This window comes from Nocardioides massiliensis, assembly GCF_030811215.1.
In the GTDB taxonomy this organism is placed as follows: Bacteria; Actinomycetota; Actinomycetes; order Propionibacteriales; family Nocardioidaceae; genus Nocardioides_A; species Nocardioides_A massiliensis.
In genome coordinates this window covers 2658263-2714240 of the sequence record NZ_JAUSQM010000001.1, presented here as the reverse complement: position 1 = coordinate 2714240, position 55978 = coordinate 2658263, and the positions used below count along the sequence as shown (strand labels likewise).

60 protein-coding genes, 1 pseudogene and 1 riboswitch (2 of these 62 cut by a window edge) are annotated in these 55978 nt (G+C 72.3%); of the genes and pseudogenes, 10 read left to right on the top strand and 51 right to left on the bottom strand.

Annotated features, from left to right (window positions below):
• From pheT to J2S59_RS13465, 8 genes are all read right to left on the bottom strand, one after another.
• Positions 1-377 carry the 5' end (the start) of a phenylalanine--tRNA ligase subunit beta gene (gene pheT, locus J2S59_RS13500; RefSeq protein ID WP_068121577.1) on the bottom strand. The gene continues 2122 nt to the left of window position 1, outside the view, so only the first 377 of its 2499 coding nucleotides appear in the window; it begins with the start codon at positions 375-377; the stop codon falls past the left edge of the window.
• Positions 378-1487: a phenylalanine--tRNA ligase subunit alpha gene (gene pheS, locus J2S59_RS13495; RefSeq protein WP_068121581.1), complete on the bottom strand. Its 1110-nt coding sequence runs from the start codon at positions 1485-1487 to the stop codon at positions 378-380.
• 86 nt (positions 1488-1573) lie between these two features.
• Positions 1574-2650, bottom strand: coding sequence for a sensor histidine kinase (locus J2S59_RS13490; RefSeq protein WP_306825210.1), 1077 nt, complete (start codon positions 2648-2650; stop codon positions 1574-1576).
• 23 nt (positions 2651-2673) lie between these two features.
• The gene (locus tag J2S59_RS13485; protein ID WP_246360102.1) at positions 2674-3567 is read right to left on the bottom strand and encodes a TrmH family RNA methyltransferase; all 894 of its coding nucleotides are present in this window, start codon (positions 3565-3567) and stop codon (positions 2674-2676) included.
• 17 nt (positions 3568-3584) lie between these two features.
• Positions 3585-3977, bottom strand: coding sequence for a 50S ribosomal protein L20 (gene rplT / locus J2S59_RS13480; RefSeq protein ID WP_068117188.1), 393 nt, complete (start codon positions 3975-3977; stop codon positions 3585-3587).
• A gap of 58 nt (positions 3978-4035) precedes the next feature.
• Positions 4036-4230 (bottom strand): 50S ribosomal protein L35, encoded by a 195-nt coding sequence (gene rpmI, locus J2S59_RS13475; RefSeq protein ID WP_068117185.1) that lies wholly within the window; start codon positions 4228-4230, stop codon positions 4036-4038.
• Positions 4231-4300: 70 nt separating this feature from the next.
• A complete protein-coding gene (infC, locus tag J2S59_RS13470) occupies positions 4301-5056 on the bottom strand; it encodes a translation initiation factor IF-3 (RefSeq protein ID WP_370871492.1) in 756 nt (251 codons plus the stop codon).
• Between the two features lie 193 nt (positions 5057-5249).
• Positions 5250-5792 carry an SseB family protein gene (locus J2S59_RS13465; protein ID WP_068117181.1) on the bottom strand — a complete coding sequence of 181 codons (543 nt, stop codon included), beginning with the start codon at positions 5790-5792 and terminating at the stop codon, positions 5250-5252.
• A gap of 73 nt (positions 5793-5865) precedes the next feature.
• Here J2S59_RS13465 and J2S59_RS13460 point away from each other — a divergent pair, with 73 nt between their 5' ends.
• Genes J2S59_RS13460 through J2S59_RS13450 form a run of 3 tightly spaced genes read left to right on the top strand, consistent with a single transcriptional unit; the run spans position 5866 to position 8192 of the window.
• A complete protein-coding gene (locus J2S59_RS13460; RefSeq protein WP_068117179.1) occupies positions 5866-6348 on the top strand; it encodes a hypothetical protein in 483 nt (160 codons plus the stop codon).
• Complete coding sequence (locus J2S59_RS13455; protein WP_306825209.1) at positions 6348-7595, top strand: alanine racemase; 1248 nt, start codon at positions 6348-6350, stop codon at positions 7593-7595. The genes J2S59_RS13460 and J2S59_RS13455 overlap by 1 nt, the downstream gene beginning before the upstream one ends.
• An 18-nt stretch (positions 7596-7613) precedes the next feature.
• Positions 7614-8192, top strand: a complete 579-nt coding sequence (locus J2S59_RS13450; RefSeq protein ID WP_181641772.1) for an AAA family ATPase — start codon at positions 7614-7616, stop codon at positions 8190-8192.
• A gap of 15 nt (positions 8193-8207) precedes the next feature.
• On the opposite strand, the gene J2S59_RS13445 is transcribed toward J2S59_RS13450, so the two are convergent.
• From J2S59_RS13445 to rpe, 9 genes and pseudogenes are all read right to left on the bottom strand, one after another.
• Positions 8208-9194 carry a GNAT family N-acetyltransferase gene (locus tag J2S59_RS13445; protein WP_068119749.1) on the bottom strand — a complete coding sequence of 329 codons (987 nt, stop codon included), beginning with the start codon at positions 9192-9194 and terminating at the stop codon, positions 8208-8210.
• A 63-nt stretch (positions 9195-9257) separates the two neighbouring features.
• Positions 9258-9761, bottom strand: coding sequence for a PH domain-containing protein (locus J2S59_RS13440; protein WP_181641773.1), 504 nt, complete (start codon positions 9759-9761; stop codon positions 9258-9260).
• Between the two features lie 37 nt (positions 9762-9798).
• Complete coding sequence (gene hisG / locus J2S59_RS13435) at positions 9799-10710, bottom strand: ATP phosphoribosyltransferase (RefSeq protein ID WP_181641774.1); 912 nt, start codon at positions 10708-10710, stop codon at positions 9799-9801.
• Positions 10711-10753: 43 nt separating this feature from the next.
• Entirely contained in the window at positions 10754-11017 is a 264-nt protein-coding gene (locus tag J2S59_RS13430) for a phosphoribosyl-ATP diphosphatase (RefSeq protein ID WP_068119753.1), read from the bottom strand.
• A gap of 81 nt (positions 11018-11098) precedes the next feature.
• A complete protein-coding gene (ribH, locus tag J2S59_RS13425) occupies positions 11099-11575 on the bottom strand; it encodes a 6,7-dimethyl-8-ribityllumazine synthase (protein WP_068119755.1) in 477 nt (158 codons plus the stop codon).
• Positions 11572-12855: a bifunctional 3,4-dihydroxy-2-butanone-4-phosphate synthase/GTP cyclohydrolase II gene (locus tag J2S59_RS13420; protein WP_306825208.1), complete on the bottom strand. Its 1284-nt coding sequence runs from the start codon at positions 12853-12855 to the stop codon at positions 11572-11574. Before J2S59_RS13420 ends, ribH begins: the two co-directional genes overlap by 4 nt.
• Complete coding sequence (locus tag J2S59_RS13415) at positions 12852-13493, bottom strand: riboflavin synthase (protein WP_068121317.1); 642 nt, start codon at positions 13491-13493, stop codon at positions 12852-12854. Before J2S59_RS13415 ends, J2S59_RS13420 begins: the two co-directional genes overlap by 4 nt.
• A 103-nt stretch (positions 13494-13596) precedes the next feature.
• Positions 13597-14616, bottom strand: a pseudogene (ribD, locus tag J2S59_RS13410) (bifunctional diaminohydroxyphosphoribosylaminopyrimidine deaminase/5-amino-6-(5-phosphoribosylamino)uracil reductase RibD); the annotation flags it as partial.
• A 79-nt stretch (positions 14617-14695) separates the two neighbouring features.
• A riboswitch (FMN riboswitch) is annotated at positions 14696-14825 on the bottom strand.
• 115 nt (positions 14826-14940) lie between these two features.
• Positions 14941-15606 (bottom strand): ribulose-phosphate 3-epimerase, encoded by a 666-nt coding sequence (rpe, locus tag J2S59_RS13405; RefSeq protein WP_068121320.1) that lies wholly within the window; start codon positions 15604-15606, stop codon positions 14941-14943.
• A gap of 47 nt (positions 15607-15653) precedes the next feature.
• Here rpe and J2S59_RS13400 point away from each other — a divergent pair, with 47 nt between their 5' ends.
• A complete protein-coding gene (locus J2S59_RS13400) occupies positions 15654-16376 on the top strand; it encodes an AAA family ATPase (RefSeq protein ID WP_068121323.1) in 723 nt (240 codons plus the stop codon).
• Positions 16377-16435: 59 nt separating this feature from the next.
• On the opposite strand, the gene J2S59_RS13395 is transcribed toward J2S59_RS13400, so the two are convergent.
• The 24 genes from J2S59_RS13395 to efp form a co-directional block, all read right to left on the bottom strand.
• Entirely contained in the window at positions 16436-17212 is a 777-nt protein-coding gene (locus tag J2S59_RS13395; RefSeq protein ID WP_068121326.1) for a SurA N-terminal domain-containing protein, read from the bottom strand.
• 47 nt (positions 17213-17259) lie between these two features.
• Positions 17260-18591: an RsmB/NOP family class I SAM-dependent RNA methyltransferase gene (locus J2S59_RS13390; RefSeq protein WP_306825206.1), complete on the bottom strand. Its 1332-nt coding sequence runs from the start codon at positions 18589-18591 to the stop codon at positions 17260-17262.
• Positions 18584-19540, bottom strand: a complete 957-nt coding sequence (gene fmt, locus J2S59_RS13385) for a methionyl-tRNA formyltransferase (protein WP_068121782.1) — start codon at positions 19538-19540, stop codon at positions 18584-18586. The genes J2S59_RS13390 and fmt overlap by 8 nt, the downstream gene beginning before the upstream one ends.
• Positions 19541-19543: 3 nt before the next feature.
• Entirely contained in the window at positions 19544-20089 is a 546-nt protein-coding gene (gene def, locus J2S59_RS13380) for a peptide deformylase (protein WP_068121787.1), read from the bottom strand.
• 28 nt (positions 20090-20117) lie between these two features.
• Complete coding sequence (locus J2S59_RS13375; protein WP_306825205.1) at positions 20118-22172, bottom strand: primosomal protein N'; 2055 nt, start codon at positions 22170-22172, stop codon at positions 20118-20120.
• Between the two features lie 217 nt (positions 22173-22389).
• Positions 22390-23586 (bottom strand): methionine adenosyltransferase, encoded by a 1197-nt coding sequence (gene metK / locus J2S59_RS13370; RefSeq protein WP_068120178.1) that lies wholly within the window; start codon positions 23584-23586, stop codon positions 22390-22392.
• Positions 23587-23752: 166 nt separating this feature from the next.
• Positions 23753-24964, bottom strand: coding sequence for a bifunctional phosphopantothenoylcysteine decarboxylase/phosphopantothenate--cysteine ligase CoaBC (gene coaBC, locus J2S59_RS13365; protein WP_068120176.1), 1212 nt, complete (start codon positions 24962-24964; stop codon positions 23753-23755).
• 25 nt (positions 24965-24989) lie between these two features.
• Positions 24990-25289: a DNA-directed RNA polymerase subunit omega gene (rpoZ, locus tag J2S59_RS13360; protein ID WP_068120174.1), complete on the bottom strand. Its 300-nt coding sequence runs from the start codon at positions 25287-25289 to the stop codon at positions 24990-24992.
• A 12-nt stretch (positions 25290-25301) separates the two neighbouring features.
• On the bottom strand, positions 25302-25928 hold the full coding sequence (gene gmk / locus J2S59_RS13355; protein ID WP_068120172.1) for a guanylate kinase: 627 nt from the start codon (positions 25926-25928) through the stop codon (positions 25302-25304).
• Positions 25921-26241: an integration host factor, actinobacterial type gene (gene mihF, locus J2S59_RS13350; RefSeq protein WP_068120180.1), complete on the bottom strand. Its 321-nt coding sequence runs from the start codon at positions 26239-26241 to the stop codon at positions 25921-25923. The genes gmk and mihF overlap by 8 nt, the downstream gene beginning before the upstream one ends.
• Before the next feature lie 125 nt (positions 26242-26366).
• Positions 26367-26963: a flagellar basal body-associated FliL family protein gene (locus tag J2S59_RS13345; RefSeq protein WP_306825204.1), complete on the bottom strand. Its 597-nt coding sequence runs from the start codon at positions 26961-26963 to the stop codon at positions 26367-26369.
• Positions 26960-27796, bottom strand: coding sequence for an orotidine-5'-phosphate decarboxylase (gene pyrF, locus J2S59_RS13340; protein ID WP_068119853.1), 837 nt, complete (start codon positions 27794-27796; stop codon positions 26960-26962). Before pyrF ends, J2S59_RS13345 begins: the two co-directional genes overlap by 4 nt.
• Positions 27793-28740, bottom strand: a complete 948-nt coding sequence (locus tag J2S59_RS13335; protein ID WP_068119851.1) for an alpha-hydroxy-acid oxidizing protein — start codon at positions 28738-28740, stop codon at positions 27793-27795. The genes pyrF and J2S59_RS13335 overlap by 4 nt, the downstream gene beginning before the upstream one ends.
• Positions 28737-29561 carry an iron-sulfur cluster-binding protein gene (locus J2S59_RS13330; protein WP_068119849.1) on the bottom strand — a complete coding sequence of 275 codons (825 nt, stop codon included), beginning with the start codon at positions 29559-29561 and terminating at the stop codon, positions 28737-28739. The genes J2S59_RS13335 and J2S59_RS13330 overlap by 4 nt, the downstream gene beginning before the upstream one ends.
• Entirely contained in the window at positions 29558-30643 is a 1086-nt protein-coding gene (locus J2S59_RS13325) for a quinone-dependent dihydroorotate dehydrogenase (RefSeq protein WP_306825203.1), read from the bottom strand. Before J2S59_RS13325 ends, J2S59_RS13330 begins: the two co-directional genes overlap by 4 nt.
• On the bottom strand, positions 30640-34023 hold the full coding sequence (gene carB / locus J2S59_RS13320) for a carbamoyl-phosphate synthase large subunit (protein WP_068124093.1): 3384 nt from the start codon (positions 34021-34023) through the stop codon (positions 30640-30642). Before carB ends, J2S59_RS13325 begins: the two co-directional genes overlap by 4 nt.
• Positions 34024-34026: 3 nt before the next feature.
• The gene (gene carA / locus J2S59_RS13315) at positions 34027-35184 is read right to left on the bottom strand and encodes a glutamine-hydrolyzing carbamoyl-phosphate synthase small subunit (protein ID WP_068124091.1); all 1158 of its coding nucleotides are present in this window, start codon (positions 35182-35184) and stop codon (positions 34027-34029) included.
• Complete coding sequence (locus J2S59_RS13310) at positions 35181-36503, bottom strand: dihydroorotase (RefSeq protein WP_068124089.1); 1323 nt, start codon at positions 36501-36503, stop codon at positions 35181-35183. Before J2S59_RS13310 ends, carA begins: the two co-directional genes overlap by 4 nt.
• Positions 36500-37435, bottom strand: coding sequence for an aspartate carbamoyltransferase catalytic subunit (locus J2S59_RS13305; protein ID WP_068124088.1), 936 nt, complete (start codon positions 37433-37435; stop codon positions 36500-36502). The genes J2S59_RS13310 and J2S59_RS13305 overlap by 4 nt, the downstream gene beginning before the upstream one ends.
• Entirely contained in the window at positions 37432-38001 is a 570-nt protein-coding gene (pyrR, locus tag J2S59_RS13300) for a bifunctional pyr operon transcriptional regulator/uracil phosphoribosyltransferase PyrR (protein ID WP_068124086.1), read from the bottom strand. Before pyrR ends, J2S59_RS13305 begins: the two co-directional genes overlap by 4 nt.
• A 66-nt stretch (positions 38002-38067) precedes the next feature.
• On the bottom strand, positions 38068-38697 hold the full coding sequence (locus J2S59_RS13295; RefSeq protein ID WP_068124084.1) for a 2'-5' RNA ligase family protein: 630 nt from the start codon (positions 38695-38697) through the stop codon (positions 38068-38070).
• A 4-nt stretch (positions 38698-38701) separates the two neighbouring features.
• The gene (locus tag J2S59_RS13290; protein WP_220138588.1) at positions 38702-39499 is read right to left on the bottom strand and encodes a DUF1206 domain-containing protein; all 798 of its coding nucleotides are present in this window, start codon (positions 39497-39499) and stop codon (positions 38702-38704) included.
• Between the two features lie 49 nt (positions 39500-39548).
• Positions 39549-39959, bottom strand: coding sequence for a transcription antitermination factor NusB (nusB, locus tag J2S59_RS13285; protein ID WP_068124080.1), 411 nt, complete (start codon positions 39957-39959; stop codon positions 39549-39551).
• Positions 39959-40522 (bottom strand): elongation factor P, encoded by a 564-nt coding sequence (efp, locus tag J2S59_RS13280; protein ID WP_068124077.1) that lies wholly within the window; start codon positions 40520-40522, stop codon positions 39959-39961. Before efp ends, nusB begins: the two co-directional genes overlap by 1 nt.
• Positions 40523-40621: 99 nt before the next feature.
• Between efp and J2S59_RS13275 the strand changes: the two genes are divergently transcribed.
• Positions 40622-41779 (top strand): alpha/beta fold hydrolase, encoded by a 1158-nt coding sequence (locus J2S59_RS13275; protein WP_306825202.1) that lies wholly within the window; start codon positions 40622-40624, stop codon positions 41777-41779.
• On the top strand, positions 41776-43062 hold the full coding sequence (ilvA, locus tag J2S59_RS13270) for a threonine ammonia-lyase IlvA (protein ID WP_068119775.1): 1287 nt from the start codon (positions 41776-41778) through the stop codon (positions 43060-43062). Before J2S59_RS13275 ends, ilvA begins: the two co-directional genes overlap by 4 nt.
• On the opposite strand, the gene aroB is transcribed toward ilvA, so the two are convergent.
• Genes aroB through aroC form a run of 3 tightly spaced genes read right to left on the bottom strand, consistent with a single transcriptional unit; the run spans position 43050 to position 45891 of the window.
• Positions 43050-44189, bottom strand: a complete 1140-nt coding sequence (gene aroB, locus J2S59_RS13265; RefSeq protein WP_068119774.1) for a 3-dehydroquinate synthase — start codon at positions 44187-44189, stop codon at positions 43050-43052. The two genes, ilvA and aroB, sit on opposite strands and share 13 nt — an antisense overlap.
• Positions 44186-44716 (bottom strand): shikimate kinase, encoded by a 531-nt coding sequence (locus J2S59_RS13260; protein ID WP_306441285.1) that lies wholly within the window; start codon positions 44714-44716, stop codon positions 44186-44188. Before J2S59_RS13260 ends, aroB begins: the two co-directional genes overlap by 4 nt.
• Complete coding sequence (gene aroC / locus J2S59_RS13255; RefSeq protein ID WP_068119772.1) at positions 44713-45891, bottom strand: chorismate synthase; 1179 nt, start codon at positions 45889-45891, stop codon at positions 44713-44715. The genes J2S59_RS13260 and aroC overlap by 4 nt, the downstream gene beginning before the upstream one ends.
• Before the next feature lie 200 nt (positions 45892-46091).
• Between aroC and J2S59_RS13250 the strand changes: the two genes are divergently transcribed.
• Entirely contained in the window at positions 46092-47600 is a 1509-nt protein-coding gene (locus J2S59_RS13250; RefSeq protein WP_068119780.1) for an FAD-dependent monooxygenase, read from the top strand.
• A 138-nt stretch (positions 47601-47738) separates the two neighbouring features.
• Here the strand turns inward: J2S59_RS13250 and J2S59_RS13245 are convergent, their stop codons facing one another.
• Positions 47739-48137: a hypothetical protein gene (locus J2S59_RS13245; RefSeq protein ID WP_068119770.1), complete on the bottom strand. Its 399-nt coding sequence runs from the start codon at positions 48135-48137 to the stop codon at positions 47739-47741.
• 245 nt (positions 48138-48382) lie between these two features.
• On the opposite strand from J2S59_RS13245, the gene J2S59_RS13240 reads away from it, so the two are divergent.
• Both J2S59_RS13240 and J2S59_RS20360 read left to right on the top strand, forming a co-directional pair.
• Positions 48383-48772, top strand: a complete 390-nt coding sequence (locus J2S59_RS13240) for a hypothetical protein (RefSeq protein WP_068119768.1) — start codon at positions 48383-48385, stop codon at positions 48770-48772.
• A gap of 103 nt (positions 48773-48875) precedes the next feature.
• Positions 48876-49109 (top strand): ribbon-helix-helix protein, CopG family, encoded by a 234-nt coding sequence (locus J2S59_RS20360; protein ID WP_068119767.1) that lies wholly within the window; start codon positions 48876-48878, stop codon positions 49107-49109.
• Between the two features lie 352 nt (positions 49110-49461).
• Here J2S59_RS20360 and J2S59_RS13235 read toward each other — a convergent pair whose 3' ends face one another.
• A complete protein-coding gene (locus tag J2S59_RS13235; RefSeq protein WP_068117601.1) occupies positions 49462-50529 on the bottom strand; it encodes an META domain-containing protein in 1068 nt (355 codons plus the stop codon).
• Positions 50526-51026 (bottom strand): SigE family RNA polymerase sigma factor, encoded by a 501-nt coding sequence (locus J2S59_RS13230; RefSeq protein ID WP_068117599.1) that lies wholly within the window; start codon positions 51024-51026, stop codon positions 50526-50528. The genes J2S59_RS13235 and J2S59_RS13230 overlap by 4 nt, the downstream gene beginning before the upstream one ends.
• A 346-nt stretch (positions 51027-51372) precedes the next feature.
• On the opposite strand from J2S59_RS13230, the gene J2S59_RS13225 reads away from it, so the two are divergent.
• A complete protein-coding gene (locus tag J2S59_RS13225; protein ID WP_306825201.1) occupies positions 51373-52710 on the top strand; it encodes an HNH endonuclease signature motif containing protein in 1338 nt (445 codons plus the stop codon).
• 189 nt (positions 52711-52899) lie between these two features.
• Here J2S59_RS13225 and J2S59_RS13220 read toward each other — a convergent pair whose 3' ends face one another.
• The 4 genes in view from J2S59_RS13220 to ruvX are tightly spaced (each overlapping or abutting the next) and all read right to left on the bottom strand, a layout consistent with a single transcriptional unit that may run on beyond the window.
• On the bottom strand, positions 52900-53622 hold the full coding sequence (locus J2S59_RS13220; RefSeq protein WP_068121355.1) for a prepilin peptidase: 723 nt from the start codon (positions 53620-53622) through the stop codon (positions 52900-52902).
• A complete protein-coding gene (locus J2S59_RS13215; RefSeq protein ID WP_068121350.1) occupies positions 53619-54461 on the bottom strand; it encodes a shikimate dehydrogenase in 843 nt (280 codons plus the stop codon). Before J2S59_RS13215 ends, J2S59_RS13220 begins: the two co-directional genes overlap by 4 nt.
• Positions 54461-55651: an endolytic transglycosylase MltG gene (gene mltG, locus J2S59_RS13210; RefSeq protein WP_306825200.1), complete on the bottom strand. Its 1191-nt coding sequence runs from the start codon at positions 55649-55651 to the stop codon at positions 54461-54463. The genes J2S59_RS13215 and mltG overlap by 1 nt, the downstream gene beginning before the upstream one ends.
• Positions 55648-55978: the 3' portion of a Holliday junction resolvase RuvX gene (ruvX, locus tag J2S59_RS13205; RefSeq protein ID WP_068121131.1), read on the bottom strand. 137 nt of this gene lie beyond the right edge of the window; the window shows 331 of its 468 coding nt (coding positions 138-468); the start codon falls outside the window, past its right edge; it ends in the stop codon at positions 55648-55650. The genes mltG and ruvX overlap by 4 nt, the downstream gene beginning before the upstream one ends.

Sequence of the window (55978 nt, the reverse complement as noted above, 5' to 3'; positions counted from 1 at the left end):
CCGGCCGAGACGTGGCCGTAGGTCTTGCGCGCGGAGATCGCGAAACCACCGGGCAGGACGCCGCCGGGCAGCACGACGACGACGAGGTCGCCGGGCGCGAAGTTGTGCGCGCCGCAGACGATGCCCTGGGGCTCTCCGGTGCCGTTGGCGTCACCGACGTCGACGGTGCACCAGTTGATGGTCTTGCCGTTCTTCTGCGGCTCCGGCTCCATCGTCAGCACGCGGCCGACGACGAGCGGGCCGGTGATGTCGGCACCGCCGACCTCGAGCGCCTCGAGCTTGAGACCGAGCGCCGTGAGGCGCTTCGCGATCTCCTCGCTCGACGCCTCGGCGGGCAGGGCGGCGTACTCACGGATCCAGCTGACCGGCGCGCGCATCTAGAGGTCACTCCCGAAGGTCGTGGCGAACCGCTGGTCGCCTTCGAACATGTAGCGCAGGTCCTCGATCCCGTGGCGGAACATGAGCGTGCGGTCGATGCCCATGCCGAAGGCGAAGCCGGTGAACCGGTCCGCGTCCACGCCGCAGGCGCGCAGCACCCGCGGGTTGACCACGCCGCACCCGCCCCACTCGATCCAGCCCTCACCGCGACAGGTGCGGCACGTCGTGCCGTCCTCGGCGCTCCCGGCGCCCCGACACACGAAGCAGATCAGGTCGACTTCGGCGCTGGGCTCGGTGAAGGGGAAGTACGACGGGCGGAACCGGGTGCTGATCCCCTCGCCGAACATCCGCGCGGCGAAGTGGTCGAGCGTGCCCTTGAGGTGGGCCATCGTGATGCCCTCGTCGATCGCCAGACCCTCGACCTGGTGGAACATCGGCGAGTGGGTGGCGTCGTACTCGTCGGTGCGGAAGACCCGCCCGGGGCAGACGACGTAGAAGGGTGGCTCGCGCGTGAGCATCGTGCGCGCCTGCACCGGCGAGGTGTGGGTGCGCAGCACGACGTGGTTGTCGGCCGGCTCGGTCCAGAAGGTGTCCTGCATCGTGCGCGCGGGGTGGTCCGGGCCGAGGTTGAGGGCGTCGAAGTTGAGCCATTCGGCCTCGACGACCGGGCCCTCGGCGACCTCCCAGCCCATGGCGACGAAGACGTCGGCGATCTTCTCCGCGCCCGTGGTCAGGGGGTGACGGGCACCGCGCCGCGCCCGCGCGGTCGGCAGGGTGACGTCGACCGTCTCCTCGACCAGCATCCGCGCCTCGTGCTCGGCCTCCAGCACCTCGGTCCGCTCGGCGAGTGCCTTGCTGACCGCGCCGCGCGCCTGGCCCACGCGTTGGCCGGCCTCCTTGCGCGCCTGCGGCGGCAGTGCACCGATCTCCCGGTTGGCCAGGGCCAGCGGGGAGCGGTCCCCGGTGTGGTCCAGCCGCACCTGCTTGAGCTGCTCGAGGTCGGCCGCGGCCGCGATCGCCGCCAGCGCCTCGTCCCGCATCAGCGCGACCTGCTCCGCCTTCAGCGGGGTCACCTCGACGGGGTCGTACTCGGAGTTGGGGCCGGACATCGTTGCCTTTCGGTGCGCCTCGTGGTGCAGCTTCGGGTGCGGCTCGCGGTGGTCGGGCGCGAGACCCTGCATGCGGATTCTAGGAACTAGCCCGCGCGCCGGTCGTCGGTGGGCCAGGCGATGACGACCCGGGCGCCTCCGCCGGGTGCGTCACCGATCTCCACGGTCCCGCCGTGGGCGCGGGTGAGTCCGTTGACGATGTAGAGCCCGAGCCCGGACCCACCCCGCCCGCCGTGCTGCCAGAACTTCGTGAACGCTCGCCGGCGGATCTCCGGGGCGATGCCCTCCCCCTCGTCGTCGACGGTGATCGCCACGGGTCCATCGACCTCGCCCGGCGCGGCCAGGGTCACCAGCACCCGCCCGTCGCCGTGGCGGACGGCGTTCTCCAGGACGTTGGTGAGGACCTGCAGGAACTTGTCGGGGTCGGCGAAGATCCGCGGCAGCTCCTCGGCCGGTCCGGCGACCTCGATCGTGCGGGAGGTCGCCGCGCGGACGCTCTCGACCGCTCGGGTCACGAGGTCGAGCGTGGCCACCGGGCGCGGGAAGAGCGAGAGCCGACCGGTGTCGATGCGGGCGACGTCGAGCAGCTCCGCGATCAACCGGGTGAGCCGGTCGGCGTCGGAGTGGACGGTCGTCAGCATGAGCTTCTTCTGGTCGTCGTTGAGCCGGTCCCACTTCGTCAGCAGGGTGCGCACGAAGCCCTTGACGCCGGTCAGCGGCGAGCGCAGCTCGTGGGCGACGGTCGCGACGAGGTCCGAGCGCTCGCGGTCGAGGCGTTCGCGCCAGCGTCCCGAGCGCAGGCTCACGACCACGCGCTCGACCGGCCCGCCGGCCTGGCTGCGGATCAGCCGGGCCGTGACGAGCACCTCGACGCCGCTGCGCAGCAGCCACGCCTGCTCGGTGAGGGTGCTGCGGGTGGAGAGTCCGGCGTACGGCGCGTTGTCGCCGAACCAGTCGCGACCCTCCTGGTCCTGCAGCGCCACGACCTCACCCAGGTCGCGCCCCAGCACGTCGTCGCGGTCGACCTCGAGCATGGTCGCCGCCACGGCCGAGACGTAGCGGACGCGACCGTCGGCATCCGCGACGACGACACCGTCGGTCAGCTGGTCGAGGACCTCGCCGAGGTCGAGGTCGGCAGCAGGAGTCCGGTGCGGTGGTGTCACAGCTGCACGCTATCGGCGCTCCCTCATCGGCGCTCACTCGATCGACGCAGGGCGCGCGCGGAGGCGTAGAGGCACAGCGCAGCGGCGGTCGCCAGGTTGAGGCTCTCGGCGCGGCCGTGGATCGGGATCGCGACCCGACGGTCGCAGGCCTGCGCGATGGCGGGGTCGAGGCCGTGGGCCTCGTTGCCGAAGACCCAGGCGGTGGCGACCCCGAGGACGCCGGCGTCGGCGAGCTCCTCCAGGTCGTCGGGACCGGAGCCGTCGGCGGCCAGCACCTGCAGGCCTGCGGCCCGCAGCGTCTCGATCGTCTCCAGGACGTCGTCGGTGCGGGCGACCGGCAGGTGGAAGAGGCTGCCCACGCTGGCCCGGACGGCCTTGGGGTTGTAGGGGTCGACCGAGGTGCCGGCGAACACCGCCGCCGCAGCACCGGCGGCGTCGGCGCACCGGATCACGGTGCCGGCGTTGCCGGGGTCCCGGACGTCGGCGCAGACGGCGACGACGGGCGGGAGCGACTCCCCCGGCGTACCGGCAGCGTGCTCGGCGAGACCGTCGAGCACGTGCGCGAGCGGACGGTCGAGGAACCGGCACACCGCCACCACGCCCTGCGGGGTGACCGTGTCGGCGAGCGAGGCCAGCGCGGCGTCGTCGACCCGGCGTACGACGGCCCCGGCCTCCTCCACCGCGGTGAGCAGGGTCGCGTGCACCGTGGCGGCCTCGGGAGCCACGAACACCTCGACCAGGCAGCCCGGGACGTCGAGGGCCTCGGCCAGCGCCTTGGGGCCCTCGACGAGGAACATCCGCTCCTGCATGCGGACGGCACGGCGGTGGAACCGCCGTGCCGTCTTCACACGTGAGTTGCGGACACCCAGCACGGAGACGAGCCCGGTGTCGGGCTCGTCGTCCGGGCCGGGGCCCACGCGAGGCGCTCCTGCGCTCAGGCGGACGCCTCGGCCCGCGGGGCGTTGACGTCCTCGGGGAGGGCGTCCTTGGCGACCTGCACGAGGGCCGAGAAGGCCGCAGCGTCGTTGACCGCGAGGTCAGCGAGGATCTTGCGGTCGACCTCGACCTCGGCGGCCTTGAGGCCCTGGATGAACCGGTTGTAGGTCAGACCCTCGGCGCGCGCCGCGGCGTTGATGCGCTGGATCCACAGCTTGCGGAAGTCGCCCTTGCGCTTGCGACGGTCGTTGTAGCTGTAGACGAGCGAGTGGGTGACCTGCTCCTTGGCCTTGCGGTACAGGCGCGAGCGCTGACCCCGGTAGCCGGAGGCGCGCTCGAGGACGACCCGGCGCTTCTTCTGGGCGTTGACCGCCCGCTTGACGCGTGCCACTAGTGACTCCTTGGTGCAACAGATGAGCTGGGTGGGTGAGGGGGAAGGTGCGGGTGCCTCAGCGACCCAGCAGCTTGCGGGCCTTCTTGACGTCGGCCTTGGCGACCTCGGTCGTGCCCGACAGTCGACGGGTGGTCTTCGAGGCCTTGTGCTCGAGGTTGTGGCGCATTCCCGCCTTCTCGCGACGGAGCTTGCCCGAGCCCGTGACCCGGAACCGCTTGCTCGCACCGGAGTGCGTCTTGTTCTTCGGCATTGCCTGACTTCCTACTCGTCGTCTCGTACGTCCACGTGGCGGCCCGGTCGCGGGTCGCCCACGTGCGGGCTCACATGTCGGGGTCGATGTTCTCCGACCGGCGACCGACCTTCTTCTGCGTCGTGCTGACGGCCGGCTTCGCCGTGCGCTCCGCGTGCTCGGCAGCCTTGTCGGCTGCCCGCTCGGCGGCCTTCTCGGCCTTCTCGGCCTGGACCTCGGCCTTGGCCTCGGACTTCTTCTTGTGCGGGCCCAGGACCATGATCATGTTGCGGCCGTCCTGCTTCGGCGAGGACTCCACGAAGCCGAGCTCCTCCACGTCCTCGGCCAACCGCTGCAGCAGCCGGAACCCGAGCTCGGGACGGTGCTGCTCACGACCCCGGAACATGATGGTGATCTTGACCTTGTCGCCAGCCTTGAGGAAGCGGACCACGTGGCCCTTCTTCGTCTCGTAGTCGTGCTGGTCGATCTTCGGCCGGAGCTTCATCTCCTTGATGACCGTGTTGGTCTGGTTCCGGCGCGCGTCACGGGCCTTCTGGGCGTTCTCGTACTTGAACTTCCCGTAGTCCATGAGCTTGCACACCGGAGGACGAGCGGTCGGAGCGACCTCGACCAGGTCGAGGTCGGCCTCCTGCGCGAGCCGGAGCGCGTCGTTGGTGGCGACGATGCCCACGGTCTCTCCGTTGGGGCCGACGAGCCGAACCTCGGGTACGCGGATCCGGTCGTTGATGCGCAGGTCAGTGCTGATGGGTCCTCCTGGGGTGGGTCGAGCGGGCCGGACCGCCGCGGCGAGGAGTCTGGCGCCTCCAGCGGTGTCCGTAGCGGACAACGCCGGAAACCAAGAAAGGCTTCCGCGACGACGAGCGGAAGCCTCACGGCCGCACGGTGGGTGCGACCCCCACGAGCACCCCACCAGGGGATGATCATGACCGGAACCCGACGACCTCGCGGTCGGTGCGGGTGGAAGGGCGAGCCCTCCGCTTATCTCCTTCCCGGCACGCGGGAAGAACGTCTCGGCAAGTCTAGCGCGGGGACGCGGTGCCTGGCGAATCGGTCGCCGCGACCCAGGCCCAGCGGCCCTCGAGTCGGGTGAGGCGCCAGCCGTCGGCGAGGGCCTGCAGGTCCTCGCCCTCGACGACGAACAGCACCGGACCGGCGACGTCGACCAGCAACGCGGCCGCGCCGTCCTGGCGAGCCGAGCGCGCGGCGTCCATCGCCGACACCGGCACCGGACGCGCCTCGGGGTTCCAGGTCTGCAGGGGCTCCAGGCCGGTGAACGACAGCAGCGCCTGGCGCCCGTCGCGGCCCTGCATGAGCACCGCCGCCATGTCGGCGGTCTTCTCCTGGGCCAACCCGTGGGCCCCGACCTCGACCTCGCCGAGCAGCGCGACGACCGGGACGAGGAGCCGGGTGTCCTGCAGGACGGCGATGACGTCGTACGCCGCCCCGGGTGCGTCGGGCGCCTGGGCATAGACGTCCAGCGCCGCCCGCAGGTGCGGGTCCACCTCCCCCGCGTCGTCGGGGAACCCCGGGTCCGGGATCGATCGCGCCTGTGGTCCGCTCACGACCCCAGTCTCTCAGCCCGGGTGGAGGGCCCGGCGCGCAGCACGAGGCGGCCCCGTCTGGGAGGCTGTGCCCATGGAGTTCGACAGTGCCTTCGACCGGACGACCTGGCAGGTCCTGACCGCCGTGCTGACCGCCGTCGGGCTGGCGGTGACCGCCCTGGTGTGGCGGCGCCGTGGCGCCGTCGCCGGGCTGCGCGCCTTCGCCGTCACCCTGCTGCCCGCTGCGGCGTACCTCACCGGCGCCATCCGGATGCTGTGGGAGATCGGGGACGCGGTGGTGTCGTTCGTGACGCGGCTGACCTTCAGCCCGATGGTGTGGACCGGGGTCGCTCTCCTGGGTGTCGCGGTCGTGCTCTGGGTCGTCGCCGGCTTCCTGCGTGCCCGCGGCGTCGGGACGCGGCGTGCGCCCCGGGTGGTCGAGGAGCCCCGTCGGTCGAGGGACACCGCGGTCGAGGGGCGTCGCAGCGCCAAGCCGGCTGCGTCCCAGACCGGTGCGGCGGCCGACGACGGCATGGACGACATCGACGCCATCCTGCGCCGGCACGGGATCGAGTGATGGCCGGCAACCACCCGGTCGTCGGCGGCGGCGACGCCGAGCGCGACGCCCTCGCCCGGCGGCTCACCGCGGCCGTCGCGCGGCTCGACCCGGCACCTGGCCCGCGCTACGTCGTCGACCTGGACGCGTTCGACGCCAACGCCGCGGACCTGCGACGGCGCGCGGGCGGTGCGCCGATCCGCGTCGCGAGCAAGTCCGTGCGCGTGCCCGCGCTGCTGCGCCGCGTGCTGGCGCTCGACGGGTTCCACGGCGTCCTCGCCTACACGCTGGCCGAGGCCCTGCACCTGCACGCGACCGGCGTCAGCGATGACATCGTCCTGGGCTACCCGAGCGTCGACGGCGCCTCGCTGGCCGCGCTGCTGCGCGACGAGGCGGCTGCTGCGGCGATCACACTGATGACCGACGACCCGGCCCACCTCGACGTCGTCGACCGGGTGCGTGCGTCCCTGCCCGACCAGCCGACCACGACGGTCCGGATCGCGATCGACATCGACGCCGGTCTGCGCCTGGGCCCGGCGGGCCACGTCGGGCCGAAGCGCTCGCCGCTGTTCGACATCGATGACGTGGTGCGCTTCGCCGACCACGTGGTCGGCCGCGCCGGGTTCGCCCTCGTCGGCGTGATGACCTACGAGGGCCAGGTCGCCGGCGTCCCCGACGCTGTGCCGGGCCAGCGCGCCAAGTCCGCCGTCATCCGGCGGTTGAAGAGCACATCGGTCACCCGCCTCGACGACCGTCGCCGCGCGCTCGCCGCGGCACTCGCCGAGCGGGTGACGCTGGAGTTCTGGAACTCCGGCGGCACCGGCAGCATCGAGACCTCGACGGTCGCGCCCGTCACCGAGGTGGCAGCCGGGTCCGGCCTCCTCGTCCCCCACCTGTTCGACCACTTCCGGTCCTTCCGGCCGCGACCGGCGGCCTACCTCGGCTTCCCCGTCGTACGCCGTCCCAACGCAGGCACCGCGACGGTCGCCGGCGGCGGGCTGATCGCCTCCGGCGCCACCGGCAAGGACCGCTCCCCCGTGCCGTGGGCACCAGCCGGCCTCCAGCTGACGGGCCTCGAGGGTGCCGGCGAGGTCCAGACCCCGCTGACCGGGCCGGGTGCGGCTGCGCTGCGGATCGGCGACCTGGTGTGGTTCCGGCACGGCAAGGCCGGCGAGCCGGCCGAGCACGTCCAGCAGGTGCACCTGGTCTCCGGTACGGGCGTCGTCGACTCGGTGCCGACGTACCGGGGCCTCGGGCACTGCTGGTGAGCTCCTGGTGAGCTGCTGATGAGCACCGACCGACCGGCCGCGCAGGCCGCTGAGGAGGTCGCTGAGGAGGTCGCCGCGCTGGTGGCGCGGGCCGAGCCGCGGCTCGGCGCGGGCCACCTGGTGTGCGTCGACGGTCCTGCCGGCTCGGGCAAGACGACGTTGGCGGCGGCACTGGAGTCGGCGTACGGATGGCCGGTGGTCCACATGGACGACCTGTTCGCCGGCTGGAGTGGACTGCCGGAGGTCGATCAGCAGGCGTGGCAGGACCTGCTGCGGCCCCTCAGCCGGGGACGTGCCGGGCGCTACCGGCGCTTCGACTGGCACCGCGACGCCTACGCCGAGGAGCACGAGGTCCCCGCGCTCGCACCGGGCGAGGTGCTGGTGCTGGAGGGCGTGGGTGCGGGCTCCGCGCCCTGGGCCGAGGTGACCTCGGTGCTGGTGTGGGTCGAGGCCGACCGCGACGTCCGGCTCCGGCGCGGCCTGGAGCGCGACGGGGACGCGTTCGCCCCTCACTGGGAGGCCTGGGCGCGCGCCGAGGCGAAGCACTTCGCCGCGCACGGCACGCGCGCGCGGGCCGACCTCGTGTGGCGGACCTGAACGCCCCTCCAGGCTTCAGCCCAGCGGCGGTGCGGTCAGCTTGTAGTCGGTGAAGTGCTGCTCGAGCGCGAACCCGGCCCGCTCGTAGAGGCCGACGGCTCCGGACGGGTTGTCGGAGTCGACGTCGAGGCACGCCCGGTCCAGGCCCGCACGGTGGCAGGCGTCGAGCGTGTGGCGCAGGACCGCGCTCGCCAGGCCGCGACCGCGGTGCTCGGGCGAGGTCCCGACCTTGGCGATGTAGGCCTCCTTGCGACCGGTGGCCTCCTCGACCGCGGCGTACACGTTGGTCTGCACGTAGGCGGCGATGCCGCCGTCGGCGTCGTCATCGACGACGAGGAACGACAGGTCCGGGCGGAAGTTGCGGTTGCCGGTGACCCACTGGCGCCACATGCCCTCGTCCCACGTCGCGAAGTTCGGGTGGTGACCTAAGAAGGCGTGATTGTGGGCGATGCGGAGTGCCTCGCCGTCGGCCGCCGGGTCGTAGCCGCGGATCCGCATCCCCCTCGGCAGCTCCGGCACCGTCGTCGGCACCAGCGGGTCGACCCCGAGGACGAGCCGGTAGCGGTCGGCGACGAATCCCCGGGTGGTGAACAGCCGCTGCTGCGCCTTGTCGGAGGTCAACCCGCCCGCGAGCAGGACCGCCTCGAGACCAGGCTGCTCGCGGTGTCGGTCGCGCATGCGGTCGACGAGCGCGGTGACCAGCTGCGCACCGATCCCGCGTCCGCGGCGCTCGGGGTGCACCCCGCCGCCGGAGTACATCGTCAACCGACCCTCGGACGGCGACCGCGGGGTGAGCTGGACGTAGCCGACGAGGACGTCGTCCGCGAAGGCCCCGATCCAGTCCCGCTCGGGCTCGAGCAGGGGGTCGGCGTACTCCTCCTCGAGGTCCGCCAGGCTGTAGTGCTCATCGGTGCGGTCCTCGACCTCGATCGCCTGGACCAAGGCGAGCAGGACGGGCAGGTCGGCACGGGCGAGTCCACGCAGGCGGACGGGAGCGGTCATGGGCCGAGCGTACGAATCAGGACGCGCGGGCCGCGAGTCGATTTCGCCGGCGGGCGAGCTGGATCAGGCAGCGGGTCGGTCGGCGCGGTTCGCGGCGCGAGCGACCTCGCGCAGCTGCCGGACCGCGCGCTCGGCCCGCACGCCCTCGGTCTGCAGGACCCCCAGCAGACCGATGGCGGTGCCGTCGTGGAGGACCACGCTCGCCCACGGTGCACCCCGGCGCATCCGGATCGACGCCACGTCGCGCCAGGCGACCTCGTAGGTGCGGTAGCCGTTGACGACGGTCGCGCCGTCGGCGCGCACGTCGACGCGCGAGCGCGCCACCGCGTGCCCCGTGGCGAAGAACAGCGCACCGAGGACGAGCAGCGTGCTGATCTGGAAGAGGGTGAACTTCGCGCGGGTCTCGTCGTCGAAGCCGATCCAGACCGCCGCGCACACCGCGAACAGACCGACCAGCACGGCGACCACGGCGAGGCGGACCCCGAGCGGGCGGATCCGGAACGGCAGCGCGGGGACGTCCACCTCCCCCGAGGCGGACGACCGGGCGGGGACGGGCTGGGAACTCATGGGGTCACTCCGGGTGGGCGCGGGTGGGACGCCGCGCTCAGAGCCGACAGGCGTGGATGTCGGTGAGCAGGATGCCCCGAGCACCGATCTGCCACAGCGCGTCCATCAGACGCTGGGCGCCGTCGCGCGGCACCATCGAGCGTACGGCCACCCATCCCTCGCGGTGCAGCGGGGACACCGTCGGGCTCTCGATGCCGGGGGTCAGCGCCACCGCTGCCTCGACCTGCTCGTCGGGGATGTCGTAGTCCATCATCACGTAGGACCGCGCGACCAGGACGCCCTCGATGCGGCGCCGGAAGATGTCGAATCCGGCCGGCATGCCCTCGCCCGCCCGGGTGATGAGCACGGCCTCGGACTCGAGGATCGGCTCGCCGAAGACCTCGAGGCCCGCCTGGCGCAGTGTCCGGCCGGTCTCCACGACGTCGGCGATGGCGTCGGCCACGCCGAGCTGGACAGAGGTCTCGACCGCACCGTCGAGGCGGACGACGTCGGCGCCGATGCCGCGATCGGCGAGGTGGCGGCGCACGACGCCCGGGTACGACGTCGCGATGCGCTTGCCCGCCAGCCCCTCCACCGAGGTGATCGTGCCGGGGCGGGCGGCGTAGTGGAACCGCGACCGGCCGAAGCCGAGGGCGCGCACCTCGTCGGCGGCCGCACCGGAGTCGAGCAGCAGGTCGCGACCGGTGATGCCGATGTCGAGCGTGCCGGCGCCGACGTAGACCGCGATGTCACGAGGGCGCAGGTAGAAGAACTCCACGCCGTTCTCGGGGTCGAAGACCGTGAGGTCCTTGGTGTCCTGGCGCTGGCGGTAGCCGGACTCGCGCAGGATGTCGGTCGCGGCGATCGACAGCGAGCCCTTGTTGGGCACGGCGATGCGCAGCGGGCGGCCGTTGGGGGTGTCGGCCGGGGTGTTGGTGGTGCTGGCTTGGGTACTGGGCGTACTGGTCATGGGTGGTCTCGATTCGAGGCGGGAGGACGGGCGGGGACCGGCCTCACAGATGTCGGTAGACGTCCTCGAGCGTGAGTCCGCGCGCCAGCATCAGCACCTGGGCGTGGTAGAGCAGCTGGCTGATCTCCTCGGCCGTCCGGTCGTCGGACTCGTGCTCGGCGGCCATCCAGGACTCGGCGGCCTCCTCGAGGAGCTTCTTGCCGATGGCGTGCACGCCGGCGTCGAGCTGGGCGACGGTGCCCGACCCCTCGGGGCGGGTCCGCGCCTTCTCGCTCAGCTCGCGCCACAGGTCCTCGAAGGTCTTCACAGACGTCAAGGGTACGGCGTGGGCACCCTCCGGCTGCACCGGTCCCAGCGCGTCCTGCCTCACCCTCCGCCCGCCCGCGGCTCAGTCGCGCAGCGAGCGCAGCAGGAGTGCGGTCGCCAGGGCGGCGTACGTCGCCTCGGCGCCCTTGTCCTCACGCGAGCCCTCGATGCCGGCACGGTCGAGAGCCTGGGCCTCGGTGTCGCAGGTGAGCAGGCCGAAGCCGATCGGCACGCGGTGGTCGAGCGCGACCCGGTTGAGCCCGTCGGTGGCGGCGGTGCAGACGAAGTCGAAGTGCGGGGTGCCACCGCGGATCACGACGCCGAGCGCGACGACGGCGTCGTACCCCTGGGCCGCGAGCTCGCCGGCGACCACCGGGAGCTCGAAGGAACCGGGCACGCGGACCAGGAGGTGGTCCTCGACGCCGGAGGCACGCAGGGTGCGCTCGGCACCCGCGATGAGGCCGTCCATCACCTCGTCGTGCCACGACGAGGCGACGACGGCGACGCGCAGTCCGGCCGCCTCCAGCGGGGTGGTGGCGGGCGCGCCGTGTCCGCTCATCGGGCGATCTCCTCGGCCATCGGGTCGGTGACCGGCTCGAGCACGGACGGGTCGGGGAGCCCGTCGAGGGTGTGGCCCATCCGGTCGCGCTTGGTCATGAGGTAGGCGAGGTTGTGGTCGTTGGGTCGCGGCGTGAGCGGCACCTGCTCGACCACCTCGATGCCGAAGGCCTCGAGGTCGGTCACCTTGCCGGGGTTGTTGGTCATCAGCCGCACCGAGGTGACGCCGAGGTCCCGCAGGATCTGCGTGGCGGTCCCGTAGTGCCGCGCGTCGGCGGGCAGGCCCAGGTCGAGGTTGGCGTCGACGGTGTCGCGCCCGCCGTCTTGGAGCTGGTAGGCCTGCAGCTTGGCGACCAGCCCGATCCCCCGACCCTCGTGGCCGCGCAGGTAGACCACGACGCCGCGGCCCTCCTCGACGATCCGGTCGAAGGACTCGTCCAGCTGGGGACCGCAGTCGCAGCGCCGCGAGCCGAAGGCGTCGCCGGTGAGGCACTCGGAGTGCACCCGGGTGAGGACCGGTCCGCCCGCCGTCAGCGCCTCCGGGTCGCCGTACACCAGCGCGACGTGCTCGGAGCCGTCGACGGTGATGCGGTAGCCGTAGGCCGTGAAGTCACCGGCACGCATGGGCAGGCGGGTCTCCGCGACCCGCTCGACGTGGGTCTCGTAGCGACGGCGGTAGCGCACGAGCTCCTCGATCGAGATCATCGCCAGCCCGTGCTCGTCGGCGAACTCGCGCAGCTCGGGCCCGCGTTTCATGGTGCCGTCGTCGTTGACGATCTCGACCAGCACGCCGGCGGGGGTCAGGCCCGCCATCCGGGCGAGGTCGACCGCGGCCTCGGTGTGGCCGCGGCGCACGAGGACACCGCCCTCGCGGTAGCGCAGCGGGAAGACGTGCCCGGGGCGGGTGAGCTCCCACGGCTCGGTCGCCGAGTCGGCCAGGGTCCGCACGGTGTGGGCCCGGTCGGCGGCGGAGATGCCGGTGCTGACGCCGTCGCGTGCATCGACCGAGATCGTGTACGCCGTGCGCAGCGGGTCCTTGTTGTGCGGCGTCATCAGCGGGATCTCGAGGCGGTCGAGCATGTCGCCCGGCATCGGCACGCAGATCACGCCGCTGGAGTGCCGGATGGTGAAGGCCATCAGCTCCGGTGTGGCCTTCGCCGCGGCGAAGATGATGTCGCCCTCGTTCTCGCGGTCCTCGTCGTCGACGACCACGACCGCCTTCCCGGCGGCGATGTCGGCGATCGCCTGCTCGACGCTGTCGAGGCGGATCGGCGTACTCATGCTGTCTCTCCTTGGTTGGCGCCGCGACCGGCGGTCAGGCGCTCGATGTACTTCGCGAGGACGTCGACCTCGAGGTTGACCCGCTCCCCCGGCTCACGGGAGCCGAGCGTGGTGCGGGCGAGGGTCTCCGGGATCAGGCTGATGGTGAAGCGCGGCGGGGCCTGCGGGTCGTCGGCGTCGCCGTCGTGGACGTCGACCACGGTGAGCGAGACACCGTCGACCGTGATCGACCCCTTCGGGACCAGGTAGCGCACCAGCGTCGGCGGCAGCGCGATCTCGACGAGCTCCCAGTGCTCCGACGGCGTGCGGCTCAGCACGGTGCCGGTGCCGTCGACGTGGCCCTGCACGATGTGGCCGCCGAGCCGCGTCGACGGGGTGACCGCGCGCTCGAGGTTGACCCGGGAGCCGGGCTCGAGCGTGCCGAGGGTGGTCTTCGTGAGCGTCTCGCGCATCACGTCGGCGGTGAAGGTCTCGGTCGACCGCTCGGCGACCGTCAGGCAGCAGCCGTTGACCGCGATCGAGTCGCCGAGGGTGGCGTCGGTGACGACGTGCGGACCGCGAACGGTCAGGCGGATCGCGTCCGCCTGCTCCTCGATCGCGTCGATGGTGCCGAGCTCCTCGACGATGCCGGTGAACAACTCACACGCTCCCTAGCTCGGGGTCCAGGTCGGACAGGCTGTTGGCCGGGAACCACTCGCGGCCGTCGGGCAGGTAGGGCAGGCGCCGGTAGGGCCGCAGCACCAGCCGGACGTCGTGCTCCAGGCGGGTGACCGACTGCAGTGAGAGCCGCCGGGCGTCGCCGAGCGTGCCGATCCCGAGGTCACCCAGGAGGTGGGGGCCAGCCCCGAGCAGGACCGGGGCGACGTAGGCGATGACCTCGTCGATGAGACCCGCGGCCAGGAACGCGGCCGCGAGCGTGGGTCCGCCCTCGAGCAGCACCTCGCGCTGGCCGCGCTCGAAGAGCGTCGCGAGCGCCTCGTGCGGGTCGCGGGTGGTCAGCGTCAGCGTCTCGGCCGCCCCGTCGGTGAGCAGCCGCGCGGTCGCGGGCAGCGGGCGCCGTCCCATCACCACGCGCAGCGGCTGGCCGGGCAGGAGCTCGTCATCGGTGTCGCGAGCGGTGAGGGCGGGGTCGTCCGTCAGGGCGGTGCCGGTCCCGACGAGCATCGTGTCGATGCGCGCGCGCAGCGCGTGGACCTCTGCGCGGGCGGCGTCGCCGGTGATCCAGCGGCTGGTGAGGTCGGCGGCCGCGACCCGGCCGTCGAGTGTGGTCGCGGTCTTCCACACGACGTACGGGCGGCCGTGCACGAGGCCGTGGGTCCACCCGCGGTTGAGCAGCGCGAGCTGCGGACCGAACGTCACGTCGTCCTCACCGAGGACGACCACGTCGACGCCGGCCTCCTCGAGGAGCCGCGCACCGCCGGCCGCGACCGGGTTGGGGTCGGGCATGCCGATCACCACGCGGCGTACGCCGGCCGCCAGCAGCGCCTCGGTGCACGGACCGGTGCGGCCGGTGTGGGTGCAGGGCTCGAGCGTGACGACGGCCGTGCCGCCGTGCGCCCGGTCGCCGGCCTCGGTGAGGGCGTCGACCTCCGCGTGCGGCGTACCCGCGCCCCGGTGGCGCCCCACGGCGACGATCTTGCCGGCGGCATCGATGATCGTGCAGCCCACGCGCGGGTTCGGGCCGAACGGGATCCCGCGCGCCGACGCGGCACGCAGAGCCATGGCCATGGCCGTCGGCTCCCCCATGCGGAAGTCCGCCATCGCGGTGCCCCTCTCGCCTCGCGCAACGCGGGCCCCGGGGCGACTGTGACTGCTGCGCGCCCGGAGGGCGGGCATCAGCCTGCGTGCACTTCCCATCCGGACTTTGACCGTCGGTCCAGGAGTTCCACCTGGTCAACCGGTCACTGGTGGTGACCGGGTCGCGGACTTTCACCGCCGGCTCGGATTTTCACCGACCCCAGAGCACGCGAGCTATCAACTCGTCGGGATCAAGCCTGCCACATCGCGGGGTCCCGGAGAGGGTGGGGTGTGCCACCAGGCGAGACGCGGGGGTCTCGAGCCTGGTGGTCGAGCTGTCGTGTGCTCTCAGGAAGCCGTCGCGCCCTGGGCGGCGGCACGCAGGGACTCCACCATCGCGTCGGGGTCCTGCGCGGAGTAGACGGCCGACCCGGCGACGAACACGTCGGCCCCGGCCTCGGCACACCGCTCGATGGTCTCCAGCGAGACGCCGCCGTCGACCTGCAACCAGGTCTCGACGCCGTGCTTGGCCATGAGGGCGCGGGCCCGGCGGATCTTCGGCAGCACCAGGTCGAGGAACTTCTGTCCACCGAAGCCCGGCTCGACGGTCATCAGCAGCAGCATGTCGAGCTCGGGGAGCAGGTCCTCGTAGGGCTCGACCGGCGTGGCCGGCTTGAGCGCCATGCTCGCGCGGCCCCCGGCGGCGCGGATCTCCCGGGCCAGCCGCACCGGCGCCTTGGCCGCCTCGACGTGGAAGGTGACCGAGCCACAGCCGGCCTCGACGTACGCCGGGGCGTGCCGGTCGGGGTCCTCGATCATCAGGTGCGCGTCGAGAGGCGTGTCGGTGCTGCGGGCGAGCGCCTCGACCATCGTGGGGCCGAAGGTCAGATTGGGCACGAAGTGGTTGTCCATCACGTCGACGTGGATCCAGTCGGCCGAGGGGATGCGCGCCACCTCCTCACCCAGACGGGAGAAGTCGGCGTTCAGGATGCTCGGTGTGATCTGGATGCCCACGGGCGTCGATCCTAGGTTGTGGCAGTTGTGCTCCTAGGGTGCGGGGCATGCGCTTCGACCAGCCACCCGTCGTCCGCGCCTGGGTGGACGACCCCGCCGCGCTCCCCGCGGACGCGTGGCCGCGCACCGTGCCGGCCGTCGCGCAGGTGGTGCGGGAGGGATTCGCGCCCGCGCCGGGCGTCACGCTCCTGGTCGGCGAGAACGGCTCGGGCAAGTCGACGCTGGTCGAAGCACTGGCCACGGCGTACGGGCTCTCGCCGGAGGGCGGGACGGCGTACGGCCACCACAGCACGCGTCCGACGGAGTCACCCCTGGGCGGCGCACTGCGGTTGCAGCGCGGCGTCGGGACCGGCCGCTATGGGTTCTTCCTGCGCGCGGAGACCATGCACGGGTGGTTCACCTTCGTCGAGGCCATCGGGGGCAGCGACCCGACGTTCCACGAGATGAGCCACGGCGAGTCGTTCCTGGCTGTGCTCCGTGCCCGCTTCGACAGCCCCGGGTTCTACTGCCTGGACGAGCCCGAGGCGGCGCTGTCGTTCTCGGCGCAGCTGGCTCTCGTGGGTGTGCTGCACGACGTGGCCGCGCGAGGTGGGCAGGTCGTCTGCGCCACCCACTCCCCCGTGGTCGCGGCCATCCCGGGCGCTCGGCTGCTCGAGGTCGGACCGTGGGGGTTGCGCCCGACGACGTGGGAGGAGCTCGAGACGGTCGGGCACTGGCGGGCGTTCCTCGAGGCGCCGCAGCGCTACCTGCGCCACGTGCTCGACGACTGACCGACCCTGCGGCCGCGGGCCCGGGCGTCGACCCGGCGCGGGTCGCCGCGGGACGCCGATCAGAGGTGGACGGTGATGTCGGCGTCCTCGCGCAGCTGCTCGATCAGGTCCTGGGCCACGCGGCCCTGCTCCTGCTGGCGGGCCTGCTCCTCGAGCTGCGGGCGCACCTCGGCGAATGCGGGGAACTCCGGCTGCCCCTCGCCACCGGCCGCGCCACCCTGCTGCTGCTTGAGCTGGCGGTAGAGCTGGCGCAGCTCCCGCTCGGAGATGTCGAACTCCCCCGCCTCGTCGGCGACCAGCTGCTCGATCGTCATCTGGTCGCGCACCTGCTCACGCACGAGCTCCTCGCTGCTGCCCTGCTCCTCGAGGGCGGCGAGCAGCTCCTCCACCGAGCCGAGCTGGTTCTGCTCGGCCAGCTGCGCGAGCTCGCCCTGCACGTCCTGCGCCGAGGCGCTGATGCCGCGCTCGTCGGCCTGCTGGCGCAGCAGGACGGTGTTGACCAGGACGGTGGCGGTCTGCTCCTTCAGGGCATCGGCGTCGGGCTCCTGCCCGGTCATCTGCGCCTGCATGGCGGCCTGCCGGAACTGGGCCTCGTAGGCCGGGACGAACTCGTCGCGCGTCACCTCTTGCCCGTTGACCTCGGCGACCACGTCGGGGATGTCGTCGAGGTCGGGCTCGGGTGCCGGGGTGTCCGGCGACGGCTCGGTCTGCTCGGTCTCCTGCTGAGCGGACTCCGTCTCCGCCGAGGTGTCACCGTCGCCACCGCACGCGGAGAGCACGAGCAGCGCGGCGGCCAGCAGGACGCCGAGGACGGTCGTGGTTCGCTTCTGACTCATTCCCTCGACCGTACGGGGCGCCGTGAACTCGCGCGTGAGCCCAGCCGTCACGACCGGCGCAGCAGCGCCAGATACATCGCGTCGGTGCCGTCGCTGTGCGGCCACAGCTGCTGGGACTGCTCGAGGCGGACGTCGTCGTGGCGAGCGAGCGCCGCGTCGACGACCTCGACCGTCTCGGCCAGCACGGGCGAGCAGGTGACGTAGCCGACGACACCGCCGGGACGCACGCTGGCGATCGCGACGTCGAGCAGCCGCGCCTGGAGCTGCTGGAGCGTGGCGAGGTCCTCCGGCGTACGCCGCCAGCGAGCCTCGGCACGGCGGCGCAGTGCACCCAGGCCGGTGCACGGCGCGTCGAGCAGCACGCGGTCGAAGGACGCCGGCTCCCAAGCGGGCGTCGTCGCGTCGCCGACGGTCACGGTGACGGCGTCGCCGAGGCGCGCGACCGTCTTGCGGACCAGTGCTGCGCGGTGCTCCTGGAGCTCGTTGGCGACCAGGTGCGCATCGCGCTGCCGGGCGAGCGCACCGAGCAGGGCCGCCTTGCCGCCCGGCCCGGCACACATATCCAGCCATCGGGCGTCGGCGCCGGTGACGGGTGCGTCGGCGACCGCCAGGGCGACCAGCTGTGAGCCCTCGTCCTGCACCCCGGCCCGCCCGCGCCGCACGGCCGGCAGGCTGCCCGGGTCGCCGCCCGGCAGCGTCGCGGCGTACGGCGAACGGCCGGTCGGGACCGCGCCGGCCTCCTCCAGCTCGCTCATCTCCACTAGGCCCGGACGTGCCACCAGGGTCACCTTGGCGGGGTCGTTGTCGGCCGCGAGGAGCTGCTCGAGCTCACCCTCGCGTCCGTGGTGGGCCAGGGACGCCGCGAGCTGCTCGACCACCCAGCGGGGGTGGGCGTGCGCCACCTCGGCGTGCCCGATCGGGTCGCTCGCTGCGTCCGGAGCGACGCGGGCTACCCAGGCGTCGAGGTCACGTGCACCGACCTTGCGCAGCACCGCGTTGGCGAACCCGGCAGCGCCGCGGTGGACGTGGTTGCGGACCAGGTCGACGGTCGTGCCGACCGCCGCGTGGGCGGGCACCCGCATCGACAGCAGCTGGTGGGCACCCAGCCGCAGGGCGTCGAGCACCGGCGGGTCGACCTTCGCGAGCGGTCGGTCGAGGCAGGCGGCGAGGATCGCGTCGTAGGTGCCGCGGCGGCGGATCGTGCCGGCGGCCAGCTCCGTGGCGAAGGCCGCGTCCCGGCCGCTGATGCCGTGGCGCGTGAGCGCGGCCGGCAGCGCGAGGTTGGTGTAGGCGTCCTCGGCGTGCACGGCGCGGATCACGGCGTACGCCGCCTCCCGCGCCGGGTCCACCGGCCGCGTGCCCCCGCGCCGGTCAGCCAACGTCGCCGGCCGTCTGTCCCAGCACCGTGCCGGACTCGACACGGACACCGCGCGCCCAGTCGGCGGCGTCCATCTCCTTCTTGCCGAACGCCTTCACCCGACCCAGCTGCACGGGCGTGGTCGCGGTGCCGACGAAGACCGCCTTCTTCGTCACGCGGAGGACACCGGGCGCGAGCCGCTCCTCCCCCTCGGCCGCGTCGGTGACGGTGACCGGTCCGAGCTTCATGCGCTCGCCGTCGTAGAGGGTCCAGGCGCCCGGACCGGGGGTGCAGGCGCGGATGCGGCGGTCGATGGCGACCGCGGGCTCGCTCCAGTCGACGCGGGCGTCCTCGACGAGGATCTTGGGAGCGAAGCTGATCCCCTCGGCCGGCTGCTCGCGGGCCTCGAGACTGCCGTCCTCGATGCCGTCGAGCGTCTGGACCAACAGGCCGGCACCGCCCTCGGCGAGCCGCTCGAGCAGGTCGCCGGCGGTGTCGGTGGGCCGGACCCGCTCGGTCATGACGCCGAACGTCGGGCCGGCGTCGAGCTCCTTGACGATCCGGAAGGTCGTGGCGCCGGTGACCTCGTCACCGGCCCAGACCGCGTGCTGCACCGGGGCGGCGCCGCGCCAGGCGGGCAGCACCGAGAAGTGCAGGTTGACCCAGCCGTGCGGGGGGATGTCGAGCGCCGACTGCGGCAGGAGGGCGCCGTAGGCGACCACGGGGCAGCAGTCCGGGGCCAGCGCCCGCAGCTCGGCCTGGAAGTCCTCGTCGCGCGGGTGCGTGGGCTTGAGGACGGGGACGCCGAGCTCCTCCGCACGCTGCGCGACGGGCGAGGCGACGAGCTTGCGGCCGCGACCCGCCGGTGCGTCAGGGCGGGTGACGACGCCGACCAGCTCGTGGTTGCTGGCGGCGATGGCGTTCAGGGCGGGGACGGCGACCTCGGGGGTGCCGGCAAAGACGACGCGCATGGTCTAGAAACCGAGTCCGTTCGTGGGATGGGGAGAGAGCTTGACGACAGGGGGCTGGGCACCGAACCACTCGGCCTCGCGGATGGCGCGCATGGCCTCCTTGCGGGTCGCGACATCGAGGCGGTCGACGAAGAGGATCCCGTCGAGGTGGTCGGTCTCGTGCTGGATGGCGCGCGCGAGCAGCTGCGATCCCTCGACCACGACCGGCTCGCCGTGCATGTCGAACCCGCGCGCGACCACCGACAGGGCACGGGTGCAGTCGAAGCCCAGACCGGGGATCGACAGACACCCCTCCTGGCCGTGCTGGGTCTCCTCCGACAGCGTCAGGTCGGGGTTGACGAGGTGGCCGACCTCGCCGTCGACGTACCAGGTGAACACGCGCAGCCCGACGCCGATCTGCGGCGCGGCGAGCCCGGCTCCTCCAGCCTCGTGCATGGTGTCGACGAGGTCGGAGACGAGGGTGCGCAGCTCCTTGTCGAAGTCGACGACCGGGGTCGCCGGCGTCCGCAGGACGGGATCGCCGAAGAGTCGGATCGGTTGGATGGCCACGGGGGCGGAGTCTACGAGGCCGGTCCGCTCAGCCCAGCGCCACCGGGTCGACCTGCACGCGGACCGCCGGCAGCTTGCGCGCGGAGCGCAGGCTCTGGGCCTCGCGCAACGCGTCGGCGAGGGCGACGCCGGCGGCACGGGGGGTGCGGACCACGACGCGAACCTCCGGGTCGGCGCCGGGGGGCGCCGGCACAGGCGCGGGACCGAGGACCTCGGTGCCGGGTGGGAGCTGGAGCAGCTCCAAGACGCCGGTGACCGCGCCCTCCTCGCCGGTGATCGTGACTAGCCGGGACGCGGGCGGGAAGTGCGTGTCGGTGCGGCTGGCGAGCTCCCGCTCGGCGGCGCCGGCCGGGTCCCACCGCACGAGCGCCTGAAGGGCGGGGTGGGCGCTGTCGCCCACCGCCACCACGTCGCCGCCGGGACGAACGAGCGCGGCCGCGTTGAGCCAGCGGCGCAGCGACTCCTCCTCGGTGCGCAGGTCGGGGCGCGAGAGCATCAGCCAGGTGTCGAGCAGGATCACGGCGGCGTAGCCGGCTGCGGCGACGGGCTCCGCGCCCGGGGTGGCGACCACGATGGCCGGCTTGTCGGGGACGTCGGCGAGGACGTGGTCGCCCGCCGAGGTGCGGACCGTGATGCCGGGGAACGCGCGACCGAGCTCCTCGGCGGTGCGCTGCTCCCCCACCACGGGGGCCCGCAGCCCGTGGCCGCTGCAGGTCGGGCAGGTCCAGGCCTCGGCGGGCTCGGCGCACCAGCGGCAGTGCAGCGGCGCGGCCCGGCCGGGCTGGTGGAGCGGGCCGGCGCACAGCGTGCACCGGGCGGGGGTGAGGCAGCGGTCGCACGCCAGGCTGGCGGCGTACCCGTGGCGGGGCGTCTGCACCAGGACCGGACCGGTGCTCAGTGCGCGGCGCACCGTCTCCGCGGCGACGCGCGGGACCCGGCTGGCCCGGGCGAACGGGTCGCGGGCGAGGTCGCGGTCGCTGGCACCCGGCACCTGGACGCGCACCCGCGAGCGCACGAGCTCACGCGGCGGGGCGACCGGACGGGCCCAGCTCGTGCGCAGCAGGTAGGTCGCCTCGACGGTCTGGGCGTGTCCGGCCACCACCGCGGCGGCATCGGCCAGCCGGGCGCGCTCGAGCAGCACCTCGCGGGCGTGGGGGTAGGGAGCGCGGGGCTCGGCGTGGAGGTCGTCGCCGTCGTCCCAGATCACGACGAGCCCCAGGTCGCGCACCGGTGCGAACGCCGCGGCGCGAGTGCCGACGACGACCCGGACCTGACCGCGCAGCGCCGCGAGGTAGGCGGCGTAGCGGCGCGCGGGACCGAGGTCGGCGGTGAGGACGACGTGCTGGTCGGGGCCGAGGACGGTCCGCAGGGCGGCGTCGAGGCGGTCGACGTCGCGAGCGTCGGGGACGCAGAGCACGACGTCTCGACCCGCGGCCGCCGTCGCCCGGGCCGCGAGCGCCAGCGCGGTCGGCCAGTCCTCGGCGGGCGCGGCGGTCCAGACGGCGCGGGGCGCCGCGGACCGCGCGAGGGCCTCGAGCAGCGCCGCGCCGCCGTCGTAGGCCGCCCACGGCCCGGGGTCGTCGAGCGGGGCCGGGGCGGGCGCCGGCGGGACCGGCTCCTTCTTCTCGGTCGTGGCGTGCCGCGGCGGGACGGCCAGGCGTAGGACGTCGGAGACGGTGCCGGCGTAGCGCTGCGCGACGGCTTCACAGAGCCGGGCGACCTCGGGGGTCAGCACCGGCTCGGCGCTCACCACGCGGCGCAGCGGCGCGAGTCGACCCTCGTGCTCCGAGCGCGGCAGCCGCTCGATCACGAACCCGTCGAGGTCCTGGCCGGCGAAGCGCACCTTCACCCGCGCCCCCGGCACCGCGCTGTCGGCCATCGCCTCGGGCACGAGGTAGTCGAAGGGCCGGTCGAGGTGCGCCAGCGGCACCTCCACCAGGACCCGGGCGACCGGGTCCACCTCCGCGGCCTTCGTCGCGGGCACGGCCTTCGCCGGCTGCTCCGCCCGCGATCGGCGTACCGCGGCCCGGGCGAGGTCGGGCAGCAGCGCGGGCTGCTCCTCGGGGCCGGGCGTCGTGGTCACGGGGGCATTCCTACCAACCCGGGCCGACACCGCCGTACGCGCTCATCCCCGGCAGCGCTCCGAACGTCCCACGCGTCCCACTGCGTACACGTTTCTGCGTGACACGCCGACGAGAACGCATACACAGTGACAACTTCGCTACACGTGTAGCGAAACCACCGCTGTGTAGATGTTCCAGCCGGCGTGTTGCGCAGGAACGTCTACACGGTGGGTGGTCTCAGACCCCGACGGCGGCCTTGAGCGCGTCGACGCGGTCGGTGCGCTCCCAGGTGAAGTCGGGCAGCTCACGGCCGAAGTGGCCGTAGGCGGCGGTCTGGGCGTAGATCGGGCGCAGCAGGTCGAGGTCGCGGATGATCGCGGCGGGGCGCAGGTCGAAGACCTCGAGGACGGCCTTCTGGATGGAGGCGACCGGGACGGTCTCGGTGCCGAAGCAGTCGACGTAGAACCCGACCGGCTGGGCCTTGCCGATGGCGTAGGCGACCTGGACCTCGCAGCGGCTCGCGAGGCCGGCGGCGACGACGTTCTTGGCGACCCAGCGCATGGCGTACGCCGCGGAGCGGTCGACCTTGGACGGGTCCTTGCCGGAGAAGGCGCCGCCACCGTGGCGGGCCATGCCGCCGTAGGTGTCGATGATGATCTTGCGGCCGGTCAGGCCGGCGTCGCCCATCGGGCCACCGAGCTCGAAGCGCCCGGTGGGGTTGACCAGCAGGCGGTAGCCGTCGGAGGGGATGTCGAACTCCGCGAGCACCGGCTCGACGACCTTCGTGCGGATGTCGGGGGTCAGCATCGTCTCCAGGTCGATGTCCTGGGCGTGCTGGGTGGAGACGACGACGGTGTCGACGCGCACCGGGCGGTTGTCGTCGTCGTACTCGATGGTGACCTGGGTCTTGCCGTCGGGACGCAGGTAGGCCAGCGTGCCGTCCTTGCGGACCTGCGAGAGTCGCATGGAGAGCCGGTGGGCGATCGTGATCGGCAGCGGCATGAGCTCCGGGGTGTCGTCGCACGCGTAGCCGAACATCAGCCCCTGGTCACCGGCGCCCTGCTGGTCGAGCGGGTCGGCGGACTCCCCCTGCCGCGCCTCGTAGCCGGCGTCGACGCCCTGGGCGATGTCGGGCGACTGCGCACCGATGGCCAGCTGCACACCACAGGAGTTGCCGTCGAAGCCCTTGACCGAGGAGTCGTAGCCGATCTCCAGGATCCGGTCGCGCACGAGCTGTGCGATGGGCGCGTAGGTCTTGGTGGTCACCTCACCGGCGACGACGACGAGTCCGGTCGTCAGCAGCGTCTCCACAGCCACCCGGCTGGTGGGGTCGTCGGCGAGCAGCGCATCGAGGACGGTGTCGCTGATCTGGTCGGCGATCTTGTCGGGGTGACCCTCAGTCACCGACTCCGAGGTGAAAAGTCGTCCTGCCACGTTGCTCTGCTCCTGTGGTGTCGAAGGGCTGCACCCAGTCCATGTCTGGGCGACCCTAACGCGGATGGTGATCCCCGCCGGGCCGTCTCACTGAAACGTGTTCCGGTCCCGGCGAGATGGTGCAGGTGTACGGCGTGGGGTGCGGGTACGGCGCAGCGGTGCGGCCCTACCAGCGGTCGCGCACGCAGTCCCAGATGACGTGCGCGAGGGCGGACTTCGACCCGCGCGGCACCTCGACCGCGCTGCCGTCGGAGCCGAGGACGACCGCCTCGTTGTCGGGCTCACCGAAGACCCGGCCGTCGCTCACGTCGTTGACCACGAGCAGCTCGCAGCCCTTGCGGGCGAGCTTGGCCCGGCCGAGCTCGAGGACCGAGCGCTGCCCGTCACCGGTCTCGGCGGCGAACCCGACGAGCACCTGGCCGTCGCGGACCCGGTCGCGGGTCAGGCCGGCGAGGATGTCGGGGTTCTGCGTCAGCGCGATCGACGGCGCGGAGCCGTCGTCGGGCTTCTTGATCTTCGAGTCCGAGCGCTCCAACGGACGGAAGTCGGCCGGCGCGGCCGCCATCACCACGGCGTCGGCGCTCGCCGCAGCTGCCCGTACGGCCTCACCCAGCTCGATCGTCGAGCCGACGTGGACGACGTCGACGCCCGACGGGTCCGGCAGCGTGGTGTTGGCCGCGACCAGCGTGACCTCGGCCCCGCGCAGGGCCGCGGCCCGAGCCAGCGCCCAGCCCTGCAGACCCGAGGACCGGTTGCCGAGATAGCGGACCGGGTCGAGGTACTCCCGCCCGCCCCCGGCGGACACCACGACGTGACGACCGGCCAGGTCACGCTCGAGCGGGGCGACGGCGGAGCGCTCGAGCACGTCGAGCGCCGCGGCGAAGATCTCCGCGGGCTCGGGCAACCGGCCCTTGCCGCTGTCGGCGCCGGTGAGACGTCCGACTGCGGGCTCCAAGACGATCACCCCGCGCTCGCGCAGCAGGGCGACGTTGGCCTGGGTCGCCGGATGCTCCCACATCTCGGTGTGCATCGCCGGGGCCATGACGACCGGGCAGCGTGCCGTGAGCAGCGTGTTGGTGAGCAGGTCGTCGGCAAGGCCGTGCGCGGCTTTCGCCAACAGGTCGGCGGTCGCCGGCGCGACGAGCACCAGGTCGGCCCCCTGGCCGATGCGGACGTGCGGGACCGCGGCGACGTCGGACCACACGTCCGACGCCACCGGCTTGCCCGACAGCGCCGCCCAGGTCGGTGCGCCGACGAACTCCAGCGCAGCGGCCGTAGGGACGACGGTCACGTCGTGCCCCGACTCCGTCAGCCGACGGAGCACCTCGCACGCCTTGTAGGCAGCGATGCCTCCGCTGACGCCGAGGACGACGGACATCCGGGGGGTGTCCTCAGGACCCGGCTCAGGCCGTCGCGGGGTCCGCGGCGGCCTCGGCCTCTCCGGGCTCGATGTCCTCGCAGGTCAGCAGGTCGGCGTTGATCTCGCGCAGCGCGATCGAGAGCGGCTTCTCCTGCACGTGGGTGTCCACGAGCGGGCCGACGTACTCCAGCAGGCCCTCACCGAGCTGGGAGTAGTAGGCGTTGATCTGCCGGGCCCGGCGCGCGCTGTAGAGGACGAGCTTGTACTTCGAGTCGGTCTTGGTCAGCAGCTCGTCGATCGGCGGGTTGGTGATGCCTTCGGCAACAGGGGTAATGCCAGACACGCGCTCACGCCTTCACAGGTTGGGGTTCGAAAGATCGGTGGTCGGCCGTCGATCGGGGCCGGACCCACCCATCAAGGCTACCAATTCCTCGGCTGCAGCGGGAATCTCGGTGTTCACGATGGTCACGTCGAACTCCGACTCCGCCGCCAGCTCCTCGCGCGCAGTGCCGAGCCGGCGCTCGCGCTCGGCCTCGTCCTCGGTGCCGCGACCGACCAGCCGCCGTACCAGCTCGTCCCAGGTGGGCGGGGCCAGGAAGACGAAGAACGCCTCCGGCATCGCCGCTCGCACCTGCCGCGCACCCTGCAGGTCGATCTCGAGCAGGGCCGGGCGGCCCGCCTCGAGGACCTCGGCGACCGGTCCCCGCGGGGTGCCGTAGCGGGCGGCGCCGTGGACGACGGCCCACTCGAGCAGCTGCTGCTCGGCGATCATCGCGTCGAACTGCGCATCGTCGACGAAGTGGTAGTGCACGCCGTCGACCTCGCCCGGTCGCGGGCGCCGGGTGGTGGCCGACACCGAGATCCACACGTCGGGGTGGTGCTGACGGACGTACGCCGCCACGCTCCCCTTGCCCACCGCGGTGGGGCCGGCCAGCACCGTCAGTCGCCCGGCGCCGGAGGTCCGTGCGTCACGGTCAGCCACGGTCGGCGAACTCGCGCTCCAGGGCGGCGATCTGCTTGGTGCCCAGCCCGCGCACCCGGCGGCTCTCGGAGATGTTGAGGCGCTCCATCAGCTGGCGGGCGCGGACCTTGCCCAGGCCGGGCATCGCGGTGAGCAGGTCGATGACGCGCATCTTGCCGATGACCTCGTTGACCTGCCCCTCGTGCAGCACCTCGGCGAACGAGGCACCGGAGTGCTTGAGCCGGTTCTTCACCTCCGCCCGCTCGCGCCGCGACGCCGCGGCCTTCTCGAGGGCAGCCTGACGCTGCTCCGGGGTGAGGGGCGGCAAGGCCACGGTCACAGTCCTCGTTCGTCTTCTCGGCTGGTGCGGCTCGCGGCGCGTGGACGGCGGCGGCCCCGGACAGGAGGGAATCTAGACACCCTGCGCGTCACCCGCAACGGCGGCCCTCGCTCCTGCGATCAGTCGCGCGTCGCACCGTCACCTGCGCCGTCACCCTCGTCATCGCCCTCGTCATCGGTGGCACCGAGTGCCACGTCACAGGACTGGCGGGCGTGATCCTCGATGGCGCGCGAGGCACGGTTCGCGTCAGTCGACCCGAGCTCGGTGGCGGCGGTGGTGACGGCCGCCACCTCCTCCTCGGAGGCGTCCTCCAGGGCGGTGAGATCGACCTCGTCGCCGCTGAGGTCGACCCCGGCCGCGACGAGCGCGTCGCGCAGCCCGCGGAGGCGCAGGATGAGCGTGTTCCAGTCGGCAGAGATCTCACTGGGAGCCTCGGCGGCGAGTCGCTCGAGGACGTCGAGGCTGTCGTTGAAGGTCTCCACCGCGGAGTCCCCGGAGTCGCCCACCAGCACGGCGAGCTCGTCGTTGCTGGCGCGCACGGTCTCGCAGTACGGATCGGCGTCCTCGCGCAGCAGGACGAAGGCGCCCGCCCCGGCCAGCGCGAGGACCAGCACCGCCACGATCGCCACCATCCAGCGGCGTATCCGGTTGCGAGGTGGGGCGGCGGACGAGTGGTCGGGCAAGGGCCCCGCGGGCGTCCCCTCCGCGCCGCTCATCGCGTCAGCTCCCCGGCCGCGTCCGCGGCGCGGCGGACGGCGTCGCGCAGCGCGGTGGCATCCGGACCGGCCTGCAGGATCTCCCGCGACGAGGCGGGCAGGACGTGCCGGGCGCTGGCGCCGAACACGCGGCGTACGTCGTCGAACGTCGCGCCCTGCGCACCGACGCCCGGGGCGAGGATCGGTCCGTTGATCGCGAAGTCCTCGCCGAGGCGTTGGGTCGACGGCTGCACCGTGGCGCCCACGACCACACCGACCGAGCCGAGCGGGGTCGCGTCCGCGTTGCGCGCGGCCACCTCGCGCAGCACGGTCGCCCCGACGCCGGCACCCTCCTCGGTCACGGCCCGCTGGAACTGCGGTCCCTCGGGGTTGGAGGTCAGGGCGAGCACGAACAGCCCCGCGTCGTGGGCCGCAGCGGTCGTCAGGAACGGCTCGAGGCTGCCGAAGCCGAGGTAGGGCGAGACGGTGATCGCGTCGACGGCGAGCGGCGAGCGCGGATCGAGGTAGGCGTCGGCGTACGCCTGCGACGTCGACCCGATGTCGCCGCGCTTCACGTCGAGCAGCACGAGCGCCCCTGCCTCGCGGCAGGTGGCGATGACCTCCTCGAGCACGGCGATCCCGGCGGACCCGTGGCGCTCGAAGAACGCCGACTGCGGCTTCACGATCCCGGCCTCGGCACCGAGGACCTCCGCGGCGAGGCCGGCGAAGCGCCGCAGCCCGTCAATGGTGTCGTCGAGCCCCCACTGCGTCAGCAGGGACGGGTGCGGGTCGATGCCGGCGCACAACGGACCGCGGGCGCCGATCACGTCGTGCAGTCGCTGGCCGAAGGTCATGGGGTCTCCTCGTCGGACGGCTCAATCGGGTGCGGGGTCATGGCGGCCAGGGCGGCGCTCAGCTCGGTGCGCAGGCGTTGCGGAGCGACCGGGTCGCGCAGCAGGGTCGTGCCGACCTGCACGGCGCTGGCGCCGGCAGCCAGGTGGGCGGCCACGTCGGCACCGGTGCGCACTCCCCCGCTGGCGACGATGCGCGCCTGCGGGAGCGCGGCCCGGACCTGGTGCACGGACCGCAGCGCGACCGGCAGCAGCGCTGGACCGCTGAGGCTCAGCCGGTCGGGGTCGAAGGCGGGGAACGGGGGCCGGCCGGTCGCGGGGTCCACGGCGTACGCCGGTGCGGCATCCACCAGCGTGACGGCGTCGGCTCCGGCGTCGACCGCGGCGCGGGCCAGGTCGACGACCTTGTCGGGCAGCGCGGGCAGCTTGGCCAGCAGTGCACAACCGGGCGGCAGCTCACCGCGCACCGCCGCCACGACGCGACCGACGTGGAACCCCTCGGTGACCGGGTGGAAGCCCAGTCCGCGCGCCCCCGGAGGGGCGAGCCTCAGCTCGACGCCGATGACGCCGGGGGCCGCAGCCGCGTGCCGGACGATCTCGGCGTAGTCCCCCAGCGTCGCTGCCGCGACGGACACGATCACCGGCACCTTCCGGGCGACGAACCACGGCACGTCCCCGGCCAGCAGCCCGGAGATGCCGGGACCCTCGATGCTCGTGGGGTGCACGAGGCCAGCCGGGGTCCCCCACCACCGCGGGCCGGGCGGGCTCGACGCCGACGCCAGCGCGACGGTGGGACTGACCCAGGCACCGAGCGCGGACAGGTCGGCGAGGTCCTCGAGCGTGCGTGTCACACGCAGGCAGCCCGATGCCGCGACCACTGGACCCCGCAGGCGCACCGCTCCGAGGTCACCGACCGCGGGGGCGCGCGTCGCCTCGGCCGCGCTCACGAGGTCACCTCGTCCCAGCGCACCCGGTCCCCGCGGAAGACCGGACCCTCCGTGCAGGCGCGCACGTTGCGGGCGACGGCGTCCTCCCCGACCACCGGCACCAGGCAGCCCAGGCAGTGGCCGACGCCGCACGGCATCGCGCCGGCGTACGCGACCTGGCTCCACGCCCCTCTGGCCTCGGCCTCGGCCGCGGTCGCGCGCAGCAACGGCACCGGTCCGGCGGCGTAGACGACCTCCGGGCGCTGCTCGTCGAGCACCGCCGGCAGCACCTCGGCGAGCTCACCGCGCCGGCCGACCGAGCCGTCGGCGGTGACGACCTGGACCGTGCGCGCCGTACGCCGCAGGTCGAGCGCCCCATAGAGGCGCGCATCGCTCGCGGCACCCAGCACGACGTGGACCACGCAGCCGCGCTCCTTGAGCCGGCCGGCCAGCCCGAGCACCGCGGCCACACCGTCCTCGTGGGCCACGAGCGTGCAGGTCACCGCCTCCCTCGGCAGGGCGAAGGGGCGGCCCAGCGGCGCGGTCAGGGGTACGGCGGTGCCGGGTGCTGTCTGCACGAGCCAGCGGGTGCCGGGGTCGCGCTCGGCGACGAGCAGCTCGATGGTGCTCCCGTAGGTGCCCGACGGTCGGGTGCGCAGGATCCAGAAGGCGTGCCGGGCCAGCCGGTCGCTGTCGGGTCCGCCGAGGGTGAGCTCGGCGAAGGTCCCGGGCCGGTGCAGCTCGGCGACGCCGGGGGCGACCAGGGTCACCACGTGGAGGCTGCCGGCGCGCTTGTGGGCGAGCACCTCCGCGTCGGTGTGGAGCACCCGGGGAGCCGTCACGGGTGCGGGTGCTCCTCGAGCCCCCGCGCGATCCGCCGGGGCCAGGCCGGTCCGCCGTACACGAATCCGGTGTAGGCCTGCAGCAGGGTCGCCCCTGCCGCGAGCCGGGCACGCGCCTCGTCCACGTCGTCGATCCCTCCCACGCCGATGATCGTCAGGTCGTCGCCCACTGTGGCACGCAGCAGCCGCAGGACCTCGGTGGCACGCGCGGCGACCACCGGTCCGGAGATGCCGCCGGCGCCGAGGGCTGCCACGACCTGCTGGTCGGAGGTCAGGTCGTCGCGCGAGATCGTCGTGTTGGTGGCGACGATGCCGTCGAGGCCGAGCGCGAGCGCCAGGTCGGCGACGCCGGTGACGTCCTCGTCAGCCAGGTCGGGCGCGATCTTCACCAGCAACGGCACCCGGTCGCGCCCGGCGGCGTCCGTGGCCTGGTCGGCGGTGCGACGCACGTGCGCCAGCAGCGGCTCGAGCCGCTCCACCGCCTGCAGCGACCGCAGTCCCGGGGTGTTGGGCGAGCTGACGTTGACGACCAGGTAGTCGGCGTACGGCGAGAGCAGGCGTGCGCTGAGGCCGTAGTCGCCGAGGACGGCCGCCTCGTCGTTCTCGTCGACGACCTTCGTCTTGCCGATGTTGACGCCCAGGACCGGTCCCCGTGCCGGCCGCTCCCGCCGGTTCCGCTTAGCCGCGCGCGCCGCGAGCCGCTGGGCGACCGCCTCGGCACCGTCGTTGTTGAAACCCATCCGGTTGACGATCACGCGGTCGTCGGGCAGGCGGAACAGCCGCGGGCGGGGGTTGCCGGGCTGCGCCCGGCCGGTGACCGTGCCGACCTCGACGAACGCGAACCCCAGCGCGGCGAGCGCGTCGATGCCGACGGCGTTCTTGTCGAAGCCGGCGGCCAACCCGAGCGGGTGCGCGAACTCCAGACCCATCGCGGTCACCGGGCGCGCCGGACCCGGCCGCACCCGGTCGAGCGCGGCGAGCGCCGGACGCGCGGCGCGGATCGCCCGGAACGCCTGGTGATGGGCGGTCTCGGCGTCGATACGGACGGCGACCGAGGCGAAGGCCCGCTCATAGAGGGTCACCGCGCAGCCCACTCCTGCAGGCTGCGTACGCCGATGTCGCCGCGCCGCAGCGCCTCGATGCCCTGGACCGCGGCAGCGAGGCCCGGCACGGTGGTGATGCACGGGACGTTGGCCATGACCGCGGCGGTGCGGATCTCGTAGCCGTCGAGGCGGACGTTGCCACCGCCCGCGCCGTACGGCGTGTTGACGATGAGCTGCACGTGCCCGTCGAGGATCGCCTGCACCGTGGTCGGCTCGCCGTCGGGACCAGGACCCTCGTGGTGCTTGCGGATGACCTCGGCCCGGACGCCGTTGCGGCGCAGCACCTCGGCGGTGCCCTCGGTCGCGAGGATCTCGAAGCCGAGGTCGGCCAGGACCTTGATCGGGAAGATCATCGAGCGCTTGTCGCGGTTGGCCATGCTCACGAAGACCTTGCCGGAGGTCGGCAGCGGACCGAACGCCGCCACCTGGGCCTTGGCGAAGGCGGTGCCGAAGTCGGCGTGCAGACCCATCACCTCGCCGGTGGACTTCATCTCCGGACCCAGCACGGTGTCGACCTGGGCACCGTCGGCGGTGCGGAACCGGTTGAACGGCATCACGGCCTCCTTGACCGCGATCGGCGCGTTCTCGGGCAGCAGCCCGCCGTCGACCTCGGGCAGCATCCCCTCGGCGCGCAGCGTCGCGATCGAGTCGCCGAGCATGACGCGGGCAGCTGCCTTCGCCAGGGCCGTGCCCGTCGCTTTCGCGACGAACGGCACGGTGCGGCTGGCGCGCGGATTGGCCTCCAGGACGTAGAGCACGTCGGAGCCGAGCGCGAACTGGATGTTGATCAAGCCGCGCACGCCGACACCGCGCGCGATCGCGGCCGTAGCCTCGCGGATCCGGTCGATCTCGCGGGCGCCCAGCGTGATCGGCGGGAGCGCACACGAGGAGTCACCGGAGTGGATGCCGGCCTCCTCGATGTGCTCCATCACGCCGCCGAGGAAGAGGTCCTCGCCGTCGTAGAGCGCGTCGACGTCGATCTCCACGGCGTCGTCGAGGAAGCGGTCGATGAGCACGGGCGCCTCGGGGCTGATCAGCCCGGCCGCGACGTACTTCTCGAGGTAGCCCTCGAGCGTCGCGCGGTCGTAGACGATCTCCATGCCCCGGCCACCGAGCACGTACGACGGCCGCACCAGCACGGGGTAGCCGATGTCCTCGGCGATGGCCTCCGCCTGCGCGAACGAGCTCGCCGTGCCGTGCTTCGGCGCGGTCAGCCCGGCCTCGGCGAGCACGCGGCCGAACGCACCGCGCTCCTCGGCGAGATCGATGGCCGCCGGCTGGGTGCCGACGATCGGGATGCCCGCGTCGGCCAGGCCCTGGGCGAGCCCGAGCGGGGTCTGCCCACCGAGCTGGCAGATGACACCCACGACGGGGCCGGCCTGCTGCTCGGCGTACACGACCTCCAGGACGTCCTCGAGGGTGAGCGGCTCGAAGTAGAGCCGGTCGGAGGTGTCGTAGTCGGTGGAGACGGTCTCGGGGTTGCAGTTGACCATCACGGTCTCGTAGCCCGCGCCGCCGTTGGCGCCGCTGCCCTTGCTGTGGCTCAGGGCGAGCGAGGCGTGGACGCAGGAGTAGTCGAACTCGATCCCCTGCCCGATCCGGTTGGGTCCCGAGCCCAGGATGATCACGGCCTCCCGCTCACGCGGCGCGACCTCGGTCTCCTCGTCGTAGCTGGAGTAGTGGTACGGCGTGCGGGCGGCGAACTCGGCGGCGCAGGTGTCGACGGTCTTGAACACCGGGCGTACGCCGAGGGCGTGCCGCACCCCGCGGACCACGGCCGCGGGCAGGTTGCGGATGCGGCCGATCTGCTCATCGGAGAAGCCGTGCCGCTTGGCCCGGCGCAGCAGCGGACCCGTGAGCTCGGGTGCGGCCGCGAGCTCCCCGGCGACCTCGTTGATCAGCAGCAGCTGGTCGACGAACCACGGGTCGATCGCGGTGGCGTCGTGGATCTCCTGCGGAGTCGCCCCGGCGCGCAGTGCGTCCATGACCTTCTTGAGCCGGCCGTCGTGCGGGGTGCGGATCTCCTCGAGCAGCGCGGCCTTGTCGAGCTCGACCCACTCGTGGGCCCAGTCGAACGGCGCGTTCTTGCTCTCCAGCGACCGCAGCGCCTTCTGCAGCGCCTCGGTGAAGTTGCGCCCGATCGCCATCGCCTCGCCCACCGACTTCATGTGGGTGGTGAGCGTCGGGTCGGCGGCGGGGAACTTCTCGAACGCGAACCGCGGGACCTTGACCACGACGTAGTCGAGGGCCGGTTCAAATGCAGCCGGGGTCCATGACCGGGGGGTCTGGGGGGCGCAGCCCTCCAGCGGGGGGTCCGCGGGGGCGGAGCCCCCGCGTGTGGTGATGTCGTTGGGGATCTCGTCGAGGGTGTAGCCGATCGCGACCTTGGCCGCGATCTTGGCGATCGGGAAGCCGGTCGCCTTCGACGCCAGGGCGCTCGAGCGGGACACGCGGGGGTTCATCTCGATGACGATCAACCGGCCGTCGGCGGGGTTGACCGCGAACTGGATGTTGCAGCCGCCGGTGTCGACGCCGACCGAGCGGATGATGCCGATCGAGAGGTCGCGCATGTCCTGGTACTCGCGGTCGGTCAGCGTCATCGCCGGCGCGACGGTGATCGAGTCGCCGGTGTGGACGCCCATCGGGTCGAGGTTCTCGATCGAGCAGATGATGACCACGTTGTCGGCGCGGTCGCGCATGACCTCGAGCTCGTACTCCTTCCACCCGATGATCGACTCCTCGAGGAGCACCTCGGTGGTGGGGCTGGCGGCGAGGCCCGCGCCGGCGATGCGGCGCAGGTCGGTCTCGTCGTAGGCCATGCCCGAGCCGGTCCCGCCCATCGTGAAGGACGGCCGGACCACCATCGGGTAGCCGAGGTCGTCGGCGGCGGCGAGGCAGTCGTCCATGGAGTGGCAGATCGCCGAGCGGGCGACCTCGCCGCCGAGCTCCTCGACGATGCGCTTGAACGACTCCCGGTTCTCCCCGCGGTCGATCGCCTCGATGCTCGCGCCGATCAGCTCGACGCCGTACTTCTCGAGCACGCCGTTGGCGGCCAGGGCCATCGCGGCGTTGAGCGCGGTCTGTCCGCCCAGGGTCGCCAGCAGCGCGTCGGGGCGCTCCTTGGCGATGACCTTCTCGACGAACTCCGGCGTGATCGGCTCGACGTAGGTCGCGTCGGCGAACTCCGGGTCGGTCATGATCGTGGCCGGGTTGGAGTTGACGAGGATGACCCGCAGGCCCTCCTCCCGCAGGACGCGGCAGGCCTGGGTGCCGGAGTAGTCGAACTCCGCCGCCTGGCCGATGACGATCGGGCCGGAGCCGATCACCATGACCGAGGAGATGTCGGTGCGCTTCGGCATGGCTCAGCCTTCCTTCTTGCTCGCGAGCAGTTCGACGAACCGATCGAAGAGGTATCCCGCGTCGCGCGGACCGGCCGCGGCCTCGGGGTGGTACTGGACGGAGAAGGACCGCAGCGCGCCCGTGCTCGGGTCGCGCAGCTCGAGGCCCTCGATCACGTCGTCATTGAGGCAGACGTGGCTCACCCGGACCTCGCCGTACGGCGTGCTGACCGGGTCGTCGATCGCGACCCCGTCGGGCCAGGCGACCGCGAAGCCGTGGTTGTGGGAGGTGATCTCGACCTTGCCGGTGGTCTTGTCCATCACCGGCTGGTTGATGCCGCGGTGGCCGTACTTCAGCTTGTAGGTCTCCAGTCCCAGGGCGCGGCCGAAGAGCTGGTTGCCGAAGCAGATGCCGAAGTAGGGGATGCCGCGCTCGAGCGCGGCCTGCAGGAGTGCGATCTGGTCGGTGGTCGCGGCCGGGTCGCCGGGACCGTTGGAGAAGAACAACCCGTCCGGCTCGACGGCCAACACGTCGTCGAGCGTGGCCGTCGCGGGCAGGACGTGCACCTCGATGCCGCGCTCGGCCATCCGGGAGCTGGTCATCGCCTTGAGGCCCAGGTCGAGGACGGCGACCCGGAACCGCGGACCGTCGGTCGCGGGCACGACGTACGCCTCCTCGGTGGTGACCTCGGTGGAGAGCTCCGCACCGGTCATCTCGGCGCTGGAGCGCACCCGGGCGAGCAGGGCGGCCGGGTCGGTCTCGGTGGTGGAGATCCCGACGCGCATCGCGCCGCGCTCGCGCAGGTGCCGGGTGAGGGCCCGGGTGTCGACGCCGCTGATGCCGACCACGCCCTGCTCGCGCAGGGCTTCGTCGAGCCCGCGGGTCGCGCGCCAGCTCGAGGTGATGCGGGCGGGGTCGCGCAGCACGTAGCCGGCGACCCAGATCCGCCGCGACTCCGCGTCCTCCTCGTTGACACCGGTGTTGCCGATGTGGGGGCTGGTCATCACGACCACCTGGCGGTGGTACGACGGGTCGGTGAGCGTCTCCTGGTAGCCGGTCATGCCGGTGGCGAAGACGGCTTCACCGAAGGTCTCCCCCTCGGCACCGTAGGCCTCTCCGTGGAAGGTGCGACCGTCCTCGAGGACGAGCAACGCTCGGCGGTCGAGCTTGTCGAGGCTCATGCCAGGTTTCCTTCCCGCACGGTGGTCGCACCGCGCAGCAGCGTCGTGTGCACCGACGCCGCGAGCGTCCGTCCGTGCCAGGGGTTGTTGCGAGACAGCGACACCGACGCGTCGCGGTCGACGGTGACCGGCGCGGCAGGGTCGACGAGGACGAGGTTGGCCGGCTCGCCAGGCGCGACGGGGCGACCGTGGTCGGTGAGCCCGGCGATCTCCGCCGGCCGGGTGGCCATCACCCGGGCGACGTCGGCCCAGCCCATGGCGCCGCTCTCCACCATCACGGTGGCGACCACGCCCAGGGCGGTCTCGAGGCCGAGCATCCCGAAGGCCGCGTCGCCGAAGGCGTGCTCCTTGTCGTGGCGGGCGTGGGGCGCATGGTCGGTGGCGACGGCGTCGATCGTGCCGTCGGCCAGCGCAGCCCGCAGGGCCTCGACGTCCTCGGTGGGCCGCAGCGGCGGGTTGACCTTGTAGGTCGGGTCGTAGCCGGCCAGCAGGTCGGTCGTCAGCAGCAGGTGGTGCGGGGTGACCTCGGCGGTGACCTGGATGCCCTGGCTCTTGGCCCACCGCAGCACCTCGACCGTGCCGGCCGTGGAGGCGTGGGCGACGTGGACGCGCGAGCCGGTGTGGCGGGCGAGCATCACGTCGCGGGCGACGATGACCTCCTCGGCGATGCCGGGCCATCCGGGCAGGCCGAGCTTCCCGGACCACTCGCCCTCGTGGCAGCAGGCGCTCGGGCCGGCGAGCGTCGGCTCCTGCGCATGCTGGGAGATGACGCCGCCGAACGCCTTGACGTACTCCAGCGCCCGGCGCATGACGCGGGCGTCGGCGACGCACTTGCCGTCGTCGGAGAAGACCCGGACGCCGGCGCGCGAGCGGGCCATCAGGCCGAGCTCGGCGAGCTCCTCGCCGGCCAGGCCCTTGGTCACCGCGCCGACGGGGTGGACGTCGACGAGGCCGGCCTGGCGGCCGAGGTCGAAGACCCGCTCGGCGGCCTCGGCGGTGTCGGTGACGGGGTTGGTGTTGGCCATCGCCAGCACGGCCGTGTAGCCACCGACCGCGGCGGCCGCCGAGCCGGTGCGCACCGTCTCGGCGTCCTCACGGCCGGGCTCGCGCAGGTGGGTGTGGAGGTCGACCAGGCCCGGCAGCAGGACCAGACCGTCGGCGTCGATCACCTCGGCGCCGCCGGCGGCTGCCTTGCTCACCTTGCCGACCTCGGCGACAGCGCCGTCGACGACGAGCACGTCGGCCGACTGCTCTCCGAGGACGGAGGCGCCCTTGATCAGCACGGATCCGGAGCGCTCCCCCGGCTGGTCGGCACTCATGCCTGGCTCCCTTCGCCGGCGAGGAGGTGGTAGAGGATCGCCATCCGGATCGCGACGCCGGAGGAGACCTGCTCGAGGATCAACGACTGCGCCGCGTCCGCTGCGTCCGCGGCGATCTCGAGCCCGCGGTTCATCGGGCCGGGATGGCAGATCGGGACGTCGGGGCCGAGCACGGCGAGCCGGTCGCGGGTGAGGCCGTAGCCGACGGTGTATTCGCGTCCGGTCGGGAAGAACCCCCCGCTCATCCGCTCGCGCTGGACGCGCAGCATCATCACCGCGTCGGCCTTCGGCAGCACCTCGTCGAGGTCGTACGCTGCGGCGAAGCCGGCCTCCGCGCTCCAGGTGTCGACACCGCTGGGCATGAGCGTCGGGGGCGCGACCACGGTGACCCGCGCGCCGAGCTTGGCCAGGCACGCGACGTTGGAGCGGAAGACCCGGCTGTGGGTCAGGTCGCCCACGATCACGACGTGCTTGTCCTCGAGCGTGCCGAGGCGGCGCGTGAGCGTGTAGGCGTCGAGCAGCGCCTGGCTGGGGTGCTCGTGGGTGCCGTCGCCGGCGTTGATGACCGCGGCGTCCACCCATTGCGCGACCTGGTGGGCTGCGCCGCTGGCGGAGTGCCGCATCACCAGGGCGTCCACGCCCATCGAGGCGATGGTGAGGACCGTGTCGCGCAGCGACTCGCCCTTGGAGGCCGAGGAGCCCTTGCCGGTGATGTTGATCGTGTCGGCGGACAGCCACTTGCCGGCGAGCTCGAAGCTCGACCGGGTGCGGGTGGAGTCCTCGAAGAACAGGTTGATGACCGTGCGCCCGCGCAGCGCGGGGAGCTTCTTCACCTCGCGTCGCTGCACGTCGTGCATCTCGGCGGCGGTGGCGAAAAGAGTGGCGATGTCGTCGCTGGTCACGTCGTCGACGGAGAGCAGGTGCTTCCTCACGCGCCCTCCCCCTTCGCGCCGGCGATCAGGACCTCGTCGCGACCGTCGGTCTCGACGAGCCGGACCATGACCCGCTCGCTGCGGGCACTGGGGAGGTTCTTGCCGACGTGGTCGGCGCGGATCGGCAGCTCCCGGTGGCCGCGGTCGACCAACACGGCCAGACGTACGGCGTCGGGCCGGCCGAGGTCGGCCAGCGCGTCGAGTGCGGCGCGGACCGTGCGACCGGAGTAGAGGACGTCGTCCACCAGCACGACGATCTTGCCGTCGACGCCGCCGGGCGGGACCTCAGTCGGCTGCGGGCCGCGTGCGGGCTGGCGGCGCAGGTCGTCGCGGTAGAGCGTGATGTCGAGCGAGCCGACGGGCACGGCGACGCCCTCGGTCTGGGCGAGTCGCTCACCGATCCGGCGGGCCAGGTCGACGCCGCGGGACGGGATCCCGAGGAGCACGAGCTGGTCGGCGCCCTTGTTGCGCTCGAGGATCTCGTGCGCGATGCGAGTGAGTGCCCGATTGATGTCCGAAGCATCGAGGACGGTGCGGGCGGGCGGGTCGTGCGCAGGCGCGGTCATAGGCCGCAGACCTCCTTCTCCGCCTCACGGGACGGCTCGTTAAAGGATGTCGAAGCACTCGGAACACTAGCAGTGGTCGACCGGTCGACACGCCGCCGCTCGGCCCTCGGTCACCTGTGTCGCTGACCACTCCCCGACCCGATCCCCGACGTCGTGGGACCGACCCTCGGCCGGGTCCCACGTGCGCAGCCGCGTCAGGGTCACCACGGGCGCGGCCTCGACCAGCGGCGCGACCACCGCCAGCGCCTCCTCGACCTGGTCGACGCGCAACGCCCGCGACAGCGACAGGTGCGGCCGCCACCGGTCGCGGCGCCACCCGACGCCCTCCCCCGCGATCGCCGCCACCTCGGCGTGGACCGCCTGCAGCGCCGGGGCCGCGAGCTCGACGACCACGACGCCGCGGTCGGGTCGCCCCAGGACCGCCACCCCCACGACGGGTACGGCGACGGGCAGCAGCCCCAGCACGGGCACCAGATGCTCGGCGGCCACGACGGCCGGCGAGGCCGCGTCGGCACGCGGCACGCCGGGTCGGTCGGCGACGTGCTCGGCGCTCTCCCACACGGTGACGTGCGGCCAGTTGCTCAGTCCCTGGTGGTCGCCACGGCCGGGCAGGCCCGCGCTGCTGAGCGCGTCCCAGTAGCGGCGTACCAGGGCCTCGCCCTCGCCGTCGGGCAGGAGCTCGATCGCAGCACGCACCGGCTCACCGTGACAGGTGGCGGGCACGGGCGAAGCAGAACGCGGCGAAGCAGCCGATGCCGACGGCCACCGCGAGCAGCAGCACCGGTCCGAACGGCTGCTGCAGCACCTCGAGCAGCGCCTGATCCAGGCCGCCGGAGCTGTCCGCATCATGCGTCAGCCCGGCGTGCACCACGAGCCCGCCGACGACGCCGAAGGCGACACCCTTCGCGACGTGTCCGACCGCGCCGAGCGCGACGTAGGCGCGCCCCGCGGAGCCCGTGCGGCCCTCGGTGGCGAGCTCCTTGGCGTGCTTGCGGCTGATACCACGCCAGACGAGCACCACCGCGAAGACCAGGATCCCCACGCCCACCGCAGCGACGATCCACCGGCCCACCGGCAGCGCGAGGAGACGCGCCGTCATCGTCTCCTCGGTGTTGCCACCACCCCCGCCTCCGCCGCCGGACAGCGCGACCCGGATCGCTGAGTAGGACAGGACGGCGTACACGACTGCGCGTCCGGCGCTCTTGACCCGGTCGAGCGCACCGTCGCCGCCGACCAGCTCGACGACGCGCCACAACACGAGCATGAGGAGCCCGACCGCGACCGCCCACACGAGCACGGAGCCGAAAGGCTGGGCCGCCAGCTCCTTCAGCGCGCCGGTGCTGTCGGCCGACCCCGAACGGTCACCGAGTGCGAGCCGTCCCGCGATGAAGGCGATCAGCAGGTGGACGACGCCGTAGGCGACGAGCCCTGCACGGGCGACGTGGTCGAGCGCGTCGCTGCGCTCGACCTTCTGGGCAGCGTGCGCAGCGTCGGTCATGGTGCGCAGCATGCCCTCAACCACGCGGGTTCCATGCCTGGAGGGGCACTCAGCCGGCGAGGTGCTCCTTGTCGCGCACGACGGTGCCGAGGATGCCGTTGACGAAGGACGGCGAGTCGTCGGTGGAGAGGTCGCGCACGAGGTTGATCGCCTCGGTCACGGCGACCGCATCGGGGACGTCGGCGACGTACAACACCTCGAAGACCCCGAGACGCAGCACATTGCGGTCGATCGCGGGCATGCGCTCCAGCGACCACGAGCGCGCGTAGGACGCGAGCACCTCGTCGATCCGGGTGCGGTTCTCGACCACGCCGCGGACCAGCTCGGCGGTGTAGGGGTTGGTCGGGCCCTCACCGTCAGCGATCGCCCGGTCGAGGGCCGTGACCGCGCTCTCGCCGCGCATCTCCGCGGCATACAGCAGGTCGAGAGCCCGCTTGCGGGCCTTGGAGCGTGCGCTCATCAGGAGGAGACGCGACCGAGATAGCTGGAGTCGCGGGTGTCGACCTTGATCTTCTCGCCGGTGGTGATGAACAACGGCACCTGGATGGTGTGCCCGGTCTCGAGCTCGGCGGGCTTGGTGCCACCGGTGGACCGGTCACCCTGCAGGCCGGGCTCGGTGTAGCGCACGACCAGCTCGACGGAGGCCGGGAGCTCGATGTAGAGCACGCGTCCCTCGTTCGTGGCCACGATGGCCTCCTGGTTCTCGAGCATGAAGTTCGAGGCGTCGCCGACGATCTCGGGGGTCACCTCGACCTGCTCGTAGGTGCCGGTGTCCATGAAGACGTAGGACGTGCCGTCGTTGTAGAGGTACTGCATGGTGCGCTTGTCGACGTTGGCGACCTCGACCTTCACGTCGGCGTTGAACGTCTTGTCGACGGTCTTGCCGGACTCGACGTTGCGGATCTTGGTGCGGACGACGGCCCCGCCCTTGCCGGGCTTGTGGTGCTGGAACCACAGGACCTGCCAGAGCTGGCCGTCCAGCTTGAGCACCATGCCGTTCTTGAGGTCGTTCGTCGTTGCCATGCGCGCGGGACACCTTCGCTGTCGGTCCGGGGGGAGGTGGAGCAGCCTGGAAGTCTAACGCCCCGCAGGGCGCCCGCTGCCCGGTCCTAGGCTGAGCCCGTGAACCCGTCCCACCGGAGTCCCTCCGGCCCGATCGTGACCCTGGTGTCGTTCAACCACCGCGTCGAGCGACCCCTGCTGGTGCTGGGACCGGCGCTGGGCACCTCGGTGCGTCCCCTGTGGGAGGAGGTGGCTGCCCATCTGGACGCCGACTACCACGTCGTGGGGTGGGACCTGCCAGGTCACGGCACCAACAACTACCCCGTCCCGGAGCAGTTCACGATCAACGAGCTCACCGCGGCTCTGCTCGCAGCGCTGAGCCCGGTGTTCGCTGATCGCAACGCCGGCGGGGGGCACCTGCACTACGCCGGGTGCGGCATCGGCGGCGTCGTCGGTCTCCAGCTCGGCCTCGACATCCGCGAGCGGGTCGACGCGCTGGTCGTCGCCGGGATGGGTGCCGTCGGGACAGCAGCGTCCCACTGGGTCGAGCGCGCCGGGCTCACGAGCACCTCCGACCTCGCGGCCCTCACCGACCAGCTGCTCACGGGCGTGGTGGCCCCCCAGCTGCTCACCGACCGCCAGGCCACAGCGGCCGCGCTCGTGCGGGCCTTCACGGAGATCGACCCGCCCGGGTTGTCTGCGGCCGGCTACGCCCTGCGCAGCTTCGACCTGCGCGCCGAGCTGCCCCGGATGATCCCGCCGGTCCTCGTCGTCACCGGCAGCGAGGACCGGATCGCGCCCGTGCGTACGGCGCACGAGCTCGCCAACGACGTCCCGCGCGGCGCGGTGATGACGCTCGAGGGCGTCGGACACCTGGCGCCGGCCGAGGACCCCAGTGCCCTCGCCCACCTGATCCGCGAGCACACCACCCCCGAGGGCGCGCCCGCGCCGACCACCGATCACGACCGCGAGTGGGAGCGCCTGCTCAGCGCGGGCGCCGTGACCTTCGAGTCGCTGGCCAGCCGGCAGTCGCCGTACGAGCTGGTGCAGCGCCCGGGACTGGACGAGGCCACCCGGCACGCCCTGATCATCTGCGCGCTCGCGACCGCCGGCCGGCTCCAGGAGCTGGCCGACCACGTGCGCTCCGCCCAGCGGGCGGGCGTGGGCGTCGGGGCGATCGGTGAGGTGCTGCTGCTCGTCGCGGCGTACGGCGGCATGCCGGTCGCGCGCAGCGCCGCCGACGTCGTCGCCCGCACGCTCTACGGGACGCGCCGATGAGCGCCGCCCGAACGCCGCTGCCGACCCGGGCCGACGTGGACGCTGCGACGGTCGCGCTGACCGGTGTCTTCACCCCCACCCCGCTGCAGCGCAACGACCGGCTGTCGGCCGCCAGTGGCTGGGACGTCTGGCTCAAGCGCGAGGACCTGCAGCCCGTGCGGTCCTACAAGGGCCGCGGCGCCTACACGATGGTGGCCCAGCTCGACGATGCTGCGCGGGCCGCCGGGGTCACCTGCGCCAGCGCCGGCAACCACGCGCAGGGACTCGCCCTGGCCTGCGCCCGGGCGGGGGTGCGGGCCCGGATCTTCCTGCCCCGCACCACGCCGCGGCAGAAGCGCGAGCGGGTCGCGGTGCTCGGCAGCGAGTGGGTCGAGGTCGTCATCGGCGGCGACACCTACGACGACGCGGCCGCTGCCGCGGCGGCCCACGCTGCCGAGTCCGGCGCAACGATCGTGCCGGCCTTCGACGAGCCGCGGATCGTTGCCGGTCAGGGGACGGTGACCGACGAGATCCTCACGCAGATGACCGCCGAGATCGGTCGTGCACCCGACGTGCTCGTCGTGCCGGTCGGGGGCGGCGGTCTCCTGGCCGGCGCGGTCTGCGCCCTGGAGGACGAGCCCGTCCGACTCGTCGGCGCCGAGCCGGCAGGCGCGGCGAGCATGGCCGCGGCGATTGCTGCCGGTGCGCCGGTCGACTTGGAGGAGCTGGACGGCTTCGTGGACGGCGCGGCCGTCCGCCGGGTCGGGACCGTGACCCACGCCGTCGTCGCAGCCCGCCCCGTCGCCCCGACGATGATCGCGGTCGATGAGGGCCGCATCTGCGTCGAGATGCTCGACCTCTACCAGTCCGACGGCATCGTCGCCGAGCCCGCGGGCGCCCTCGCCGCGGCCGCCCTCGACCAGCTCGCCGCGCTTCCCGATGCACCTGCCGCCGGCAGCACGGTCGTCTGCGTCGTCTCGGGCGGCAACAACGACGTCAGCAGGTACGCCGAGGTGGTCGAGCGCGCGCTGGTCCACGAGGGACGCAAGCACTACTTCCTGGTGGAGTTCCCCCAGGAGCCCGGCGCGCTGCGCCGCTTCCTCGACGAGGTGCTCGGCCCGGAGGACGACATCACGTTGTTCGAGTACGTCAAGCGCAGCAACCGCGAGACCGGCCCTGCGCTGGTCGGCATCGAGCTCGGCGACCCGGCCGACCTCTACGGGCTCAACGAGCGCCTCGCCGCGAGCCCGCTGCGGGTCGAGGCGGTCGCACCCGACAGCCCGCTGTTCCGCTACCTGCTCTGAGCCGGCGTGCCGATCCGCTCGTACGCCGTGCGCAGCAGCTCCTCGTCGGGCCCGGCCAGCACCGTCGGGCGCGCGAGGCCGTCGAGCACGACGAAGCGCAGCGTGTTGCCGCGCGACTTCTTGTCGACCTTCATCGCGGCGTGCAGCTCGTCCCAACGGTCCGCGCGGTAGCCGGTCGGCAGCCCGACCAGGTCCAGCACCCGCTCGTGCCGGTCGGCGGTCTCGTCGTCGAGCCGGCCCGCAAGGCGCGCGACCTCGGCGACGTACCTCATGCCGATCGCGACCGCCGCGCCGTGACGGAACCGGTAGTCCTCGGCGCGCTCGATCGCGTGGCCGAGGGTGTGGCCGTAGTTGAGCGCCTCCCGGCCCGGGTGGCCTCCGCTGCCGCCGGTCTCCCTGAGGTCATCGACGACGACGTCGATCTTGACCTGGATGCCGCGCACGACCAGCTCCCGCAGCTCCGGGCTCGTCGGGTCGGTCGCGGCGCCCGGGTCGGCCTCGACGAGCTCGAGGATGCGCGGGTCGGCGATGAAGCCGCACTTCACGACCTCGGCCAGCCCGCTCACGAGCTCGTTGTGGGGCAGTGTCGTGAGCGACTCCAGGTCGCACAGCACGCCGGCCGGCTCGTGGAACGACCCGACGAGGTTCTTGCCGGCGGCGGTGTTGATCCCGGTCTTGCCACCGACGGCGGCGTCGACCATCGCGAGCAGCGTGGTGGGGACGTGCACGACCCGCACCCCCCGCAGCCAGGTCGCGGCCACGAACCCACCGAGGTCGGTCGTTGCGCCACCACCGAGGGTGATCACGGCGTCGGAGCGCGTGAACCCCGCCTCCCCCAGCACCGACCAGCAGAACGCCGCGACCTCCGCCTGCTTGGCGGCCTCGCCGTCCGGGACCTCGATCGTGCGGGCGTCGTACCCCTCGCGCAGCAGTGCCTCGCGCAGCGCGGTTGCGCGGGCGACGAGGGTGCGCGGGTGGATCACCGCGACCCGCTGGGCGTCCTCGCCCAGCATCGCGGGCAGGCCCGCCAGCAGCGTGCCGGTCAGACCGTGGCCGACCAGGACGTCGTACGGCGCGGCGCCCCCGACGTGGAGGCGGGTCGTGCCGGTGACGGGATCGGTGGTCATCGCTTCTCCTCCAGGAGCTCTCGCACCAGCGCGGCGACGTCCGCGGCGTCCCGGCCGTCGGTGTCGACGACGTGGGTGGCCACGGACTCATAGACCGGGGTGCGCTCGTCGAGCAGCTGCTTGACGCGGGCGCGGACGTTGCCGAGCAGGAGCGGACGGCCGGTGCCCATCCCGACGCGCTTGACCGCGTCGGCCAGACCGACCTGCAAGAAGACCACCCGGTGGTCGGCGAGTGCGTCGCGGATGGCCGGCGTCATCACGGCTCCCCCACCCAGCGCGAGCACGCCGTCGTGCTCGCCGAGCGCCGTGACGACGGCGTCGCGCTCCAGCTCGCGGAAGGCGGCCTCACCGTCGTCGACGAAGATCTCCGAGACCGGCTTGCCGGCGCGGGTCTCGACGTCGGCGTCGGTGTCGCGGAAGCCGACCCCGGCCGCCTGCGCGAGCATCCGTCCGACGGTCGTCTTGCCGGCCCCCATCGGGCCGACGAGGACGACCAGCGGGCGCACGGCGGGCGTCGCGGCGCTCACCGGTAGCGGAGGGTGTCGAGGTAGCTCTCGGCGTTGCGCCGGGTCTCCATCACCGAGTCGCCGCCGAACTTCTCGACGACCGCCTCGGCGAGCACCAACGCGACCATCGCCTCCGCGACGATGCCGGCTGCGGGTACGGCACACACGTCGGAACGCTGGTGATGGGCGACGGTGGCCTCACCGGTCGCGACGTCCACGGTGCGCAGGGCGCGCGGAACGGTGGCGATCGGCTTCATCGCCGCGCGCACGCGCAGCACCTCCCCCGTGCTCATGCCGCCCTCGATGCCGCCGGACCGTCCGGTCACCCGGCGGATCCCCTGGCCTTCGTCGACGATCTCGTCGTGTGCCTCCGAGCCCGGGACGTGGGCGAGGTCGAAGCCGTCACCGAGCTCGACTCCCTTGATCGCCTGGATCCCCATGAGTGCGCCGGCGAGGCGCGCGTCGAGCCGCCGGTCGCCGTGCACGTGGGAGCCCAGGCCGGGCGGCAGCCCGTGGACCGCGACCTCGACGACGCCGCCGAGGGTGTCGCCGTCCTTGTGGGCCTGGTCGATGCGCGCGACCATCGCCGCGCTGGCCTCGGGGTCGAGGCAGCGCACCGGGTCGGCGTCCAGCTTCGCGACGTCGTCGGGGTCGGGGACCAGGCCGTACGGCGCCTTCACCCCGCCCAGGGCGACGACGTGGGAGACGATGCGGGCACCGACGGTCTGCTGGAGGAACTTGGACGCCACGGTGCCCAGCGCAACCCGAGCCGCGGTCTCGCGGGCCGAGGCCCGCTCGAGGATCGGCCGGGCGTCTTCGAAGGCGTACTTCTGCATGCCGACCAGGTCGGCGTGCCCGGGGCGCGGCCGGGTGAGCGGCGCGTTGCGCGCGAGCGACTCGAGCTCGGCCGGGTCGATCGGGTCGGCGGCCATCACGCGCTCCCACTTGGGCCACTCGGTGTTGCCGACCTCGATCGCGACGGGGCCGCCCTGCGTGCGGCCGTGCCGAAGCCCGCCGATCACGCGGACCCCGTCGGCCTCGAACTTCATCCGGGCGCCTCGGCCGTAGCCGAGACGGCGACGCGCCAGGGCGTCCGAGATGTCCTCGGTCGTGACCTCGACGTGGGCCGGGAGCCCCTCGAGGATCGCGACCAGAGCAGGTCCGTGGGACTCGCCCGCAGTCAACCAACGCAGCATGGGGCTCAGTCTTTCACGGGGGCGCCGCCCGACCGGTCACCGGCTACGGGGGCGAGACCGCCGACGCAGCCGCGTCGCGGACCCTGCCTGCATCTCCAAAGTAGCGCGCCGAGGGGGGCTTGCCGCAAGGCCCCCTCCCCCGGCGAGAATCCGGCGCTCGACGACGAACGGGAGGCGCGATGGCGCGGACGGATCAGCAGGTGGCGCAGCACGACGTGGTGGTCGTGGGCGGTGGGCCGACAGGACTGATGCTCGCCGGGGAGCTGGCACTGGCCGGCGTCGACGTCGCGATCGTCGAGCGCCGCGCCGACCAGGTGCTGACCGGCGCGCGGGCCGGCGGGCTGCACGCGCGCTCGATCGAGGCACTCGACCAGCGCGGCATCGCCGACCGGTTCCTCGCCGAGGGCCAGGTCGTGCAGGTGGCAGGCTTCGCCGGTGTCACCTTCGACCTCACCGGCTTCCCGACGCGGCATCCCTACGGTCTCGGGCTGTGGCAGAACCACATCGAGCGCCTCCTCGCCGACTGGGTCGCGGGGTTTCCTGTTGTCCGGTACGCCGGGCGCGAGGTGGTGGCCCTCGACCAGGACGAGCAGCGCGTCGATCTGCGGCTCGCGGACGGCGGCGTCCTGCGGGCGGCGTACGTCGTGGGCTGCGACGGGGGCCGGAGCACGGTGCGCAAGGTGGTCGGCATCGACTTCGTCGGATGGGAGCCCTCGATGAGCGCGCTGATCGCCGAGGTGGAGATGACTGAAGCGCCGGAGCTGGGGACGCGCCGGGACGCCGCGGGGATCCACGCGCTGGGACGGGTGGACTACGAGATCCGCGACGGGGCAGTCGTCTTCGCCGATCACGGCCCGGTGCGGGTGATGGTGACCGAGCAGCAGGCCGTCCGTGCTGGCGCCGCGACCGAGGAGGCGACGATCGAGGACGTCCGGACCGCTCTCATGGGCGTCTACGGCACCGACTTCGGCGCTCACAGCCCGCTGTCGATCTCGCGCTTCACCGATGCGACGCGCCAGGCCGAGTCCTACCGTCGCGGCCGCGTGCTGCTCGCCGGCGACGCGGCCCACATTCACTCTCCGGTCGGCGGCCAGGGACTCAACACCGGCCTGCAGGACGCGCAGAACCTCGGGTGGAAGCTCGCCCAGGTGGTGCGCGGCATCTCCCCCGACGCGCTGCTCGACAGCTATCACGCCGAACGGCATCCGGTGGCCGCTCGCGTCCTGCGCGACACCATGGCGCAGGTCGCGCTCACCCGTCCCGGCGACGCCCGCCACGAGATGCTCCGGGAGACCGTCGCCGAGCTCGTCGACCGCGAGCCGACCCGGACGGCGTACGCCGCGCGGATGTCGGGTCTCGGCATCCGCTACGACCTCGGCGAGGGACACCCGTTGCTCGGCCGGCGCATGCCCGACCTCGACCTGGAGCTCCCCGACGGACCGCGACGCGTCTTCGAGCTGCTGCACGCCGCCCGGCCCGTCCTGCTCGACCTGGGCACCCCCGGCGCTCTGGCGGCATCGGGGTGGTCGGACCGCGTGCGGGTCGTCGCGGCGGCGTACGACGGAACGTGGGAACTGCCGGCGCTCGGGACCGTGACACCCCCGACGGCGGTGCTCATCCGCCCGGACGGCTACGTCGCCTGGGTCGGTGAGGGCATGGCTGTCGGGCTCGACGCTGCGCTGCGCCGGTGGTGCGGGGAGCCGGCCTGATACGCCGACCCCACATTCCTCGCCGTGGTCTTCAGAGGGCGTCGCGCCATCAGATCCGGATCTGCCGATGATCGGAACGGGCGGCACACCCGCTCGCCAGGGCACTGTGTGGTCACAAGCAGGGCGGATCGATGTTCGTTAGCGGCGTGATGGCCTCCACCAACGGCGGCGCCGGTGACACGAGATGGTGTGGGTGTCGGTGTCGCCCGGCTCGGTTGCTGGGGGGACCGGGTTCAGGTCAAGGTGCTCGATCGCTTGGAGCACCCCGCGGAGATGCGCGCACTCATGCACGATCGAGACGTATTCGTCGGTCGGTTCATCGAGGAAGGCGCGAACAGATGCGGTGTCGTCCGAGACCTGTCCCATCATTTCCAGCTTCGGGGTGTCGTAGGTCGCGTAGGCATCCTCGACCGGGATGGCCCAGTAGTAGTCGACGGGGAACCGCAGTTCTTCGCCGAACTGCTCTTCGACGGCGTCGAGGACGCGTCCGATCGCGGTGCGTAACTCGGCCACCGTGATATCTGGCGGAGTCGTCATGTGCTCATGGTGCCAGCGGCAAACCGGTGGGTGAACCACGGGCACGACTCGCCGCACGTCCGCGAGCCAGCGCTACCGGCCTCCACTCGTACTGCGAGTAGAACGCGGTCATGCCGATGTCAGTGGCGATGGCCGTCGAGGGCAGCACTGTTCTCGTCCACGACTGCGAGGATGGAACCCGCTTCCCTACCCGAGCGTCCCAGTACTAGAACGTGATGCTCTGACGGGCCCAAGGAGGAGGCAGGATGAAGAAGTGGTTGTTCGGAGGCACTGTCATGCTCCTGCTCGCTTTCGGGGCGGGCATCGCCATATCCCATGCGGGAAGCGGCAATCCGGTGGCCACCTACGCGGGCGATGTACCCACCTTCCTAGCGGGCGCCTCGGGAACGCTCGTCCTTGAGGACGGATGCCTCTATCTGCGGGGCCAAGGAACTCGACGCCTTCCCATTTTCCACGACGAGGAGGTTGCCTGGAACCGCGACTCGCAAGAGTTGACCTATCTCGGTGAGAAGTACCGGCTCGGTGACTACATCGACCTCATGGGCGGCGTGATGGATTTGCGAGAGGTCGGGGGCCTGAGACTCCCGAGAGGTTGCGCCCCAGAGAACCCGTTCGCCGTTGCGCCGTCGCGGTAGGCCGCACAGGGACATGCAACGCCCGCCCTGACCGCAAGTGCGGTCATGCCGATGACAGGGCTTCATCTGCCCACTCCATTCATTTTCGTTATACGATTTCTCCATGGTGGCGGAGGGACAAATCCGGCAATGGGCTGATGAGGCCGAAGCTGGCTACGACGTCGAGGAGTTGAAGCGTCGCGGCCGCGGTCGACCCGGACGTGGCGCGGAGCCCATGCAGGTCGTGGCCGTGCGCCTTACCGCAGAAGAGTTGGCCGCCGTGGACGCCGTAGCCGAACGAGAGAACATCTCCCGCTCAGAGGCGATCCGTCGAGCCTTGGCGGGGTTCGCTGCGTGAACGTCCATCCCAGTGCGCTCAAGCACGGGGTACTTCCTGAGGACGCGATCCAGGCAGCCGACTGGTCTCAGTGAATCGAGCCTCTCGAGGAGGAGGACTGGCCGCACCGGGAGTTGCGGCTCGGATTCGACACGCGAGCACGACTGCTTGAGACCGTGGTTCTGGTCTTTGAGAGCGGTGACGAGCTCGTGATCCACGCGATGCCTGCGCGCAAGCAGTACTGGGATCTGTTGCCCTGATCAGCCGCCCGGATCTGCCGCTGTTGGCGCGCGGAACTGCCGATGAGCGGGCGTGGGTAGGCGACTCCGGTCGTACCCGCCGCGAAGATGGATCACTCGGGAAACCGGAAGCGTCATCGCCGCCGAAGTTGAGCGACGATCATCCCGTTCTCGGCGTGCAGGTAGCGGTATCCGTCAGCCACGGTGGTGAAACGCACTGCGTTGAGACGGTCGAGAAGCGGTGCTTCCACATCGCACGCGGCCCGGGTGACCGTAGAGATCTCGATTTTCAACCGCTGCCCGTCCTCGTCGTTGCGGCGGTGGCTGTAGGTGCTTTGCAACCAGTTGCAACCGGTGAACCCGAGGAGCTCGCCGTCGTCGAACGTCAGCGTCACCTTCCCTTGAAGTTCTGAGGGCATCACCGACGAACGAGAATCACCCACGAGACCGACGACGTCCCAGGTCCCCTCCAGCACTCCCTCTCCGTTCCGGATGGTTGCTGAGGCAGCCGCCGGGCCGTTCAGTGGGTACATCCACATGCCACGCGCAGGTGCGCCGTTGACAGTGAGCAGCACCGGGTCGTCGGAGTCGAGCGCCGCCTGGGCGGTCCGGACGACCTGCTGAATCGCCAACTCCCCGTGAGGTGCGCAGACCAAAGATGCGGTCGGCCAGGGGTCCCACGGGTCCATGTCGATGTCGACGGTGATCACCGAGCCGTCGTGCACGACCGAGCGTACGGTGTAGGTCGCCCCGTCTTGCCGGGAGAAGACACCGATGGGGTGCGACGCCGAGTCGGGAGCCGACACGAGAGCTTGGAGGGCATGTTGTGCGCGATCACCGGTGCCCGGAATGGACACGACCTCGGGTCGCAGCCCCGACCAGGTGCGGCACCCACCTTCTCGCTGTTCGGTCGCCGGATCCGGGAGGAACACGGTTGCTGTGTCGGCGTCGGTGCCGGTGGCGGCACGGTCCTCACCCGCGACAGGAGGACGCGGCGCTTCGCCGTTTCGGACCGCGAGCCCAATGCCGCCGACCACGAGGGCCAGCGTCGCCACCACCACCACCACGGCGCCGTCGCGGTTCCGCCGACGGACCCGTGCTGCAGCATCGACCATGTCATCCACGGGCGGCGGTCCGACCTGGACGCGCCCGGCGGCGCGCTCGAGCTGTTCGCTGAGGTGGTGGTTGCCGGTGTCGGTCATGGTGCTCCTCGCAGTTCGGCCAAGTGGGGGTCTTCGGCGAGGACCTTCAGCGCTCGCGACAGGCGGCTCTTCACGGTTCCTGTTGCCACTCCGAGCGCCGCGGCCGTCTGATGCTCGCTCAGGTGGGCGTAGTAGCGCAGCACCACGACCGTCCTCTGATCACCGTTGAGACGGTCGAGACTGCGCAACACCACATCGGTGGTGTCGACAGCCGCAGTTTGGTCGGGGTTGGGCGTGTCGGGCAGGTCAGCTGTGGCGCGTTCGCCTGTCCAGCGTCGTCGGCGTGAAGAGGTGAACGTGTTGAACAGGACACGGTGTACATAGCCGTCACGATCATCGGCTCGTTGCACCTTGCGCCAGTGAACGAGGCAGCGCATCAGGGCCGTCTGCACCACGTCCTCCGCCTCCGCAGGTGAACAACCAAGCAAGACAGCAGCCCGCACCAACCGCGACCACCGAGCCGCGACGAACTGGCTGAACTCGTCGTTCCTGGTCATCCCGTCCCTGTCTCGTTGGGTCCCTACCAACGTAAACGCGCCAGCTCGGGGTCGAGGTTCCGTATACCGGTCAATCGACACACGTGCCCACTGGCTGGTGCGGGCGCTAGCGACGATTGATCACGGTGACACGATGCGAGACTTGGCGAGCCAGCACCAGTGATCAAACGTCCGCATCTGCCGCGATCCGCGCGGAAGCGCGCCGAGTTTCAAGACGCGGGTGCGCCTTCGGCTACGCCGCTCTGCCCGTGCTTCGCGGGCCGATCGACGGGTGTGGTGCGCTGGCACGTTCGCGGTCAGGTCCGTGAACATCATCAATGTCGGTGGTGTCTGATTGAGTCCGGGTATGGCAGAAATCTCGGGTAGCCAGATGGTGGATCGGGGCGGTGCGCTGCATGTTGTCGGGCGTCCGTCGCACCCGATCCTGACCTGCGCTGCTCGGGTACGCGAAGCCCTCGACGAGGTCGCCGACATCGACCCGTTGTTCGCCACCACCGAGGCCAAGAAGGCCATGCTCACCGAGCTCACCGAGCTCGCGGACCGGATGGTGGCGTTGCGCAACGACGTCCTCGCCGCCGCCGATGACGTCGCAGCTGACACTGCCGCTCGGCGTACCGCCAACTGGGTCGCCGACTCCACCCGCGAGCACCCCGGACGTGTCGCGCGTGCCCAGGACCTCGGCGAAACCCTCCGCGTCCGCTACCAGGTGCTGGGTGCCGCGGTGCGCGACGGGCGAGTCCGGATGAGCCAGGCCGAGATCGTCGTCAAAGCCCTCGACAAAGCACCACCCTCGGTCTCGCGCGAGCTCCGCAAGCGCGCCGAGGCCGACCTGGTCGAACTGGCACAGAAGTGGGGACCCAAAGCGCTCACCCGGCTCGCCGACCGCGTCTGGTCCCACCTCGATCCCGAAGGGTTCGCCGACCACGAGCGCGAACAGCTCGACAAGGAGCTGCGCGAGGCCGAGGCCGCCACGAAGATGACGATCCGCCACCGCGGGGACGGCACCGCCGACATCACCGCGCGGATCCCGCGGCACTACGCCAAGCGGCTGCGCGGCTACCTGGAGGCGTTCACCGCACCCCGACGCGAAACAGCCCTGACCGCTGCCGGGGTCAGCATCTTCGGCATCGAGTCCGTCGCCACCACCGACGAGGCCACCGGCGCGAAGCTGTCACACGAGCGGGTGCTGGGCGAGGCGTTCTGCGCGTTCCTCGACGCCTACGACCCCAACAAGCTCCCCCAGCACGGCGGGATGGCCACCACGATCATCGTGCGTATCGATCTCGACGACCTGCGCGACGGACTCGGTGTCGGGCTCCTGCCTGATGACGGCACGATCCCGGTCTCCGAGGTCCGCCGCTACGCCTGCACCGCCGGCATCGTCCCCGCCGTGCTCGATGGTGAGGGTGAGGTCCTGGACCTGGGTCGCACCCAGCGGTTGTTCTCCGCCGCGCAACGCAAGGCACTGGCGTTGAAGTACCCCTCGTGTGCCGCGCAGGGGTGCACGATCCCCGCCCGCTGGTGCGAGGCACACCATGCCGGGGATCCCTGGTGCGAGGGCGGGCGCACCGACCTCGACGAAGGCGTCCTGCTCTGCTCCTGGCACCATCACCGCGTCCACGACCCCACGTACGAGAACACCCGCCACGTGGATGGCTCATACCGGTTCCACAGACGGACATAGATCTCGACTCCGCTCGATCAACGAAGCGGGGCGCTCGATCAGCGAAGCGGGGCGCTCGATCAACGATGGGACGACTGCCCAACCGCCAAACCTCAGGCCGGCCAGGTCTCCGGATCCTCACCCACCCGTCCGTCAATCGCCTCGCGGATCAGATCCGCGTGGCCGACGTGACGGGCGTACTAGGCAGCCCTAGTACGCCGTACCCGCAGCGAGCACCGGCGCCAGCGCGATGCCGGCGGCCGCGCCGACGAGCATGAACGGCCCGAACGGCACGTGGTCCTTGCGGTCGATCACGCCGAACAGCAGCAGCGGGATGGACAGCAGCGCCATCGCGAAGAACCCGCCGGTAGCCGCGGCGACCAGGGCGGTCCAGCTGACCGCTCCCCCAGCCATGCCCAGCACGCCGGAGAGCCGGACGTCGCCATAGCCGAAGCCGCCCGGGGCGACCCAGTTGAGCGCGAAGTAGACGGCGAAGGTCGCCAGCCAGCCGACAAGCGCACGCAGCAGGATGTCGGCGTCCCACTCGATCGCCGCCACCACCACCACGAGCAACGCGGTCAATGGATACAGCGGCGCGACCAGCACGTAGGGCAGCAGCTTCGTGCGCCAGTCGATCGCGCCGAGCGCGAGCCCCACCGGCACGATCGGCAACAGGAAGACCAGCTCCCAGTCGAGGCCGACGCCGGCGGCGTAGGCTGCGCCCGTGAGCGCACCGAAGATCACCGCGCCGGGACGGACCCACCGCCGGGCGGCCACGTCGGCGTACAGCTCCTTCGGGGGCTCGTCCGCGCGGATCTCGTCCGGCTCCGGCGCGGGCGGCTCAGGGACCCGACGCACGATCCCCGGCACCAGGAGACCGAGCAGGGCGCAGAGCGGGACGAGGACGGCGTACGCCAACGGGTCGGTGGTCACGCCCCGGCCTCCGCGCGCTCCGCAAGCGCCGACTCCCCCGCGCGCCGCAACACCTCCACACCGACCGACCGCCCGGTCATGAGCTCGACCTGGAGCACCGCCTGGTGCACGAGCAGGTCGAGCCCACTCACCAGCGGCCCGGCGGCTGATGCCGCCAACGGCGTCGGCCAGGGGTCGTAGACGACCTCGAAGGTGACCGCCGGCAGTGGCAGCCGGTCCAGGAGGTCGGAGGTCTGCGCCGCGGCTGGGATGGTCGAGACCAGCACGTCGCAGGCCGGGTTGGTGCCGGCCCCGATCTCGTCGAGCCGCACGACCTCCAGGCGCGGCGCGTCCGGGTGCCGCCCGACCGCCTCGACGGTCTCGGTCGCCCGCGCGGGGTCCCGTACGGCCAGCACAGCCTCGCGGCAGCCGAGCTCGGTGAGCGCGAGCAGCAGCGACGTCGCCGTCGCTCCCCCGCCGAGCACGACGGCCGACCCGACCGGGCCGGCGTACCGCTCCCGCAGCGCCGCAGCCGCGCCCGGGATGTCGGTGTTGTCGACCACGCGCCGCCCGCCTTCGAGCACGACGGTGTTGGCGGCGCCGGCCAGCTCTGCGCGCTTCGAGACCTCGTCGACCAGGGGCAGGACCGTGCGCTTCAACGGCATCGTCAGGCTCAGCCCGCGCCAGCTGTCGTCGAGCCCGTCGAGGAACCCGGCGAGTGAGTCCTCACGCACCTCGACGGCGTCGTAGGTCCAGTCGGACAACCCGAGCTCTGCGTACGCCGCCCGGTGCAGCACCGGCGAGAGCGAGTGAGCGATCGGCGACCCCAGGACGGCGCAGCGCGTCCCGGCAGCGACCATCAACAGACTCCCGGGTTCTCGCGGCACCAGGTGCGCAGCCGCTCGACGTTGGCGTTGTGGTCGCCCTGGCCGACGGCGAACGCGGTCTCACCGGTCTCGAGGTTCACCGCCACGAAGTAGCACCAGCCCTCGCTGGTGGGGTTGAGCGCGGCTTCGAGTGCCGCGGCACCGGGCGACGCGATCGGTCCGGGCGGGATGCCGTTGGACTGGTAGGTGTTGTAGTCCGACTCCAGCGAGCGCATCTCGTCATCGGTGAAGACCGAGTCGTTCTTGCCCGAGGCGTAGTGCACCGTCGAGTCCATCTGCAGCCGGCCCTGAGGTACGCCGCTGGCGACGCAGGACCCGTCGAGCCGGTTGTAGATCACCTCGGCCACCCCGGGCATGTCCTCGGGGCGGTTGACCTCCTTCTCGATGATGCTCGCCACGGTCACCAGGTCGTGCTCGGAGAGGCCGACCGTCTGGGCGTCCGACAGCGGCAGCTCGGCGGCGAAGTCGGTGAACCGCTGCAGCATCCGCTCCAGCATCTGACGTGCCGTGGTGCCGGGCGGGAAGTCGTAGGTCGCCGGGAAGAAGTAGCCCTCCGGGTTGCCGTCGGCCGACGGCGGCAGCTCCATCGCCTCCACCGCGCGGCGCAGCTGGCGCATCGTCACGTCGGTCTGGGCAGCGAGCCGCTGGAGGATCTGCTCGAGGCGGAAGCCCTCGGGGATCGTGATGGAGGTTCGGGCGATGTTGTCGGGGTCGATCAGCACCGCCAGTGCATCGGCGGCCCGCATCTCCTCCTGCAGCTCGTAGGACCCGACCTGGATGCCGCGCGAGCGCTCGTCACCGGCGGCTGCGGCGGTGAACGCCTCGACGCTGGCGACGACGTTGGCGGCCTTCAGCGTGCGGCCGATCGCGGCGGTGGTGTCGCCCTCCTCAACCTGCACGATCACGCTGCCGGAGCCCGGGCCGGGATAGTCCTCGGGGTCGGAGGCCCAGCCGTCGAGCCAGTCGCGGCCCTTGTCGACGGCGAACCACAGCCCGACCGCCACCAGGACGAGCGCGACGAGCGCAGCGATGCACCCGACCGACACCCGGCGCCGGGGCGCGGAGCGCCGGCGACCGCCGCGACCGGACTCCTCACGGGCGTCGTCGGTCGGCTCCTCGTCGTTGCCGTCGCCACCGATCAGGTCGAGTCCGAGGTTGCTCACGCGTCTGCACTTCCCTTCGGGACCAACTCGCCGGGTGGCGAGCCGGAGGTGCGCTCGGTGTCGAGCGCGTTCTGCAAGATGACGACGGCGGCAGCCTGGTCGACCACCGCCCGCCTCTTCTTGCCCTTCTTCCCTCCCGCGCGCAGCAACGACTCCGCCGTCACCGTGCTCAAGCGCTCATCAGACAGCCTCACGGGCACCGGGGCAAGTGCCCCGGCCAGCTCTGCGGCGAAGGTGCGCACCCGCGCCGCCGCCGGTCCCTCCCCGCCCGACAGCGACCGCGGCAGCCCGACGACGACCTCGACCGGCTCGTACTCCTGCACCAGT

Bases quoted from the DNA above. Each gene is read 5' to 3' on its own strand.
- J2S59_RS13240 (WP_068119768.1), top strand. From the start codon at position 48,383: ATGAAGAAGTGGTTGTTCGGAGGCACTGTCATGCTCCTGCTCGCTTTC.
- pyrR (WP_068124086.1), bottom strand. From the start codon at position 38,001: ATGACCGCGCCTGCGCACGACCCGCCCGCCCGCACCGTCCTCGATGCT.
- J2S59_RS13245 (WP_068119770.1), bottom strand. From the start codon at position 48,137: ATGACGACTCCGCCAGATATCACGGTGGCCGAGTTACGCACCGCGATC.
- J2S59_RS13445 (WP_068119749.1), bottom strand. From the start codon at position 9,194: ATGACCGCTCCCGTCCGCCTGCGTGGACTCGCCCGTGCCGACCTGCCC.
- J2S59_RS13460 (WP_068117179.1), top strand. From the start codon at position 5,866: ATGGAGTTCGACAGTGCCTTCGACCGGACGACCTGGCAGGTCCTGACC.
- rpmI (WP_068117185.1), bottom strand. From the start codon at position 4,230: ATGCCGAAGAACAAGACGCACTCCGGTGCGAGCAAGCGGTTCCGGGTC.
- pyrF (WP_068119853.1), bottom strand. From the start codon at position 27,796: ATGACCTTCGGCCAGCGACTGCACGACGTGATCGGCGCCCGCGGTCCG.
- carB (WP_068124093.1), bottom strand. From the start codon at position 34,023: ATGCCGAAGCGCACCGACATCTCCTCGGTCATGGTGATCGGCTCCGGC.
- J2S59_RS13440 (WP_181641773.1), bottom strand. From the start codon at position 9,761: ATGAGTTCCCAGCCCGTCCCCGCCCGGTCGTCCGCCTCGGGGGAGGTG.
- J2S59_RS13235 (WP_068117601.1), bottom strand. From the start codon at position 50,529: ATGACCGACACCGGCAACCACCACCTCAGCGAACAGCTCGAGCGCGCC.
- J2S59_RS13310 (WP_068124089.1), bottom strand. From the start codon at position 36,503: ATGAGTGCCGACCAGCCGGGGGAGCGCTCCGGATCCGTGCTGATCAAG.
- J2S59_RS13225 (WP_306825201.1), top strand. From the start codon at position 51,373: ATGGCAGAAATCTCGGGTAGCCAGATGGTGGATCGGGGCGGTGCGCTG.
- fmt (WP_068121782.1), bottom strand. From the start codon at position 19,540: ATGCGCGTCGTCTTTGCCGGCACCCCCGAGGTCGCCGTCCCCGCCCTG.
- carA (WP_068124091.1), bottom strand. From the start codon at position 35,184: ATGAGCCTCGACAAGCTCGACCGCCGAGCGTTGCTCGTCCTCGAGGAC.
- efp (WP_068124077.1), bottom strand. From the start codon at position 40,522: ATGGCAACGACGAACGACCTCAAGAACGGCATGGTGCTCAAGCTGGAC.
- J2S59_RS13455 (WP_306825209.1), top strand. From the start codon at position 6,348: ATGGCCGGCAACCACCCGGTCGTCGGCGGCGGCGACGCCGAGCGCGAC.
- ribH (WP_068119755.1), bottom strand. From the start codon at position 11,575: ATGAGCGGACACGGCGCGCCCGCCACCACCCCGCTGGAGGCGGCCGGA.
- J2S59_RS13345 (WP_306825204.1), bottom strand. From the start codon at position 26,963: ATGAGCGGCGCGGAGGGGACGCCCGCGGGGCCCTTGCCCGACCACTCG.
- J2S59_RS13450 (WP_181641772.1), top strand. From the start codon at position 7,614: ATGAGCACCGACCGACCGGCCGCGCAGGCCGCTGAGGAGGTCGCTGAG.
- J2S59_RS13290 (WP_220138588.1), bottom strand. From the start codon at position 39,499: ATGACCGACGCTGCGCACGCTGCCCAGAAGGTCGAGCGCAGCGACGCG.
- ilvA (WP_068119775.1), top strand. From the start codon at position 41,776: ATGAGCGCCGCCCGAACGCCGCTGCCGACCCGGGCCGACGTGGACGCT.
- hisG (WP_181641774.1), bottom strand. From the start codon at position 10,710: ATGACCAGTACGCCCAGTACCCAAGCCAGCACCACCAACACCCCGGCC.
- J2S59_RS13400 (WP_068121323.1), top strand. From the start codon at position 15,654: ATGCGCTTCGACCAGCCACCCGTCGTCCGCGCCTGGGTGGACGACCCC.
- nusB (WP_068124080.1), bottom strand. From the start codon at position 39,959: ATGAGCGCACGCTCCAAGGCCCGCAAGCGGGCTCTCGACCTGCTGTAT.
- coaBC (WP_068120176.1), bottom strand. From the start codon at position 24,964: ATGTCCGTCGTCCTCGGCGTCAGCGGAGGCATCGCTGCCTACAAGGCG.
- aroB (WP_068119774.1), bottom strand. From the start codon at position 44,189: ATGACCACCGATCCCGTCACCGGCACGACCCGCCTCCACGTCGGGGGC.
- J2S59_RS13230 (WP_068117599.1), bottom strand. From the start codon at position 51,026: ATGACCAGGAACGACGAGTTCAGCCAGTTCGTCGCGGCTCGGTGGTCG.
- J2S59_RS13420 (WP_306825208.1), bottom strand. From the start codon at position 12,855: ATGAGTACGCCGATCCGCCTCGACAGCGTCGAGCAGGCGATCGCCGAC.
- J2S59_RS13395 (WP_068121326.1), bottom strand. From the start codon at position 17,212: ATGAGTCAGAAGCGAACCACGACCGTCCTCGGCGTCCTGCTGGCCGCC.
- J2S59_RS20360 (WP_068119767.1), top strand. From the start codon at position 48,876: ATGGTGGCGGAGGGACAAATCCGGCAATGGGCTGATGAGGCCGAAGCT.
- aroC (WP_068119772.1), bottom strand. From the start codon at position 45,891: ATGCTGCGTTGGTTGACTGCGGGCGAGTCCCACGGACCTGCTCTGGTC.
- J2S59_RS13215 (WP_068121350.1), bottom strand. From the start codon at position 54,461: ATGGTCGCTGCCGGGACGCGCTGCGCCGTCCTGGGGTCGCCGATCGCT.
- pheS (WP_068121581.1), bottom strand. From the start codon at position 1,487: ATGTCCGGCCCCAACTCCGAGTACGACCCCGTCGAGGTGACCCCGCTG.